The sequence below is a fragment of the Embleya scabrispora DSM 41855 genome (genome assembly GCF_000372745.1).
Lineage (GTDB): Bacteria > Actinomycetota > Actinomycetes > Streptomycetales > Streptomycetaceae > Embleya > Embleya scabrispora.
The window spans coordinates 1-57,428 of record NZ_KB889675.1 but is presented as its reverse complement, the minus strand read 5'-3'; the positions used below and the strand labels follow the sequence as shown (position 1 = coordinate 57,428).

Genomic DNA, 57,428 nt, shown 5'->3' with positions numbered 1-57,428 from the left:
GTGATCGCGGCCCGGGGGCGGCGCGGCGTGGACCCGGCCGCCGCCGACCGGGTCCTGCGCCGCCTGGACCTGCGCAGCATGCGCTGACCCGAGTGCGGGGGCGGCACGCGCAGTACCGGGCGCCGGCGCCCGGTACCGTTGACCCTTTGTCCGATCGTTGCTCGCATGTCGTCCCCGGAAGGACCCCCACGTGGCCCGCATCGTGCTGTTCCACTCGGCCTATGGGCTGCGCCCCGCCGTCTTTGCCGCGGCGGAGCGGCTGCGTGCGGACGGGCACGAGGTGACCGTGCCCGACCTGTACGACGGGCGCGCCACCGAGTCGATCGAGGAGGGCATGGAGATCAAGGACGAGATCGGCGCGGACGAGTTGATCCGGCGCGCCGTGCGGGTCGCCGCCGGCCTGGGTCCGGGCCTGGTCTACGCGGGCTTCTCGCTCGGCGCCTCGATCGCGCAGAACGCCGTGTTCGCGGACCCCGCGGCGGCCGGGCTGCTGATGTTCCACGGCACCTCCGACCTGCGCGAGGACGCCGCGACCGAGGTGCCGGTGCAGTTGCACGTGGCCGAGCCGGACCCGTTCGAGACCGAGGACTGGCTCGGCACCTGGTATCTGGGCATGCGCCGGGCCGGGGCGGACGTGGAGATCCACCGCTACCGCGGCGCCGGCCACCTGTTCACCGACCCGGACCTGCCGGACTACGACCGCGAGGCCGCCTCACGGGCCTGGGCGATCGCCTCGGACTTCCTCAGCGAGATCGACTCGGCCGCGGCCGCCGCGGCAGCCAACGACTGAGGCTTCTTGGCCAGGTCCACGTACCTGCGGGGGCCGCTCTGCACGGGCACCTGCGGGGCCGAGCGCGCCTTGGCGAAGCGTCCGTTGCCGCTGTACGGGCCCACCGCCTCGTTGCCCAGCGGCGCGGGCGCGGTGGCGATCCGGGGCAGCGCGTACGGGTGTTCACAGCGCAGGTAGTCGAGCAGCTTCTCGCGCACCTCGCAGCGCAGCGTCCACAGGTCGTCGGAGTCGCGCGCGGTGACCACGGCCCGGACCAGGATCGTGGTCGGGGTGGTGTCGGTGACGTACAGACTCCAGCCCTGGCCGTCCCACAGGCCGGTGTCCTTGAGGATGCGGTGCAGTTCGTCGCGCAGTTCGCCGACCGGCGCGGAGTGGTCCAGGTGCAGGAAGACGGTGCCGGTCATCCGGGTGTCGGTGCGCGACCAGTTCTCGAACGGCCGGGAGGTGAAGTAGGACACCGGCATGACGATCCGGCGCTGGTCCCACGTGTTCACCACCAGATAGGTCAGGGTGATCTCCTCGATCGTGCCCATCTCCTGGTTGACCACGACCGAGTCGCCGATCCGGACCATGTCGCTGAACGCGATCTGCAATCCCGCGAACAGGTTGGCCAGCGCGCTCTGCGCGGCCAGACCGGCCACCACGCCGAGCAGACCGGCGGAGGCCAACAGGCTGGTCCCGATGGTCTTCATGCCCGGGAAGGTCATGATCATCGCGGCGAAGGTGATGATGCCGACGATCGCCACCGCGGTCCGGCGGATCAGCGCGATCTGGGTCTGGATCCGGCGCACCCGGCCGGTGTCGGTCGCGTTCGCCGCGTAGCGCTCGAAGGAGGTGTTCACCAGCAGGGTGACCGCGTGCACGATCAACCACGAGCATGCGGCGATCACCGCGAGCACCAGTAGGTGCCGGATCAGTCCGCGGCTGCGTTCGGGCAGGCCGGCGGCCGGTTCGGCGAGCAACAGGACCGACGCGCCGAGCGTCGCCACGATCGAGGCGCGTCCGCGCCGCATCATCGACCAGAGGGGTCCTGTCAGCGGCTTGCGGGTCTGTACTTCGCGGGCCAGGCGAGCCATTCCCCAGGTCACCAGACCCGTGAAGGCGATCACCGAGACGAGCACGATCAACGGGCGAAGTATGTGCCACACGTCCACGTCGAGAGCCTCCTAGGGGGCTTGTGGTCAAACCCGTACCGTACCCGAGCAAGCCGAGCCCACCCACGCGTCCGGTCCGCGCCGGCCGCGCCCCGCAGCCCGTCCGGGGCGCTAACGTGCGGGTCAGGCAGCGGACCGTACGGAGGACGCGCGATGTCCAAGTGGACCAGGATCGGCAAGGTCGGATTCGGCGCGGTGCGCCGCGGACAACGGTTTCGCAGCGCCTCCCGGGCGGCGGCGGAACGTTCCGCCGACAGCGGCGCGACCGCCTTCGGCTCGGACGTGGACACCCGGTTGACCCCGCGCCAGGCCGCCCTGCTGATCCGCTATCTGGTGGGCAAGGTGGTGCTGGGGCGGTTGGAGTTCATCTTCCTGCTCAAGTACCCGCTGCTCGTGGCGGGCGTGCCGCTGCTCCTGCTGTTCCCGCCGGCGGGCATCGTGCTGCTCGTGGTGTTCGGCCTCGCCGCGCTGGTGCAGTGGGTGATCGCGCGCACGATCGGCCGGCTCGCCGCGTTCCACCGGCTGGACGCGGCGGAGAACGAGATGACCGACGCGGCCACCGTGTGGTGGCCCAATCTCAAGCGGGAGACCGCCCGGGTGGGCCTGCCCACCCGGCCGCTCGTCCTGCTCAAGCTGGCCGCCGCCCGGGCGACCCGACGGTTGGACCCCGAGCGCGAAGCCGCGTTCGCCGCGATCGACTGGCGTGCGGTGATCCCGCGCGAGCAATGGCAGCGGGCCCGGATCCTGCTCGCCAAGGAGGCGGGCGGCCGGGGGGACGACGCGACCGCGTAGAGTCGTCCCGTCGTGTGTCACCCCACTCGGCCACTTGGCGCGAGGCGCGGGTCACACGCCATCTCCACCACCTTCAGGACGACGCGCGGGGTCGGATGTACAAGCTGCCCGGAACGGACGAGCGGAGCGTGACCATCCCCGGCGAGCCCACGGCGGCCGATCCGTGCTTCACGGTGCGCAAACTGACCAGGACGTATCGCACCGGGCGTCGCCGGGATCGGCACGTGGTGACCGCGAACGACGCGATCGACCTGGACGTGCGCCGAGGCGAGATCTTCGGCCTGCTCGGCCCCAACGGCGCGGGCAAGTCCACCCTGGTGCGCCAACTCACCGGCCTGCTCCGGCCGGACACCGGCACGATCGACCTGCTGGGCCACGACCTGGTGCGCCGGCCCGAGACCGCCGCCCGCCTGGTCGCCTACCTCGGGCAGGAATCCGGCGCGCTGGACGAGTTGACCGTCGCGCTGGCGATCGAGACCACCGCCCGGCTGCGCGCCCTGGACGCCACCCGGGCCCGGGCCGAGCGGGACGCGGTGCTCGACGAACTCGAACTGGGCGCGATCGCGGACCGACCACTCAAGAAGCTCTCCGGCGGCCAGCGCCGGCTCGCCTGCGTGGCCACCGCACTGGTCGGCGCCCGCCCGGTGCTGGTCCTGGACGAGCCGACCACCGGCATGGACCCGGTCGCGCGCCGCGCGGTGTGGGCCGCGGTGGATCGCCGCCGGGCCGAGCAGGGCGCCACCGTGCTTCTGGTGACGCACAACGTGATCGAGGCGGAGACCGTGCTGGACCGGGTCGCCGTGCTCGACGAGGGCCGGGTGATCGCGTGCGACACGCCCGGCGGACTCAAGGCCATGGTCGGCGACGAGGTCCGCCTGGACCTGGTCTGGCGGGCCGACCCGCCGATGGACGATCCGGCGGTGAGCATGCTCGCGCAGACCGCGGTGCGCACCGGCCGGCGCTGGAGCACCCGGATGGAGCCGGGAGTGGCCCGCGAACTGCTCGCCGGCGTCACCTCCGGGCCCGCGTTCGAGGCGCTCGACGACTTCACGCTGTCCACGCCGAGCCTGGAGGACGTCTACCTCGCGCTCGGCGGGCGCCACCAGGGACTGGTCAAGGGATGAGGGTGTCGACCCCAGTGAGTGCAGCGAGCATCGAGACCGCGCCGGCGCGCCCGGCCGAGGCGGTGGCGCCCGCGCCGACCACGTCGCTGGGCGCCGGGCTGCTGACCGTGTACCGCGCGCAGCTCTCCCGGGTGCGCGTCTCCCGGGTGCCGCTGCTGTTCGTCGCGGTGTTCCAGTCGGTCGGGATCATGATCCTGATGCGCGGCGTGGTGGACACCGGCAGCGACAGCGCGCGCGAGGCGGTGGTGGCCGGCTCCAGCGTGCTCGTGGTCGCCTTCGTCGCGCTCAACCTGCTCGCCCAGCACTTCGGCAACCTGCGTGCGGCCAACGCGCTCGACTACTACCTGACGCTGCCGGTGCGCCCGGCCGCGGTGGTGTTGGGCATGGCCGCCGCGTACGCGTCCTTCACGCTGCCCGGCACGGTCGCCACGGCCGTGATCGGCGCGCTGATGTTCCAACTGCCGCTGGCCAACCTGTGGGTGCTGCTGCTGGTCGTGCCGCTGTCCGGCGCGGCCCTGGCGGGCATCGGCGCGGTCTTCGGCCTGCTCGCGCCGCGCCCCGAACTGGCCACGCTGCTGGGCCAACTGGGCATGTCGGCCGCGCTGTTGCTCGGCGTGCTGCCCGAGGACCGGATGCCCGAGTTGATCGTTGTGGCCCGCGACCTGCTGCCGTCCTCGTACGGTGTGGACGCGTTCATCGCCAGTTACGGCGATCCCGACTGGGCGGCGGTGGGCGGCAACCTCGCGGTCTGCGCGGCGGTCGGCGTGGTGATGCTCTCGTTGGCCACGTGGTCCTTCCGGCGCAGCACCCGGTCGTAGTCGCACCCGTGCGCACCCGTCGTCTCGCCCCGACCACCAGACACACCGCCGCGCGGGGTCACGCCGCCGGCTCGATCCGCACACTCCATCCGCACATGGGACGCTGAACAGATGACGTCTGCCGGGGATATCGACCCCTACCCCTCGCCCGAGGGCGCGCACGTGGGCTTCGCGCCCGGGTTCGACGCGCCTCCCACGCTGTGGCAGCGCTACCGCACCGACGTGGTGGCCTTCGCCGTCGTGGTCGCGGCGTGCCTGGTCGTGGGCGCGATCGTGGGCGTGATCTGGGAGCAGGTGACGCCGCGCGTACCGCTGCTGGCGACCAAGGAGGGGGTCTTCCAGACCTCACCCGAGACCGAGACCTCGATCGCGCTGGACGGCTGGTTCGCGGTCTGCGGTGTGGCCGCCGGCATCGTGCTCGCGCCTCCGGCGTTCTGGCGCTTTCGCCGCCAGGGTGTGGCGACCGCGCTCGCGCTGACCGTCGGCGGGCTGGCCGGGTCGTACCTGGCGTTCAGGATCGGCGTGCGGTTGGGCCCGGACGGGATCATCGAGCAGGTTCGCCGGATCGGCCTGGGCAAGCGGTTCGACCAGCCGCTCGAACTCAAGGCCAAGGGTGTGCTGCTGCTGTGGCCGATCGCGTCGATGGTGATCTTCCTCGGCCTGTCCGCGGGATTCGCTCCGGCGGACAAGGAGCAGACGGCGGCGGGGCCCTATGGGTGGCAGCCCGGCCAGGCGTTTCCGTGGGCGCAGCCGGCTTCGCCGCGGGTCGACCTGACGAAGCGGGATCGGGACGAGGGCTGAGCCGCCTTCGGAATCGTGTTCGGCCCGGCCTGCGTTCGAGGCCGATGGTCAGGTACGACCCACGGCCGCCGTGACCGCTTGGATCAAACGGATCAGGTCCGCCGCAGCGAGCTCGATCTCGAGGCCGCGGCGGCCGGCCGAGACGTACACCGTCGGGTGGGCGAGGGCACTCTCGTCCACCACCGTGGGGTGCCGGCGCTTTTGGCCCAGGGGGCTGATCCCGCCCAGCACGTAGCCGGTGGCCCGCTCGGCCGCCGCGGGGTCCGCCATCGCCGCGCGCTTGCCGCCGACCGCCGCCGCGAGCGCCTTCAGGTCGAGCCTGCCCGCCACCGGGACCACCGCCACCGTCAGCGCGCCGTCCACGTCCGCCAGCAGCGTCTTGAACACCCGCTCGGCCGGGATGCCGAGCACCGCGACGGCCTCCTCGCCGTAGGACGCCGCGTCCGGGTCGTGCGGGTACGCGTGCACCGTGAACGCGACGCCCTCGCGGGTCAGCGCGACCGTCGCCGGGGTGCCCTGTCCACCCTTGGCCCTGCTCTTCGCCATCTCGGCGGCCCCTCGATCGCTGGTCAGTTGGGTTCGATGCTCTGCCGCAGCAACTCGACGGCGGGCAACGACGGCAGATGGTCCAGGAGCGCCGCCTCCCGGCGCAGCAGCTCGACCTCCGCGGTCAGCCGGACGGTCGCGTCCTCGGCCTCCAGGAGCCGCTGCTTGTCGTGCGGGTCCAGCACCACCGCGGCGGCCACCAGGTAGGACAGCACCACCGGGTCGTCGGGCAGCTCGGGCAGGCTCATCGGGGTGCGCTGCTGGGCCGAGAGCAGCCGGCGCTGATACTCGGCGAACGCCCGGGTCGCGGCCAGGCCGAGCACGTCGGCCCGCTCGCCGACCGGGTCCTCCAGGTATTCCACCTCGGCGTACAGGTAGGGACCCGAGTCGTCCACGGACACCAGCCGGAACCGGGTCGCCCCGGTGGCCACCAGGTCGTAGCGGCCGTCCTCGTGCGACTTGATCGTGGCGATCTCGGCGGTACAGCCCACCGGATGCAGGATCTCCAACGGATCGCCCTGGATGTCGCCCACCTCACGCCCGGTGCGCAGCGCCACCACGCCGAACCGCTGCTCCGCCTGGGGCAGCACCTCCAGGTCCCGGACCAGCGCGCGGTACCGCTCCTCGAAGATGTGCAGGGGCAGCACCAGACCCGGGTAGAGCACCGAGTTGAGCGGGAAGAGCGGAAGCCGGTCGGTCACGGTGACCAAGAGTAGGGCCTGACCGCCGGACCGCGTCGATCATTGATCTCAAGCACGGTTGAGCACCCGGCCGGCGCCCGCCGCGGCGGCTCCGGCGAGCACCCAGCCGAGCAGGATCAGCGTGTAGGCGAGCCACTGGCCCACCCCGGTCGGCTTCCACGCGCCGTCCTGACCGAGCGTCACCACCGGCAGCAGCAGGTCGAGGGTGTACCAGAACGGATTCCAGTGCGGCGCCTCGCCGGCCTTCAGCGGGGCGGGCGGGTCGGCGGCGAACACCGCCGTGCCGACCGCGATCAGCGCGATCAACCACCCGAAGGCCCGTGCCGGGCGGTAGCCGTAGCCGATCGCCACGTCCTGCACGTGGCCCCACAGCCGACCCGCCGGCCCCAGCCCGGCGCGCCGGCGCCGCTGCTTGGCCAGCAGCACGGTGCGGGCGTGCTCGTCCTCGCCGGCCGCGCGATAGGCGCCGGCGAGTTGGTCGTACGGCTGCGGCGTGTACTCCGGGGTGCCGCGCCCGACCCAGTCGATCCGCCGGTGCACGCTCATCGGCTCCTCGGAGCGCAGCACCGTGTACCGGGTCCCGGCGAGCACCAGGTCACCGGGCGCGGGCCAGGTGTCCGGCGCGTCGGTCAGCGTGCCGATGGTCGCGTTGGCCAGCACGATCCGCCCACGCGGCGGCCGGGCCAGCGCCATGTGCAGGCCGTCCGCGACCACCCGCCACATGGTCAGCTGTTCGCCCGGGTTCGCGCACACCACCGCCCGGCTGAGCACGATGCCGCCGCCCACGCGCGCGTCGTTCATCCGGATCGAGCCGGTCGCGGTGAATCCCACGCTCAGGTGCAGCGAGTGCTCGATCGTGATCCGCCCGAGATCCATGGCCAACTGCCCCGGGCGATCCACCGTCGAGCCGTACAGGGTCACCCGCCCGCCGAATCGGCCGCCGTGCAGACTCAGCTGCCCGGCGAAAACGCTGTGGTCCAGCGAGGAGTCCGCGCCGACCTGGAGGCCGTTGGCGTACAGCGCGCCGCCGCGGGAGTCCGGCCCGATCACGCAGTGGTCCATCCGCAGGTCGTTGTCCACCCGCGAGTCCAGGATCCGCACGCCGTCCGACACCTCGCAGTGCCGCAGCACCAGATCCCCGTCCACCCGCATGTTGCGGCCGTGCAGCGCGGTGAGCACGCAGTCGCGCAGGTTGATCGTCCGGGTCGAGGCCACGTTCAGCACGATCGTGTCCTCGAAGCGGCAGCCGATCATCGAGAAGTAGACGTCCAGGCGCGCGCCGCCCAACTCCAGCGTGCCCACCACCCGGGCCCCGGTGATCCGCAGCGCGGTGCTGTGCCCGGGTTCGGCCTCCGGCGGCTGGAGCAGCACCTGCGCGAGCACCTGGGCCCGGATCGTGCGGTCAGGGCCCCAGGCGGCGCCCTGCCGCGGATCGTCGTCCGCCGGCACGCCCGTGCTCAGATCCAGTCGTTCGCCCCGTCGATACGCCTCCCACACGCGTATCTCGGTCGCGCTCAGATGCCCCGGCGGTGTGCTCATCCGTGGTCCCCCGACACTGGAAGGCTGCTGCGTCCCGCCCATGATCGCGTGTCTCACTGTCCGACACGCAAGGACGGCTTCGCCCGGGCCGTCTCTACACTGGGGCAGGTGATCTCCCGTATCGACCTGCGCGGTCCCGCCTCGCGGGCTGTCCTGGACAGCCCCGCCGCACTGCGCGACGTGTTGCCCCGAGCCGAACTCGACGTCGAGGCGGCTCTGGAGAAGGTGCGCCCGATCTGCGAGGACGTGCGTCATCGCGGCGTCGAGGCGCTGATCGAGATCACCGAGCGCTTCGACGGTGTGCGGCTGACCGACATCCGGGTGCCCGCCGAGGCGATCGCATCGGCGCTCGAGGCGCTCGCGCCCAAGGTGCGCGCGGCCCTGGAGGAGTCCATCCACCGGGCCCGGCTCGTGCACCGCGAGCAGCGCCGGCAGGACGTCACCGTGCAGGTCGTGCCCGGCGGCACGGTCACCGAGCGATGGGTCCCGGTCGAGCGGGTCGGGCTGTACGTACCGGGCGGCAACGCCGTCTACCCGTCGTCGGTGATCATGAACGTGGTCCCCGCCCAGGAGGCCGGTGTCGCCTCGATGGCGATCGCCTCGCCGCCGCAGGCCGACTTCGGCGGGCTGCCGCACCCGACCATCCTGGCCGCGTGCGCGCTGCTCGGGGTGGACGAGGTGTACGCGGTCGGCGGCGCCCAGGCGGTGGCGATGTTCGCCTACGGCGCGGGCTCGTGTGCGCCGGTGCGCCTGGTCACCGGTCCCGGCAACATCTACGTCGCCGCCGCCAAGCGGCTGCTCAAGGGCCGGATCGGGATCGACGCCGAGGCCGGCCCGACCGAGATCGCCGTGCTCGCCGACGACAGCGCGGACGCCGGGCACGTCGCGGCCGACCTGATCAGCCAGGCCGAGCACGACACGCTCGCCGCGTCGATCCTGGTCACCGACTCCGCGTCGCTGGCCGACGCGGTGGTCGAGGAACTCAAGACCCGGGTCGACGCCACCCGGCACCGCGAGCGGGTCACCCAGGCGCTGGCCGGGCGGCAGTCGGGCATCGTGCTGGTCGACTCGGTGGACGACGGTCTGCGGGTGGTGGACGCCTACGGCGCCGAGCACCTGGAGATCCAGACCGCGGATGCGGCCGCGGTCGCGGCACGCGTGCACAACGCGGGCGCGATCTTCGTCGGCGCCTTCGCGCCGGTCTCGCTCGGCGACTACTGCGCCGGGTCCAACCACGTGCTGCCCACCGGCGGTTGCGCGTGCCACTCCTCGGGCCTGTCCGTGCAGTCCTTCCTGCGCGGCATCCACGTCGTGGACTACTCGCGCGCGGCGCTGGCCGATGTCGCCGAGCACGTGAGCGTGCTCGCCGACGCGGAGGACCTGCCCGCGCACGGCGAGGCGGTGCGGGCCCGGTTCGCCGCGGGCGAGCTGGCCGGTCTCGCGGCCTGGGAGGAGGACCGGTGACCGACCTGGACAGCCTGCCGATCCGGGACGAACTGCGCGGTCAGTCGCCGTACGGCGCACCGCAGTTGGATGTCCCGGTGCGGCTGAACACGAACGAGAACCCGTATCCGCTTCCGGACGCCCTGGTGGCCCGGATCGCCGAGCGGGTCGCCGTCGCCGCCCGCGACCTGAACCGCTACCCGGATCGGGACGCGGTCGAGTTGCGCACCGCGCTGGCGGCGTACCTGTCCCGGACCGGCGGCCACCCGCTGACCGCGGACCGGGTGTGGGCGGCCAACGGCTCCAACGAGGTGCTCCAGCAGCTGCTCCAGGCGTTCGGCGGCCCCGGCCGCACCGCGCTCGGCTTCGACCCGTCCTACTCGATGCACGCGCTGATCGCGCGCGGCACCGGCACCGGGTGGATCTCCGGCATGCGGGACGGGGACTACCGGATCGACCTCGACGAGGCGCTGGCGCGGATCGCCGAGCACCGGCCCAACGTGGTGTTCCTGTGCTCGCCGAACAACCCGACCGGCACCGCGCTGGCCCGCGAGGTGGTCGAGAAGGTGTACGACGCCGCGCAGACCGCCCGGCCGTCGCTGGTGATCGTGGACGAGGCGTACGTCGAGTTCGCGCACTCCGACTCGCTGCTGCCGCTGCTCACCGGCCGGCCGCACCTGGTGGTGACCCGCACGATGTCCAAGGCGTTCGGCGCGGCCGGGCTGCGGCTGGGCTACCTGGCGGCGGACGCGGGCGTGGTGGACGCCGTCCAGTTGGTGCGCCTGCCGTACCACCTCTCGGCCGTCAACCAGGCCACCGCGCTGGCCTGTCTGGAGTTCGAGGACACCCTGCTCGGCTACGTCCGCGAGCTCAAGGGGCAGCGCGACCGGCTGGTCGGCGAACTGCGCGCGCTGGGCTGCGAGGTGACCGACTCGGACGCCAACTTCGTCCAGTTCGGCCGGTTCGAGGACCCGCACGCGGTCTGGGCGGGGCTCCTCGAACAGGGGGTTCTGGTCCGCGACAACGGGGTCCCCGGCATGTTGCGGGTGACCGCCGGCACGAACGCCGAGAACACGGCCTTCCTGGACGCGATGCGTCACGTCCTGAAGAGCGCGAGTCCGAAGGACTGAGAGAGAGTCGAAATCACCGTCATGGCAAGAACCGGTCGCGTCGAACGCGCCACGAAGGAAACGTCCGTCGAGGTCGAGATCGACCTGGACGGCTCGGGGAAGGTCGACGTCGCGACCGGCGTCGGCTTCTTCGACCACATGCTCGACCAGCTCGGCAAGCACGGCCTGTTCGACCTGACCGTCAAGACCCGCGGCGACCTGCACATCGACGCGCACCACACGATCGAGGACACCGCGCTCGCGCTCGGCGCCGCGTTCCGGCAGGCGCTGGGCGACAAGAAGGGCATCCGCCGGTTCGCCGACGCGTCCGTGCCGCTGGACGAGGCGCTCGCACAGGTCACCGTGGACCTGTCCGGTCGGCCGTACCTGGTGCACTCGGAGCCGGCCGGTATCGCGCCGATGATCGGTCCGGACTACGACACCACGCTGACCCGGCACATCCTGGAGTCGTTCGTCGCCCAGGCGCAGATCTGCCTGCACGTGCACGTGCCCTACGGGCGCAACGCGCACCACATCGTCGAGGCCCAGTTCAAGGCGCTGGCCCGGGCGTTGTCCGACGCGTGTGTGCTCGACCCGCGCCGGGCCGGCGTGATCCCCTCCACCAAGGGCGCGCTGTGAGCACCGGGGCGATGGTCCTGATCGTGTTCGGCCTGTTCCTGGTCGGCGGGTGCATCTCGTTCGTCAAGCAGGGACTGCCCAAGAGTGTGGTCGCCCTGCTCGCCGTCGGCGCGGTCTTCTCGATCGCGGCTGGCGTCCTGAAGATCGGATAGGCACGTGCCCAAGAAGGTCATCGTCCTGGACTACGGCTTCGGGAACGTGCGCTCGGCCGAGCGGGCGCTCGCGCACGCCGGTGCCGACGTCGAGATCAGCGCCGATCACAAGGCGGCGCTGAACGCCGACGGGCTTCTGGTGCCCGGCGTCGGCGCGTTCGCCGCGTGCATGGAGGGCCTCAAGGCCGTCCGCGGCGACACCATCGTGGACAAGCGGCTCGCCGGCGGCCGGCCGGTGCTGGGCATCTGCGTCGGGATGCAGATCCTGTTCGCGCGCGGCGTCGAGCACGGGGTGGCCACCGAGGGCTGCGCGCAGTGGCCCGGCACGGTCGAGCGGCTGGCCGCTCCAGTGGTGCCGCACATGGGCTGGAACACCGTCGAGGCACCCGCGGGCAGCGTGCTGTTCGAGGGCGCCGACGCCGATACGCGGTACTACTTCGTGCACTCCTACGCGGTGCGCACGTGGGAGATGCCGGTGGTCCAGGACGGTCCGCACATCCCGCCGGACGTCACCTGGAGCACACACGGCACGCCGTTCGTGGCCGCCGTCGAGAACGGCGCGCTCAGCGCCACCCAGTTCCACCCGGAGAAGTCCGGCGAGGCCGGCGCGCAGCTGCTGCGCAACTGGCTCGCGACCCTGTAGCCGCGCCCGGGCGGTTTCGCCCCCGGTTACACCCCGCCGCGTTCCGACGTGCCCGTGAACGCACCGTCCGCTACGAACTGTTGAGGATCGCAACCGTCATGACGCAGACCCACCGCCTCGAACTGCTGCCCGCCGTCGACGTCGCCGACGGCCAGGCCGTCCGCCTGGTCAAGGGCGAGGCCGGGTCGGAGACCTCCTACGGCGACCCGTTGGCCGCCGCGCTGGCCTGGCAGAGCGCCGGCGCCGAGTGGATCCACCTGGTCGACCTGGACGCAGCGTTCGGCAAGGGCAGCAACCGCGAGCTGCTCGCCGACGTGGTCGGTCGGCTCGACGTCAAGGTCGAGCTGTCCGGCGGCATCCGCGACGACGCCTCGCTCGAGGCGGCGCTGTCCACCGGCTGCCGGCGGGTCAACCTGGGCACCGCCGCGCTGGAGACGCCGGACTGGGTGCGCTCGGCGATCGCCCGGCACGGGGACAGGATCGCGGTCGGCCTGGACGTGCGCGGCACCACGCTGGCCGGGCGCGGCTGGACCCGCGAGGGCGGCGAGCTGTTCGAGACGCTGGCCCGCCTGGACGCGGACGGCTGCGCGCGCTACGTGGTCACCGACGTGAACAAGGACGGCACCCTGACCGGCCCGAACCTGCAGCTGCTGCGGGACGTGTGCGCGGCCACGGATCGCCCGGTGGTGGCCTCGGGCGGGGTCTCCTCGCTGGCGGATCTGCGCGCCATCGCCGAACTGGTACCGCTGGGTGTGGAAGGCTCGATCGTCGGCAAGGCGCTGTACGCCCAGGCGTTCACCCTCGAAGAGGCGTTGGAGGCGGTGTCCCGGTGACGGGAAGCGACAACTCGGGCAACATCGAGCGATATTCGTCCGGCGGGCGGTGGGAGGAAGCCTTCGGCTACTCGCGCGCCGTCGCGGTGGGCGAGTACGTACACGTGTCGGGCTGCACCGCGATCGTCGAGGGCAACCTCGCGCACGAGGGCGATCCGCACCACCAGACCCTCGCGGCGTTCCGGATCGCGTTGGACGCGCTGGAGCACTTCGGGCTGGGTACATCGGACGTGGTGCGCACCCGGATGTTCATCACGCACGCCCGCGACGCGGACGACGTGGGCCGCGCGCACGGCGAGCTGTTCGCCGAGACACCGCCCGCCGCGACCATGGTCGTGGTGGCCGGGTTGATCGACTCGCGGATGCTGGTCGAGGTCGAGGTGGACGCGTACCGGGGGAGGGCCTCGTGACGCTGGCCGTGCGGGTGATCCCGTGTCTGGACGTGGACGCCGGCCGGGTGGTCAAGGGCGTCAACTTCCAGAATCTGCGGGACGCGGGCGACCCGGTCGAGATGGCCCGGGTGTACGACGCCGAGGGCGCGGACGAACTGGTCTTCCTCGACATCACCGCGTCCTCGGGCAACCGGGAGACCACCTACGACGTGGTGCGGCGCACCGCCGAGCAGGTGTTCATCCCGCTCACCGTCGGCGGCGGGGTGCGCGCGGTGGAGGACGTGGACAAGCTGCTGCGCGCGGGCGCGGACAAGGTGGGCGTGAACACTGCGGCCATCCTGCGTCCCGAGCTGATCGCCGAGATCGCGGACCGGTTCGGTTCGCAGGTGCTGGTGCTCTCGGTGGACGCGCGACGCCGCCGGGACGGTACGCCGGGCTTCGAGGTGACCACGCACGGCGGGCGCACCGGCACCGGCATCGACGCGGTCGAGTGGGCCGCGAAGGCGGCCGAACTGGGCGCGGGCGAGATCCTGCTCAATTCGATGGACGCGGACGGCACCAAGGACGGCTACGACCTGGAGCTGATCCGACTGGTGCGGGCCGAGGTGGGCATCCCGGTGATCGCCTCCGGCGGCGCCGGTGCGCCGGAGCACTTCGCGCCCGCGGTGGACGCGGGCGCGGACGCGGTGCTCGCGGCCAGCGTGTTCCACTTCGGCTTGTTGCGGATCCCGCAGGTCAAGGACGTATTGCGGGCCGCGGGGCACCCGATCCGCTGAGCGCCCCCGCCGACGAGGAAGCCGACCGCAGCCGCGGTCGGCTTTTTCGTCGGCGGATACGAAGGCATTATTGCGAAAGACTTATTGCGAAAGAATATTTTCGTACCTAGGCTGGGGTCATGAGCGAGCAGCCGCCGGCGCGCCGGATGATCAAGGACGTACAGACCCTCAAGGTGTTCACCCACCCGCTGCGGATCACCCTGCTGCGGACGTTGCACGCCGGCGGTCCGGCCACCGCGTCGATGCTGGCCAAGCGGGTCGACGCGACCCCGGCGCTGGTCAGCTACCACGTGCGCACGCTGGCCGGACACGGCTTCGTGGTCGAGGACTTCGAGCACGCCGAGGATGGGCGCGAGCGCTGGTGGAAGGTGGTCGAGGACCTCACCTTCTCGCTCGGCGACTTCACCGAGGACCGGGTCGGCCGGGACCTGTCCGCGAGCATCGCGCGGGTGCTGGGTTCGCAGTCCGAGGACCGCTACCGGCGCTTCCTGGACGAGATGCAGTCGTGGGGCGCGGAGTGGGCGGGCGCGGCCTTCAGCGGCGCGCCCACGCTCCGCCTGACCGCCGCCGAGCTGCGCGAACTGAGCGGCGCCATCGAGGAGCTCGTGGACGGCTACCGGGACCGGGAGAGCCCCGGCGCCGAACACGTGGAGATCTACTACCGCGGCTTCCCGTACCACCTGTGAGGGCCCTGCCGCCGCCGGCCCCTCCCGCGCGCCACGACCGCGCGCACCGCGGCGCCGCACGCATCGGCACGAACCGCCCGAACCGGAACGGGGACGATCATGGCCGTCACGAGCACCGCCGCCGCGACCTCGCGGCCCGCCCATCGCGACCCGCGCGTACTGGCCTGGCTCGGCGCCTACACCGCGTCCCTGATCGGTGATCAGATCTGGTTCCTGGCGCTGTCCTGGACCGCGGTCCGCGGCGGCGACGCCACCCGGACCGGCCTGGTGCTGGCCGCCGGTTCGCTGCCCCGGGTCCTGCTGATGTTGCCCGGCGGCGTGATCGCGGACCGGTACGGGCCGCGTCGGGTGGTGATCGGCAGCGACCTGGTGCGCTGCGCGGTGATGCTGGTCGCCGCGATCGCCGTGTCGGCGAGCAGCCCGGCGATCTGGCTACTGGTGGCGATCGCGCTGGTGTTCGGCGCGGTGGACGCGTTGTTCATGCCCGCCGTCGGCGCGTTGCCGGTGCGGTTGACCACGCGTACCCAACTGGTCCGGGTGCAGGGGATGCGCGCGTTGTCCCAGCGGGTGGCCACCGTGGTGTCCGCGCCGATCGGCGGCGCGGCGTTGGCGTGGGGCGACGCCGAGTCGGCCTTCATGCTCAACGCGGCGCTGTTCGCACTCTCCCTCGCGCTGCTGTGGCGGCTTCGCCCGGGGCCCGTCCCGGAGGCCGAACCGGGCACCGAGGAGCCGGAGTTGGGTCTGCGTGCGGGGCTGCGCCATGTGGCCCGGCATCGGGTGCTGCGGTCGCTTCTGATAGTCACCGCGCTGATGGAGGCGGGCTTCGCCATTCCGATGAACATCGGCATCGTGCTGCTCGCCGACGACACGGGCTGGGGGCCGGGCGGGATGGGTCTGGTGCTGGGTGCGTGGGGGATCGGCGCGGCGATCGGCGCACTGGGACTGACGGTTGCGGGCCGGGTGCCGCGTCCCGGGCTCCTGCTGCCGGTGGGCATGCTCGTGATGGCCACGAGCCTGGTCGGCCTGGGCTACGCGTCCGGGGTCGGGATCGCGGTGGTCTGCGCGGCGGTGCTGGGCATCGCCACCGGCGTGGTCGGCGGTTCCGGGAACGCCCTGGTGCAGACCAGCTGCGCGCCCGGCGCGCTGGGCCGGGTCACCGCGATCCAGATGCTGGTCGGGGTCGGTCTGATCCCGCTGCTGTATCCGGTCGGTGGCCTTCTCGCCTCGACCCACGGCCCCTCGGCGGTGTTCGCCGCCGGCGGCGGCGCGATACTCGCGGGGGTGCTTGTGGCCGTGGTGAGCGGACCGTTCCGCCGGGGCCCCGAGCCGCCGGATGTGAAATCGGGTCACGGAAGGATTCCGGTCCCACAACGATCATCTGACTCGGAGTCAAGTAGTTGGGCCCGGTCGAGCGGTGGCTTCACCCGATCAGGCAGGCTAGGCACATGACGACGCCGCCATCACCCGGACAGGGTGGCTACCCCGGCTATGGGCAGCAGCCAGACCAGGGTTATCCGAGCAATCAGCCGTACCCGGGGCAGCAGTACCCGCAGGGCGGCCAGCAATACCCGCAGGGCGGCCAGCAGTACCCGCCGCCGCAGAGCCCGTACGGTGGCTCCCCGCAATACCCGGGGGCCGGCGGCGGACCGCAGTACCCAGGCAACTACGGCGGCGGAGGCTACGGCGGCGGCATGCCGCCGGGGCCCAACCAGGGCGGCTCGGGCAAGGGCCCGCTGATCGCCGTGGTGATCGCCGCGATCGTCGTGGTCGGCGGCATCATCGCCACGCTCGTGGTGGTGCTGGGCGGCGACGACAAGAAGGACAAGACCGCCTCGCCCACGAACAGCGCGACCGGCTCGGCCAGTTCCTCGCCGTCGAGCAGTGCGAGCGCGCCGCCCACCACGCGCCCGACCACCTCCCGCCCGACCACGCCCCGGACCAGCGCGGCGAGCACGGCGGACCCGGACCTGCCGTCCGAGGTCCAGTACGTGGACCTGTCCAAGGGCGACTGCGTCACCCTGGACACCGTCTCCGGCACCATCGACAAGAAGTCCTGCACCAGCACGCACAACGGCGAGGTCATCATGACCTTCGAGCTGAGCGGCAGCACCTACCCGGGTGAGGCATCGATCACGGATCAGACCGAGTCGAAGTGCACCCCGGCGATGAACACGGCGGTCGGCGGCCGCTCCGACGCCTCGCAGTTCACCTTCACCTACACCTACCCCAAGCAGCCGGGGTGGGACATCGGTCGTCGCAAGGTGACCTGCATCGTGAAGTACAAGTCGGGGCAGACACTCACCAAGCCACTGCGCTGACCCGGGCGCTCGGCCCTTGGGGGAGGGATCGACCTGATGAGCACTCCCGGCGGATTCCCCGGCGGCAATCAAGGCGGCGGCTACGGCGGAGGCGCGGGTGGCTATCCCGGCGGACCCGCGGGGCCGCCACCCGCGGGCCCGCCTCCCGCGAACCCGCCCTACGACGGCCCGACGGTCGGCGGCCCGCCGTACGCGGGCGGCGGTCCGCCCTACGGTGGCGGCCCTCCCTACGGTCCGGCCGGCCCCGGCGGCCCGTCCGGCGGCCGGGGCGGCGGTCGTGTGGTCGTGATCGTGGTGGTCGTCGCCCTGGTCATCGCCGCCGGCGTGATCGCCCTGGTGCTGAACCTGGGCGGGGACGACAAGAAGGGCGACAAGGCCGGTCCGGCGGACACCACGGCCGGGCGCACCAGCGCGCCGCCGACCGGTACGCCACCGACCACCGACGAGCCGGAGCCGCCCTCCACCGAACCGCCGAGCACCGAGCCCCCCACCACTCCGGTGGCGACCAACTCCAACGGCAGCGTCGCCGTCAAGAAGGTCCCGCTCAGCCCGGGCGACTGCATCATGTTCGCCACGGGCAGCACGGACGTCGACAAGGTCGCGTGCACGAGCCCGCACGACGGCCAGCACATCGAGAACGTCGCGCTGCCGGACGGCACCTGGCCCGGCGACGCGGAGATGGACACGAAGGCGTCCGCGGTGTGCAAGCCGATCGCCGAGCCGGTGATCGCCCGGCAACCGCAGGCCGATCAGCTGACCTGGTTGTACATCTATCCGAAGGAATCCGGCTGGAGCAGCGGCGACCGCGAGGTCCAGTGCCTGGTCTCCTACACGGACGAGACCAAGAAGCTGACGGCACCGCTGAAATAGCGGTCGGTACGGGAGATGTCCGCACGCGTCGGGGCGGGCCGGGAATCGGCCCGCCCCGACGCGTGCGGACGACCGGCCGCGAACCGGTTCAGCGCGGTGCCGTCTTCTGCTGGGCCGTCCACGAGGCGTGCAGCCGCGAATAGATCCCGCCGGCCCCGACCAGGCGCGCGTGCGGGCCGCGTTCCACGAGCTTTCCGGCATCGAACACGAGCACCTCGTCGGCCGATTCGGCCGTGGACATCCGGTGTGCGATGAACACCGCGGTGCGGCCCCGGGTCAGTCCGTCCAGGGCCCGCCCTATCCGTACCTCGGTGGCCGGGTCGACGGCCGACGTCGCCTCGTCCAGGACCAGCAGGTCCGGGTCGGCGATGTAGGCCCGAACCAGGGCGACCAACTGCCGCTCGCCCGCCGACAACGACTCGCCGCGCTGGCCCACCGCGGTGTCCAGACCCGCGGCCAGTCCGGCCAGCCAGTCGGCCAGACCGAGGTCGGTGAACGCGGTGCGGATGGCCGCGTCGTCCGCGTCCGGCCGGCCGTACCGCACGTTCTCGCGCAGCGTGGCGTCGAACAGGAAGCCCTCCTGCGGCACCATCACCACCCGGGCGCGCAGCGACGAGAAGCGCACCCGGGGCAGTTCGACGCCGTCCAGGAGTACCCGGCCCTCGTCCGGGTCGACCAGTCGGGTCAGCAGCTTGGCGAACGTGGTCTTGCCCGAACCGGTCTCGCCCACCACCGCGACCCGGGTCCTGGGCGCCAGCGTCACGTCCACGTCGTGCAGGATCCGCGGCCCGCCCGGGTAGCCGTACGAGACGTGGTCGAAGGCGACCTCGACCGGGCCGCGCGCGAGTACCTCGCCCGCCTCGCCCGGGTCCGCGATGTCCGGTTCCGCGTCCAGCACCTCCAGCACCCGGCGCCAGCCCGCGAGCGCGTTCTGCGCCTCGTTGAGGATCTCCACGCCCATCTGTACCGGGCCCACGAACAGCGTGACCAGGAACAGGAAGGCGACCAGTTCGCCGACGCTGAGCTGCCCGTCGATGCCCAGCCACACACCCACCACGACCACGAGCCCGTTGGCCAGGCCGACCACGAACTCGCCCATCGGGAAGGTCAGCGCGACGAACAACTGGGCGCGGGTCTGCGCGTCCCGGTGCGCGTTCACCGACTCGTCGATGCGGTGCGCGGTGCGCTCCTCGATGCCGTGCGCGCGCACGATCGCGGCGCCCACGACCGGCTCCGAGATGGCGCCGAGCATGCGACCCATGGCCACCCGTACGTGCGAGTAGGCCGCGGCGATCCGCTTTTGTACCGCGCGCATGAAGAAGTACAGCGGCGCGAAGCACACCCACACCAGCAGCGTGAGCTGCCACGAGTAGACGAACATCAGCACCGTCACCAGCGCGATCTGCCCGACGCTGACGATCAGCAGCAGGCCGCCGAACTGGATGAACCGGCTGATCGTGTCCACGTCGCCGGTCACCCGGGAGACCAGCGAGCCGCGCTTCTCGGACTGCTGGTGCAGCGTGGACAGGTCGTGGATGTGTCGGAACGCGGCCACCCGCAGGGTGGACAGGCCGCGTTCGCTGGTGCGGTACAGGCGCACGTTCATCGCGTACGCGGACACCGCCGTGACCACCACCGCGAGCGCCGCGACCGCGGCCATCGTGCGCACCACGGTCAGGTCGGGGCCGGCGTCGGCGCGCAGCCCCCGGTCGATGGTCTGCTGCACGGCCAGCGGCACCACGATGCGCCCGGCCGTGCCGACCACGGCGAGCAGCAGCGTGACGACCAGGCCCTCGGTGAACTCCGGGGTCATCCGCAGGCCGCGGCGCAACACACTCGGGCCGGACTCGGCGGGCTTCGTGGAGTCGGGGTCGGCGCCGATCCGCGAACCGGGTTTCGGGTCCGGTTCGGGCACCTTGCGTACGACGGTGGCGATACTCATGAAGCCGTGGCCTCCTCGGCCTCGCTGACGTCGATGTCGATGTCCTCGTCCGCGCCCTCGCGCGCGGCCCGCTCGTAGGCGTTGACCAACCGGCGGTAGCCCACCGAGCGGTCCAGCAACTCGTGGTGCGGGCCGCGATCGAGCACCCGGCCGCCCTCGATGTAGATCACCTCGTCGGCGAGCGCGATGGTGGCCTTGCGGTAGGCGACCACGACCACGGTCGCCGGCCCCGCGTCGCGCAGGCCGTGCAGGATGGCCGCCTCCACCCGCGGGTCCACGGCCGACGTCGCGTCGTCCAGGACCAGCAGGCGCGGCCGGCGCACCAGCGCCCGGGCCAGCGCGATCCGCTGGCGCTGGCCTCCCGACAGCGTGGTCCCGCGCTCGCCCACCTGCGTGTCCAGGCCCTCGGGCAGCGCGCTCACGAAGTCGGCCTGGGCGATCCGCAGCGCCTCGTGCACCGCCGCGTCGTCCAGGTCCAGGCCCAGGGTGATGTTGTCGCGCACGCTGTCGTCGAACAGGAACGCCTGCTGCGGGACCAGTGCGGCGGTGGCCGCGATCCCGCCGCGCCGGTACTCGCGCAGGTCGGTGCCGTCGAGCAGGACCCCGCCGTCGAGCGGATCGACCAATCGCACCAGCAGCGAGACCAGCGTGGACTTGCCGGAGCCGGTCGGGCCGACGATCGCGATGGTGCGCCCGGGCTCGACGTCGAAGGCCACGTCGTGCAGCACGTCGGTGTCGTCGGTATAGCCGAAGCGCACCGCGCGGGCCTCCAGACGGGCCGGACCGGCCGAGGCGTCGCCGCCCTCGATCGCCCCGTAGGTGTGCTCGCCCTCGGCGTCCAGCACCCCCTTGACCCGGTCGAAGCCGACCACCGAGCGCGGCATGTCGCCCAGCAGCCAGCCGATCGCCCGAACGGGGAAGGCCAACAGGGTGAACAGGTAGGCCACCTGCACCAGGTCGCCGGGAGCCAGGTTTCCGTGCGAGACGCGGACCGTGCCGACCACCAGGACCAGCAGCACACCGAAGCTGGGCAGCGCCTCCAGCATCGGGTCGAACAGGGCCCGGACCCGGCCCACCGCGATGTTCGCGTCGGCCAACTCGCGCGAGGCGGCGGCGAAGCGGGTGGTCTCCTCGCTCTCCCGGCCCAGCGTCTTGACCACCAGCGCGCCGTCGAAGCTCTCGTGCGCGATCTCGGCGACGTCGGCGCGCAACTCCTGCGCGCGCATCGCCAGCGGCCCCTGCTTGCGCTGGTAGACCACGTTGAGTACGGCGATCGCCGGGAAGATCACGAAGCCGACCAGCGCGAGCGCCCAGTCGGTGAGCACCATCGAGATCGCCGCGACGAAGAGCATGACCACCACGCCGGTGGCCATCGGCAGCGGCGCGACCGGGTTCCAGGCCGCCTCGACGTCGGCGTTCGCGTTGGAGAGCAGCGTCCCGGTGGGGTGGCGGTGGTGCCACGCGAGCGGCAGGCGCAGGTATTGCCGGGTGACCCGGCGCCGGTAGGTGGCCTGGAGGCGGTACTGCATCACGCCCGCCCACAGGCGGCGGCCGATCACCCCGAACGCCTTGAGCAGCGCGATCCCGAACACCGCCGCGAACGCGCCGACCAGCGCGCCGGCCGTGGTCCGCCCGTCTCGGAAGGCCGGGATGATCACGTCGTCGGTGACCCGGCCGAGCACCAGCGCCGAGCCGACGGTCATCACGCCGTACACCGCGCTCGCGCCGACCGCGGCGGCGAAGATCTTGGGTTCCTCGCGGATCGCCACGCCGAGTACGCGCAGTCCTTGTCGCAGCACGACCTTGTCCGCCACGGGGCTCACTTTCACGGGAATCCGGCCGCCGCGAACGGGGCGGTCCGACAGGATTGTCGAGGGATGGTTGTCCAATGAAAGTACAAGGCGTCGGTGACGGTCCCGATTCCCGTCCGGGCCCTCGATTCCATCCGGATCGGCCGACGCTACGCGGCTTGGAGTGAATCTTTCCGCCATGTCACCCTGTTTCGGGCGCCCCCGCCGGCTTCCGTCGGAGCATGCCCGGCACCCGCAACCAATCGCCGAGCCGGTCGCGTCTTACGGGCGTGACCTGACCATGATCCATAGACCGAGGACGCCGCTGTGGGCCTCACCAGCCTCAAACTGATAATCCTGCTCGGCGTCGTCGCGTTCGCGGCGGCCGCAGCCGCCGTGTTCTTCTGGCCCAAGCTGTCCCGCCAGGGGGTGCTGCCGATCCTGGGACGGATCGGCATCCTGTTGAGTACGCAGGTGCTGCTGATGGCCACCGTGGCGGTGATCGGCAACCGCTACTTCGTCTTCTACACGACCTGGGACGACCTGCTCGGGCACACCGGCAAGCCGGTGGTGAACTTCGGCGCCGCCGGCCCCGGCGACGTACCCAAACTGGTCAAGGAGAACGGGACCGAGACGATCGACGTCCCGCAGGGCAAGAACCCCCAGGCCGCGGGTCAGATCATGCAGGTGGACGTGGCCGGCCGCCGCAGCGGGATGGGCTCGCCGGCCCTGGTGTACCTGCCGCCGCAGTACTTCCAGGCCCAGTACAAGGACCGGCGCTTCCCGGTCGTGGTGGTGCTCACCGGCTACCCGGGCAACGAGCGCAACCTGGTCACCCGCCTGGAACTGCCCAAGTTCGCCGCGAACGAGATAGCCGCGGGCCGGGTCCAGCCCACCATCTACGTGATGATGAAACCGAGCGTCGGCGCCGACCGCGACACCGAGTGCACCGACGTGCCCGGCGGACCGCAGGTGGGCATGTTCTTCAGCCAGGACCTGCCCGAGGCGATCAGCCAGGTGTACCGGGTCGCGCCCGGAGCGCGCAGCTGGGCCATGCTCGGCGACTCCACCGGCGGCTACTGCTCGGCCAAGCTGGCCATGCAGCACTCGGACCGGATCGGCGCGGCCGTCGCGCTGTCCGCCGACTACGGCGCGCCGCTGGACGGCGACACCGGCGACCTCTACGGCGGCAGCAAGGCGTACCGCAACCAGAACGACCTGATGTGGCGGCTGAAGAACATGCCGATGCCGCCGGTCAGTCTGCTGCTCACCAGCAGCGAGAGCGGCGAGCCCAACCTGCCCGAGACCAAGGAGTTCCAGCGGCTGGCCAAGCCGCCGCTCAAGGTGGACACGCTGCTGCTGCCCACCGGTGGGCACAACTTCAAGACCTGGCAGGCGGTGCTGCCGGACGCGCTGCGCTGGCTGAGCACGCAGCAGAAGAGCGACCAGCCCAAGGACTCCGCACCGGTGGCCGCCTCCCCCTGACCACCGGCGACGACCGGGTCCGGTCCGCCGGGATCGGCCGGACGGGGCCCGGATCCCCTTGACCGCGCCCGGTGCGGGCAAAAGGATCGGCACATGCCGACTTCGCACGCCCGCACCGAACGCGCCGCACTCGCCGAACTGCTGCGAGTCCTGGGCCCGGACGCGCCGACCCTGTGCGCGGGCTGGACCACCCGCGACCTCGCCGCCCACCTGGTGGTCCGCGAGCACCGCCCCGACTCGGCGCCGGGCATCATGCTCGCGCCGCTCGCGGGCTACACCGAGAAGGTCCGGCTGCGGCAGGCGGCCAAGCCGTACGAACAGAGCGTGCGGCTGGTCGCGGACGGCCCGCCGAAGTTGTCCGTGTTCGGCATCCCCGGCGTGGACGCGGCGGCCAACACGATGGAGTACTTCATCCACCTGGAGGACGTACGCCGGGCCCAGCCCGGCGGCGCCGAGCCGCGCCGACTGGCCCCCGAACTCACCGAGATCCTGTGGAAGCGGGCCAAGGGCGCCTCGCGGATGGCGCTGCGCGGCGTCCCGGTGGGCGTGGCGCTGCGCCGCACCGACACCGCGGCCGGGGAGCCGGCGCAGATCGTGCACAAGGGCACGCCCGTGGTGACGCTGAGCGGGCACCCGGGCGAGCTGCTCCTGTATCTGTTCGGCCGCAAGGACCAGGCCCGGGTCGAGATCGAGGGCGACGAGGCCGCGATCGACACCCTGCGTACGGCCCGTACCGGCCTGTGAACACCCGACCGAGCGGTTCGCGCGGGTCTGCGACAATGCGCGCATGACCGGTGCCACCCACCCGCCCGCGCGGCCGTCCGACCTCGACCCGACCATCGCCGCGCGCCTCAAGCGCGACCCCGACGGCCTGATCGCCGCCGTCGCGCAGGCCGCCGACACCGGCGAGGTGCTGATGGTCGGGTGGATGGACGACGAGGCGCTGCATCGCACGCTGACCACCGGCCGATGCACCTACTGGAGCCGCAGCCGGCAGGAATACTGGGTCAAGGGCGACACCTCCGGCCATGTGCAGAAGGTCCTCTCGGTCGCGCTCGACTGCGACGGCGACGCGGTGCTCGTTCGGGTCGAGCAGACCGGCGCCGCGTGCCACACCGGCGACCGCACCTGCTTCGACGCGGACGTCCTGCCCGTCTCCGACTGACCATCGCCGACCCCGGGCCCGCGTGGTCCCGGCTCCGCCCGACCTCGCTGCCCGGGAGATTGCGCACGCCATGACCACCGGAACCGTCACCCCCGACCTCGACACCTTCCGGACGCTCGCGCGCGACCGGCGCGTCATCCCCGTCACCCGGCGCTTCCTGGCCGACGGCGACACCCCCGTGGGCCTGTACCGCAAGCTCGCCGCCGAGCGGCCCGGCACCTTCCTGCTGGAATCCGCCGAGAACGGCCGTTCGTGGTCGCGCTATTCGTTCGTGGGCGTGCACAGCGCGGCGGTGCTCACCGAGGCGGCCGGGCGGGCCCGCTGGCTGGGAACCCCGCCGGTGGGCGTGCCGGTGGACGGCGATCCGCTGGAGGTGCTCCGGGCCACCGTCGCCGCACTGCACACCCCGCACGGCATCCCGGGCCTGGAACTGCCGCCGCTGACCGGCGGGATGGTCGGCTACCTCGGCTACGACGTGGTGCGCCGGCTGGAGCGGCTGCCGGAGTCGGCCGTGGACGACCTGCACGTGCCGGAGCTGATGATGTTCCTGGCCACCGACCTGGCGGTGCTCGACCACGTGGACGGCAGCGTGCTGTTGATCGCCAACGCGATCAACCACGACAACCGCGAGTCCGGCGTCGACGAGGCGTACCACGCGGCGGTGGCCCGGCTGGACGTGATGACCGCCGACCTGGCCCGGCCGACCGGCCTGGCCGCGGCGGCGTTCGAGCGCGGCGCGGTCGCCGAGGCGGCCGGTCCGTGGGGCTCGACCGCCTATCGCAAGGCGGTGGAGGCGGCCAAGGAGGAGATCCGGGCCGGCGAGGCGTTCCAGATCGTGCTGTCCCAGCGCTTCGAGATGCCCACCGAGGCCGGCGCCCTGGACGTGTACCGGATCCTGCGCGCGACCAACCCCAGCCCGTACATGTACCTGTTCCGGTTGCCGGGTCCGAACGGCGGCGCCGAGGGCGGCTTCGACGTGGTCGGCTCCAGCCCCGAGGCGCTGGTCAAGGTCGAGGACGGGCGCGCGATGCTGCACCCGATCGCGGGCACCCGCCCGCGCGGCGCCACCCCGGCCGAGGACGCCGACCTGGCCGAGGAGTTGCTCGCCGACCCCAAGGAACGCGCCGAGCACCTGATGCTGGTCGACCTGGGCCGCAACGACCTGGGCCGGGTCTGTACGCCGGGCACGGTCGAGGTGATCGACTTCATGGCGGTCGAGCGGTACAGCCACGTGATGCACATCGTGTCCACCGTGGTGGGCGAGTTGGCCCCGGGCCGTACCGCGTTGGACGTGTTCGCCGCGTGTTTCCCGGCGGGCACCCTGTCCGGCGCGCCCAAGCCGCGTGCGATGGAGATCATCGAGAACTTCGAGCCCACCCGGCGCGGCCTGTACGGCGGTTGTGTGGGCTACGTCGACTTCGCCGGCGACCTGGACACCGCGATCGCGATCCGCACCGCGTTGATCCGCGACGGGGTGGCCTACGTCCAGGCCGGCGCGGGCGTGGTCGCCGACTCCTCGCCCGAGGCCGAGGACATCGAATGCCGCAACAAGGCGGCGGCGGTGCTGCGCGCGGTGGCCATCGCGGCGACGCTCGCGCCGGCGCACGACGTTCGGATCGGGTAGGCCCGGCGAACACCCGCCCCGGGTCAAGCCGCCGCGGAGCGTGGGTCATGCTGGTGACATGAGCGACGCGAGGACCGAGGCCGGCGCAGCGGGTGCCGGCACCGAGACGGACGACCGAGCGGTTTCCGAAGCGGCGAGCGCGACCGGCGCGGCGAGCGCCACCACCGGGCAGGCGGCGGAATCGGCCTCGACCGATTCGGTCGAGAGCGGGGCCCTGCGCGCGCGCAAGGCCGCGCGACGCGAGTTGACCGTCGCGGTCCTGCTCGCCCTGGTCGGCGCGGCCCTGGTGCTCTCGGTGGCGGGTCGCACCTGGGCCGAGGGCACCGCGCCGGTGCACGGCTCACGGATCGCGGTGCACGCGAGCGGCAACACGATCAACAAGGCCGTTTCCGCGTTGGCCCTGCTCGGGCTCGCCGGCGGCCTCGCGGTGCTCGCCACCCGCACCATCGGCCGAAGCGTGATCGGCGCACTGGTGACCCTGGCCGGGATCGGGGTCACGGTGCTGGCCGTGCGGGGTGCGAGCGACACGTCGGCGGTGAATTCCGAGGCGGCGGGCAAGGCGGCCGTCGAGGGGGTTCGCGCGGTGGACGTGAGCCATACGATCTGGCCGTGGTTCGCGTTCGTGGGCGGCGTGCTGATCGTGCTCGCGGGTCTGCTCGTGGTGCTCCGGGGCAGGCGCTGGCCCGGTATGTCCAACCGCTACGACGCCCCGGCCGGCAAGCCGGTCGCCGCCAAGCGTGGCTCGGCCACCAACGCCGACCTGTGGAACGCGTTGGACCGGGGCGAGGACCCCACGCGCTGAGCACTGCTCCCTACGGGTGACAATAAGAATCGCGCGGTTGTGATCGCGGCGCCCTCACGGTGCCCCGGCAACCGCGCCCACGCGTGTGAAATGTGAAGCCGAAGGAGTAAGCGATGTCGTCGCAAGCCGGAAACCACGGCAGCACCCCCGCCGCCTGGACCGTGACCATACTGGCGCTGATCGGCTGCACGATCTCCGGCGTCGCGATGATCGCGGCCAACGTGATGTTGTTCTGGGCCGGCGCGGCCGTGGTCCTGGTGGGCTGCATCGCCGGTGCGGGCATGCGGATGGGTGGTCTGGGCGCGGCCCCCGCGCGTCGCTGACGTCCGGCTTCGGCTTCGGGCGCCGGCCGGGCCGGGTTGGTTCGGCCGGCCCCGGGTGTTCGGGCTTCGCCCGGTCGGCGTTTTCGGCGGGGGGCTCGGCGCTGTTCTAGGGTGGGCGTGCCGTAACGGCGTTACGCCAAGGGGGGAATGTGGCCTACGGCTATCCGGGGGCTCCCGGTGGCGGTGAGGAGCGTTCGGATCGGACGCGGGAGTGGAACGCGCCGGCCCGGCCGTTCGGGCACGCCATGCCCTACGGGCCGCCGACCACGCCGCCGCCCGCCGGTCCGCCGCCCGGCCCACCGGACAACTACCTCGCGTGGGCGGTCGTGGCGACCGTCTTCTGCTGCTTCCTCGCGGGCGTGCCCGCGCTGCTCGCGGCCACCAGCGTCAACGAGCGTTGGCACCGCGGCGATGTGGCCGGCGCCCGGCTCGCCTCGTTGCGGGCCCGCAACTGGACCATCGGCACCGTCCTGCTCGGCGTGATCTTCTGGACCACCTGGATGGTCGGCGTCTTCCTTCTGGGCTGGAAAGACACGCTGGGTGACCTCTGACGGTGCGTCCCGACGGCACAATGGGCCGATGACCACCCCGGCCCACCCCGTGTCCGGCACCGGCTTCCGGCTGCGCAACCTCGGTCTGCCCGCCGCGAGCCTGGCCCTGCTCGCCGCCGCGACCGCCTATGTGGGGCTGGTCGATCCGCGCGAGAGCGGTCACTATCCGCCGTGCCCCTACCTGGTGGTCACCGGCCTGCCCTGCCCCGGCTGCGGCGGGTTGCGGTGTGTGCACGCGCTCACCCACCTCGACCTGTCCGCCGCGCTCGGCTACAACGCGCTCGCGCTCGTGCTGTTCCCGCTGATCGGCCTGTTGTGGCTGCGCTGGGCGGTGCGAACCGCGCGCGGCGAACCGCGCCGGGGGCTGGCCGATCCCCGCGCGCTGTGGGCTCTGCTCGCGGTCGTGCTGCTCTTTTGGATCGTCCGCGACCTGCCGTTCGGCGCACCGCTCGCGCCCTGACGCACAGTGACGGCCGGCGATTTCGCCGGCCGGACCGTGCGCACGAACCCACCGTGCGACGCCGTATGCTGCCCCCACCTCTTCGGCGGTGCGGTGTGGACGGGTCTGTTCGAATCGGCCTATACCATCGAAGGGCCGGGGGAGCAGGTTCTCCGGACAAACGAGGGGATGTAGGGCGTGACGGTTCTCGACGAGATCATCGACGGTGTCAACGCCGACCTCGCCGAACGACAGGCCCGCGTATCCCTTGACCAGATCAAGGAACTCGCGGCCCGGGCGCCGGCGCCCCGCGACGCGGAGAGCATCCTGCGCGGCGACGGCATCGCCGTCATCGCCGAGGTCAAGCGCTCCAGCCCCTCCAAGGGCGCGCTCGCCGCGATCGCCGACCCCGCCGGCCTGGCCGCCGACTACGAGTCCGGCGGCGCCTCGGTGATCAGCGTGCTCACCGAGCAGCGCCGGTTCGGCGGCTCGCTCGACGACCTCGACGCCGTTCGCGCCGCCGTCGACATCCCGGTCCTGCGCAAGGACTTCATGGTGACGAGCTATCAGCTGTGGGAGGCCCGCGCCCACGGCGCGGACGTGGCCCTGCTGATCGTCGCCGCCCTGGAGCAGAACGCGCTGGTCTCGTTGATCGAGCGGTCCCGTTCGATCGGTCTCACCACGATCGTGGAGGTCCACGACGAGGAGGAGACCGCCCGCGCGCTCGACGCCGGCGCCACCGTGATCGGCGTCAACGCGCGCAACCTCAAGACCCTCGAGGTGGACCGCAACAACTTCGCCCGGATCGCCCCGTTGATCCCCAACTCGTGCGTGCGCATCGCCGAGTCCGGCGTGCGCGGTCCGCACGACCTGATCGCGTACGCCAACAACGGCGCCGACGCCGTCCTGGTGGGCGAGTCCCTGGTCACCGGTCGCGACCCGCGCAGCTCGGTCGCCGACCTGGTCGCCGCGGGCGCCCACCCGGCGATCCGGCACGGGCGCGGCTGAGGACGCGAGCGGCGATGAGCATGGACCCGCGACTGGCCAGGGGCTGCAAGCCCCGCGGCTGCCGCGCGCCCGCCCGACGGGCCCGGGGACGTCGGGTGCGCTATGTGATCGGCTGCGAGCCCGGCCAGGTGCCGGGCAGCCGATGGCGCCGACACGTTTCCTGACCCACCCGTCAGCAACGTGCCGTCCGACGGCATGCCACACCGACAAGGACCTCGCATGTCCAGCACTGCCCAACAGCCGGACGCCTCCGGCCACTTCGGCGTCTTCGGCGGGCGTTTCCTGCCCGAGGCGCTGATCGCCGCCCTCGACGAACTGACCGCGGCCTACGAGAAGGCCAAAAACGACCCGCAGTTCCAGGCCGAGTTCGCCGGCCTGCTGCGCGACTACGCCGGGCGCCCGAGCATCATCACCGAGGCGCCCCGCTTCGCCGAGCACGCCGGCGGCGCGCGGATCATCCTCAAGCGCGAGGATCTCAACCACACCGGCTCGCACAAGATCAACAACGTGCTGGGCCAGGCCATCCTGACCAAGCGCATGGGCAAGACCCGGGTGATCGCGGAGACCGGCGCCGGCCAGCACGGCGTGGCCACCGCGACCGCGTGCGCGCTGCTCGGCCTCGACTGCGTCGTCTACATGGGCGAACTCGACACCCAGCGCCAGGCGCTGAACGTGGCCCGGATGCGCGTGCTGGGCGCCGAGGTGATCCCGGTGGCGATCGGCTCGCGCACCCTCAAGGACGCGATCAACGAGGCGTTGCGCGACTGGGTCGCCAACGTCGACAACACCCACTACCTGCTCGGCACCGCAGCCGGCGCGCACCCCTTCCCGGCGATGGTCCGCGACTTCGTCAAGGTCATCTCCGTGGAGGCCCGGCAGCAGGTGCTCGACCTGACCGGCAAGCTGCCGGACGCGGTCTGCGCGTGCGTGGGCGGCGGCTCCAACGCGATCGGCGCCTTCCACGCGTTCATCCCCGACGAGAGCGTGCGGCTGTACGGCTTCGAGGCGGGCGGCGACGGCGTGGAGACCGGGCGGCACGCCGCCTCGATCACCGGCGGCTCGATCGGCGTCCTGCACGGCGCGCGCACCTACCTGCTCCAGGACGAATACGGGCAGACCAAGGAGTCGCACTCGATCTCGGCCGGCCTGGACTACCCGGCGGTGGGGCCCGAGCACGCGTGGTTGCACCAAAGCGGTCGGGCGATCTACCGGCCGATCGACGACGCCCCCGCGATGGAGGCGTTCCGGCTGCTGTGCCGCACCGAGGGCATCATCCCGGCGATCGAATCGGCGCACGCCCTGGCCGGCGCGATCGAGGTCGGGCGCGAACTCGGCCCGGACGCGACCATCCTGGTGAACCTCTCCGGGCGCGGTGACAAGGACATGCACACCGCCGCCAAGTACTTCGATCTCCTCGACGCGGAAGCGGAGCAGTCGTGACCGGCACCGGCACCACCACCAGGCTGACCGAGGTGCTGGCAGCCGCCCGCGCCGAGAACCGCGCCGCGCTGGTCGGCTACCTCCCGGCGGGCTACCCCTCCGTCGAGGGCTCCGCCGCCGCGATGCGGGCGATGGTCGAGGGCGGGTGCGACATCATCGAGGTCGGCCTGCCCTACAGCGACCCGCAGATGGACGGCCCCGTCATCCAGCGCGCCGTCGAACACGCGCTCGCGCACGGCACCAACACCCACCACGTGATCGACAACGTGCGGGCCGTCGCCGAGACCGGCGCCGCGACGCTGGTGATGTCGTACTGGAACCCGATCGAGCGCTACGGCGTCGAGCGGTTCGCGAGCGAACTGGCCGCGGCCGGCGGCAGCGGGGTGATCACCCCCGACCTGATCCCGGACGAGGCGCACGAGTGGATCGCCGCCACCGACCGGCAGCACCTGGACCGGATCTTCCTGGTCGCGCTGTCCTCCTCGGACGAACGCATCGGGTACACCACCCGCCACTGCGGCGGCTTCGTCTACGCCGCGTCCGTCATGGGCGTCACCGGAGCCCGGGCCTCGGTGAGCTCGCTGGCCGGCGACCTGGTCGCGCGTACCCGCAAGACCACCGACCTGCCGATCTGCGTCGGCCTGGGCGTCTCCACCGCCGCCCAGGCGGCCGAGGTCGCCGCCTACGCCGACGGCGTCATCGTCGGCTCCGCGTTCGTGCGCGCCCTGCTGGACGCACCGAACGAACAGGCCGGCCTGGACGCCGTCCGTGCCCTGGCCGCGGACCTTGCCGAGGGTGTCCGCAAGCGCTGATGCGCGCGGCAAGCCGCCATTCCGTGTAAAAACGCGCCAAAATGTACATCGGCTCATCAGCGGCCGCCGCAGCACCCCCGCGGCGGCCGTTGCCATGCCCGCGTCATCCCGTACCGCCCACATCGGAGGAACCAGCGTTGAGCACCAAACCCAGGACCAAACGAGCTCCCGTCATCCTGGCCGTCGTCGGCGTACTCGTGGTCGCCGTGCTGGCCGCCGTCCTGGGCCTCGTGTTCACCATCGGCAACGACGGCAAGGACGACGACTCCGGCGACGCCAAGGCACCCGGCACGGTCAAGTCCGCCATCCGCGACATCGACCCGGCCACCCTGCCCGCCGTCGCCCAGGCCGACGGCACGATCCGGGTCGGCAGTTCCTCGGCGCCGGTCGCGGTCACCGTGTTCGAGGACTTCCGCTGCCCGTTCTGCAAGCGCTTCGAGACCGACTTCGGCCCGCTCCTGGCGGACTACGCCGAATCCGGAAAGATCAGGGTCGACTACCACATCGCCTCCTTCCTGGACGGCAAGCTCGGTGGGACCGGCTCGGTCAAGGCGGCCAACGCCGCGCGCTGCTCGGTGGACGCGGGCAAGTTCGCCGCGTACCACGCGGTGCTGTTCAAGAACCAGCCCGAGGAATCCGAGGACGGCTACACCCCCGCCCGACTGCTCGACCTGGCCGGCCAGGTCCCGGGCCTGCGCGGCGAGGCGTTCGACGCGTGCGTGAACACCGACGCGCACGCCGCGTGGGTGACCGCCGCCGAGAGCGCGTTCGAAACCTCCGGAGTCTCCGCCACACCCGGCGTCGCGGTGGACGGAAAAATTCTGGACGGCGGGAACTCGGCCATGCGTTCGCCCGACAACCTTCGTGAACTGCTCGACCAGCGCCTGGAGAACCCCGGGAGTGGTAAGGCGGCTCTCGGACAGGAACCTCAGGCGCCTTCCGCCGGTTAGACAGGACATGTGCCGGTCCGGGGGGTGCGGGGGACCACCGGACCGGGGTCCTCGCACCTCACCCGTCGTGACGGAGGTCAGACCTTGGAAGGCAAGACGATCGAGCCGGTGGGCGAGCGGTGACCGCGACGGCCACCCCCAACGGCACCGCATCCGCAGGCTCGCTCACGAGCCTGCGCAAGGTCGCCCCCTGGATCGGCCTCGCCGCCCGACTGGGCCTTGCCTTCGTCTGGGCGTTCGCCGGCTGGGAGAAGGCGCTCGATCCCGATCAGGCCGCGTACGCGGTCCGGGGCTACGACGTGTTGCCCGATGGTCTCGTCGAGCCGGTCGGCTACGCCCTGCCCTACCTGGAACTGGGCCTGGCCCTGCTCCTGGTGGTCGGGATCGGTACCCGACTGGTCGCGTCCTTGTCCGCCCTGCTCCTGCTCGTGTTCATCGCGGGCATCGCCCAGGCGTGGGCGCGCGGTCTGGCCATCGACTGCGGCTGCTTCGGCGGCGGTGGTCCGGTCGAGCCGGACAAGACCGCGTACCTCGAGGAGATCCTGCGCGACTGCGGCTTCATGCTGCTCGCGATCTGGCTGATCCTCTTCCCGCGAACCCGCCTGTCCGCGGACGCCTGGCTGTTCCCCGAGGAGCCGCCGTACCTCCGGGACCAGGACGACGAGGACGAGCGGTGGACCGACGAGGACGAGTACCGCGGGGACGCGAACCGAAACCCCGGAACCCGGGAACCGAAAGGCCCTGAGATCACGTGAGCTCGAAGAATTCCGAAGGCAAGCGCACCGCGCGCGAGCGCATGGCCCAGGAGCGCGCGCGCCAACAGGCGCTCGACAAGCGCCGGCGTGTGATGGTCATCGCCGGTGCGGTGGTGGCCGTCCTCGTGGTGGTCGCCATCATCGGCGTGGTCGTCGGCATGTCCAAGACCAACAAGAAGAAGGGCCCCTGGAAGGACGCGCTCGCCAAGCCGTTCAGCGCCCCCGCGAACCTGTCCGCGGACGGCCTGGGCGTCCCCGTCGGCAGCAACCCCAACGCCCCCTCGCTGATCATGTACGAGGACTTCCGCTGCCCGATCTGCCACGAGGTGGAAAAGGCGCTCGGCCCCACCCTGCGGCAGATGGCCGACGCCGGCACCATCAAGATCGACTACCACATCGCGTCGTTCCTGGACGGCAAGCTCGGCGGCAACGGCTCCAAGTACGCGGCCAACGCCGCCGGCTGCGCACAAAACGCGGGCAAGTTCGCGCAGTACCACGACACGCTCTTCGCGAACCAGCCCGACGAGTTGGACGACAAGTTCGCCAGTCGCTCCTACCTGCTCGACCTCGCGGGCAAGGTGGACGGCCTGCGCTCGCCCACCTTCGACGCCTGCGTCAACGACCTGAGCGTCGCCGGTTGGGTCAACAAGGTCGAGGACGCGTTCCAGAACGCCAAGATCGGCGACACCCCGGTCACCGGGACGCCGACCGCGGGCATCAACGGCAAGACCATCGACCTGATCGTCAAGGGCCGCGGCCTGGCCACCCCCGACGAGGTGCGCGCGCAGATCCAGGCTGCGATCAAGTAGTCACTCGCTGCACCGGAACACCGGGCGCGGCACCGATTCCCTCGGTGCCGCGCCCGTTCGTCGACGCCCGCCGGCACACGTTCGCCTCCGCACCCGGTAGCGTCGTACCCGCCATGGACCTCGCATTCATTCCCAGCCCCTCGCGCGGACAGATCGACCTCGGTCCGATCCCGCTGCGCGGCTACGCGCTGTGCATCATCCTCGGTGTCGTCCTCGCGATCTGGCTCGGCGAGCGACGCTGGGTCGCCCGGGGCGGTCGCGCCGGCACGGTCGGCGACATCGCCGTGTGGATGGTGCCCTTCGGCCTCGTCGGAGGCCGCCTCTACCACGTCGTCACCACGCCGGGGCCGTACTTCGGCGACGGCGGCGACCCCATGCAGGCGTTCGCCGTCTGGAAGGGCGGCCTCGGCATCTGGGGCGCGATCGCGCTCGGCGCGGTGGGCGCCTGGATCGGCTGCCGGCGCCGGGGCATCCCGCTGCCCGCGCTGGCCGACGCGCTCGCCCCGGGCATCGTGCTCGCCCAGGCCGTGGGCCGCTGGGGCAACTGGTTCAACCAGGAGCTCTACGGCCGCGAGACCGACGTGCCGTGGGCGGTGAAGATCGACGGCGACCACAACGTGATCGACCCCGGTCAGGCCGGCACCTTCCACCCGACGTTCCTGTACGAGTCGCTGTGGTGCATCGGCGTCGCGGCCCTGGTGATCTGGGCCGACCGCCGGTTCAAGCTGGGCCACGGCCGGGCCTTCGCGCTCTACGTCGCGGGCTACACGGTGGGCCGGTTCTGGATCGAGTACATGCGCGTCGACGACGCCGAACACGTGCTGGGCATGCGGCTGAACAACTGGACCGCGATCGTCGTGTTCGCCGGCGCGATCGCGTACATGTGGATCTCGGCGCGCAAGCACCCCGGCCGCGAGGACCCGGCCACGCTGCGCGGCCACGACCCGGAGTCGGACGACGCCGACGAGCCGGCCGCGGAGGCGGACGCGCAGGACGCGGAGGCGGCGCGGGACCCGGAGGACGCGAAAGACGCGGAGGCGGCGCGGGACCCCGAGGACGTCAAGAGCGCGAAGGATTCGACGGACGCCGACGAGGGCGAGGGCGTGGTCCGCGATGCGGACGAGCCGATCGCGGACCCCGACGCCGACGCCGAGCGCACCCCCTCGGCCGCACGCAAGCCCGCCGACAAGGGCTGACCCCACCACACCGGAGGCTGCCCCGACCCGCCGAGCGCGGGTTCGGGGCAGCCTCCTGGGGTTCGGACAGCCTTTCCTGGCCGGCGGCGTGGCGGGCGAGAACGGTAGCGTCCAGGTCCCAGCGTGACGAGAGGGCCGAACAACCGTGAAGACCGACGACATAGCCGCCGAGGTCCCCGACACAGCCCCGGCGCTCGGGCACCAGGACGGCATCGACCACACCCACCGCGACATCGGCGGCGGCTGGCTGCGCCCGGCCGTGTTCGGTGCGATGGACGGGCTGGTCTCCAACTTCGCGCTGATCGCCGGCGTCGTCGGCAGCGACGCCACGCCCAAGACAGTCGTGGTCACCGGACTGGCCGGACTGGCCGGCGGCGCCTTCTCGATGGCGGCGGGGGAGTACACCTCGGTCGCCTCGCAGGCCGAGCTGGCCCGCGCCGAGGTCGAGGTGGAGCGTCGCGAACTGTGCCGCAGCCCCGAGGCCGAGCAGCGCGAACTCGCCGAGCTCTACATCGCGCGCGGCCTGGACGAGGACCTCGCCGTCGAGGTGGCCCGGCAACTCTCCCGCGACCCCGAACTGGCGCTGGAGATCCACGCCCGCGAGGAACTCGGTGTCGACCCGCACGACCTGCCCTCGCCGTGGCTCGCCGCCGGCTCCTCGTTCGCCTTCTTCGCGATCGGCGCGCTGCTTGCGCTGCTGCCCTACCTGCTGGGCGCCGCCACCTTGGCGCCTGCCCTGGTGCTGACCGCGCTCGGCCTGTTCGGCGCGGGCGCCGCGGTCTCGCGGGTGACCGCCCGGCCGTGGTGGTTCAGCGGCACCCGTCAGTTGGTCCTGGGCGCCGCCGCGGGCGGGCTGACCTACCTGCTCGGTCTGCTCATCGGCCAACAGGTGTGACGGGTGAGGTATACGTAACCCGGGTGTAGCACGGCGACCCGGCCCGGAAACGAGCGTTCCCACGGGTCGGACACCCAGTTTCGGCACCCGGATGGTCGGGAATGAGCCAGCTGATATGCCGGGGCGACCGGCGCGGCGCAGCGTCCTCGAGCCGACCGGTTCACCCTGGTGACCGCATGGTGAGACGGGTTTGTCCCGGGTTCCGGATACACGTACCGATCGTGTAACCTGCACGAAATCGCAGAGGGCCAACGTCGTCCCTGTTGCGCACCACACGCCACGACGACGACGGGAGCGCCCATGCCTCCTGCCATGCCCGCAACTCCGGGCCCCCTCTTCTCCGCGCTTCCCGCGGCACAGGGGTTGTACGACCCCCGTAACGAGCACGACGCCTGTGGTGTCGGATTCGTGGCCACGCTCACCGGCGAGCCCAGCCACGACATCGTCGACCAGGCCCTGACCGTCCTGCGGAACATGGAGCACCGGGGCGCCACCGGCGCCGAGGCCGACACCGGCGACGGCGCGGGCATCCTGATCCAGGTCCCGGACGCCTTCCTGCGCGAGAGCGTCGGCTTCGAGCTGCCCGCCGCCGGCGGCTACGCGGTCGGCATCGCCTTTCTGCCCGACGACGACGTGCACGCCGGCCGCGCCAAGTCCTCCATCGAGCGGATCGCCGCCGAGGAGAACCTGCGGGTGCTCGGCTGGCGCGACGTGCCCACCACGCCCGGCCTGGTCGGCTCGATGGCCGCCGAGACGATGCCGCGCTTCGCGCAGCTGTTCGTCGCGGGCGTCGACGACACGGTCACCGGGATCACCCTGGACCGGCTCGCCTTCGCGCTGCGCAAGCGGGCCGAACGCGAGGTCGAGGTCTACTTCGCCTCACTGTCCGCGCGCACCCTCGTCTACAAGGGCATGCTCACCACCGGGCAGCTGGAGCCGTTCTTCCCGGACCTGTCCGACCGGCGCCTGGCGTCCGCGATCGGCCTCGTGCACTCGCGGTTCTCCACCAACACCTTCCCGGCCTGGCCGCTCGCCCACCCGTACCGCTTCATCGCGCACAACGGCGAGATCAACACGGTCAAGGGCAACCGCAACTGGATGGCCGCGCGCGAGTCGATGCTCGCCACCGACCTGATCCCCGGCGACCTGAGCCGGCTGTACCCCATCTGCACGCCCGAAGCCTCCGACTCGGCGTCCTTCGACGAGGTCCTGGAACTGCTTCACCTGGGCGGTCGGCCGCTGCCGCACGCGGTGCTGATGATGATCCCCGAGGCGTGGGAGAACCACGCCACGATGGACGCCGCCCGACGCGCGTTCTACAAGTTCCACGCCACCGTGATGGAGCCGTGGGACGGACCGGCCTGCGTCACCTTCACCGACGGCACCCTGATCGGCGCGGTCCTGGACCGCAACGGTCTTCGGCCCTCGCGCTACTGGGTCACCGACGACGGCCTGGTCGTGCTCTCCTCCGAGGTCGGCGTCCTGGACATCGACCCCGCCAGGATCGTGCGCAAGGGCCGGCTCCAGCCCGGCCGGATGTTCCTGGTGGACACACAGGCCCGGCGGATCGTCGAGGACGACGAGATCAAGACCGCGCTCGCCGCCGAGCACCCCTACCAGGAATGGCTGCATGGCGGCCTGATCAACCTGGAGGACCTGCCCGAGCGCGAGCACGTCGTGCACACCCACGCCTCCGTCTCGCGCCGCCAGCAGACCTTCGGCTACACCGAGGAAGAACTGCGCGTCATCCTGGCGCCGATGGCCCGGGCCGGCGGCGAACCGCTCGGCTCGATGGGCACCGACAGCCCGATCGCCGCGCTCTCGACCAAGCCCCGACTGCTCTTCGACTACTTCGTCCAGCTCTTCGCGCAGGTCACCAACCCGCCGCTGGACGCGATCCGGGAAGAACTGGTCACCTCGCTCGGCAGCTTCGTCGGCCCCGAGGGCAACCTGCTCGACGCCCAGCCCGCCGACTGCCGCAACGTCGTGCTGCCCTTCCCGGTGCTGGACAACGACGAGCTCGCCAAGCTGATCCACATCAACCTCGACGGCGACCAGCCGGGCCTGAAGGCCGTCACCATCTCCGGCCTCTACCCGGTCGACGGCGGCGGCGCCGCGCTGGCCAAGCGGCTCGAGGAGATCCGCGCCGAAACCACCGGCGCGATCGCCGACGGCGCCCGCATCGTGGTCCTGTCCGACCGCCATTCGGACGCCGAGCACGCGCCGATCCCCTCGCTGCTGCTCACCTCCGCCGTGCACCACCACCTGATCCGGACCAAGACCCGCACCCAGGTCGGCCTGATCGTCGAGGCCGGCGACGTGCGCGAGGTGCACCACGTCGCGCTCCTGATCGGCTACGGCGCCGCCGCCGTCAACCCCTACCTCGCGATGGAATCCGTCGAGGACCTGGTCCGCGACGGCGTCTTCCTCGCCGACATCGCGCCCGAACAGGCCATCCGCAACCTGATCAAGGCACTGGGCAAGGGCGTACTGAAGGTGATGTCCAAGATGGGCATCTCCACCGTCGCCTCCTACCGCGGCGCCCAGGTCTTCGAAGCCGTCGGCCTCGCCGAGGACTTCGTCGCCGAATACTTCACCGGCACCACCAGCAAGCTCGGCGGCATCGGCCTGGACGTCGTCGCCGAGGAGGTCGCCCGCCGGCACGCCAAGGCCTACCCGCCCACCGGCATCGCGCCCTCGCACCGCCGGCTGGAGATAGGGGGCGAGTACCAGTGGCGCCGTGAGGGTGAGCCGCACCTGTTCGACCCGGAGACGGTCTTCCGGCTCCAGCACTCCACCCGAACCCGCCGCTACGACATCTTCAAGAAGTACACCTCGCGCGTGGACGAGCAGTCCAAGCGGCTGATGACCCTGCGCGGCCTGTTCGCGTTCAGGACGGGCGTGCGCGAGTCGATCCCCATCGACGAGGNCGAGCCGGTCTCCGAGATCGTCAAGCGCTTCTCCACCGGCGCCATGTCCTACGGCTCCATCTCGATGGAGGCGCACCAGACGCTGGCCATCGCGATGAACCGGCTCGGCGGCAAGTCCAACACCGGCGAGGGCGGCGAGGACCCCGAGCGGCTGTACGACCCCCAGCGGCGCTCGGCGATCAAGCAGGTCGCCTCCGGCCGGTTCGGCGTCACCAGCGAATACCTGGTCAACGCGGACGACATCCAGATCAAGATGGCCCAGGGCGCCAAGCCCGGCGAGGGCGGCCAACTGCCCGGCCACAAGGTCTACCCCTGGGTCGCCCGCACCCGACACTCCACCCCCGGCGTCGGCCTCATCTCGCCGCCGCCGCACCACGACATCTACTCGATCGAAGACCTCGCCCAGCTCATCCACGACCTCAAGAACGCCAACCCGGCGGCTCGAGTGCACGTGAAGCTGGTCGCCGAGGTCGGCGTCGGCACGGTCGCGGCGGGCGTGTCCAAGGCGCACGCCGACGTCGTGCTCATCTCCGGCCACGACGGTGGCACCGGCGCCTCGCCGCTCACCTCGCTCAAGCACGCCGGCGGCCCGTGGGAACTCGGCCTCGCCGAGACCCAGCAGACGCTGCTGCTCAACGGCCTGCGCGACCGCATCGTGGTGCAGACCGACGGCCAGCTCAAGACCGGCCGCGACGTCCTGGTCGCGGCCCTGCTGGGCGCCGAGGAGTACGGCTTCGCCACCGCGCCGCTCGTGGTCTCCGGCTGCGTGATGATGCGCGTCTGCCACCTCGACACCTGCCCCGTGGGCGTCGCCACACAAAACCCCGTGCTGCGCGAGCGGTACAACGGCCAGGCCGACCACGTGGTCAACTTCTTCGAATTCATCGCCGAAGAAGTCCGCGAACTGCTCGCCGAACTCGGCTTTCGCACCCTGGAAGAGGCCGTCGGCCACGCCGAACTCCTGGACACCGGCGCGGCGATCAGGCACTGGAAGACCGAGGGCCTCGACCTCGCGCCGCTGTTCCACGTGCCCGCGCTCGTCGAGGGCGCGGCCCTGCACCACACCAGCCCGCAGGACCACGGACTGGCCAAGGCGTTGGACAACCAGCTCATCCAACTCAGCGCCGACGCGCTCGAGAACGGGGAAAAGGTCGTCATCAACCTCCCGGTGCAGAACACCAACCGCACCGTCGGCACGATGCTCGGCCACGAGGTCACCAAGCGCTACCGCGGCGCGGGCCTGCCCGACGACACCATCGACATCACCCTGATCGGCTCCGCCGGCCAGTCGTTCGGCGCATTCGTGCCCAAGGGCATCACCCTGCGGCTCGAAGGCGACGGCAACGACTACGTCGGCAAGGGCCTGTCCGGCGGCCGGATCACCGTGCGCCCGCACCGGTCCGCACCCTTCGCCGCCGAGGACAACATCATCGCCGGCAACGTGATCGGCTACGGCGCCACCGGCGGCGAGATCTACCTGCGCGGCGTCGTCGGCGAACGCTTTTGCGTGCGCAACTCCGGCGCCACCGCGGTCGTCGAGGGCGTGGGCGACCACGGCTGCGAATACATGACCGGCGGCCGCGCCGTCGTCCTGGGCCGCACCGGCCGCAACTTCGCCGCCGGCATGTCGGGCGGCGTCGCCTACCTGCTCGACGCCGACCCGAACAACATCAACACCGAACTCGTCGGCGTCGAGGAACTCGACGCCGCGGACAGCGCCGAACTGCACGACGTTGTGCGCCGGCACCACGAGGAGACCGGATCGGCCGTCGCCGAAGCCCTGCTCTCCGACTGGGACGCCGCCTCCCGGCGCTTCACCAAGATCCTGCCCAGGGACTACAAGGCAGTGCTCGCCGCCAAGGACGCCGCCGAGCGAGCCGGTCTCACCGAGACCGAGATCGTCCAGAAGATGATGGAGGCGGTTCATGGCTGACCCGAAGGGCTTTTTGACCACGCCCCAAGAGCTCGGCACGCGTCGCCCCGTCGACGTGCGCATCCGGGACTGGAAGGAGGTGTACGAGGAGCGCACGCTGCTCCCGATCATCACCGAACAGGCCGGCCGCTGCATGGACTGCGGCATCCCGTTCTGCCACAACGGCTGCCCGCTGGGGAACATCGTCCCCGAGTGGAACGACCTGGTCTGGCGCGACGACTGGCAGGCCGCGAGCGAACGACTGCACGCGACCAACAACTTCCCGGAGTTCACCGGCCGGCTGTGCCCCGCGCCGTGCGAGGCCGCGTGCGTGCTCGGCATCAACCAGGCGCCGGTCACCATCAAGAACGTCGAGGTCTCGATCATCGACCGGGCCTGGGACGACAACAACGTCGCCCCGCAGCCGCCGGACCGACTCTCCGGCAAGACCGTCGCGGTGATCGGCTCCGGCCCGGCCGGCCTCGCCGTCGCCCAGCAACTCACCCGGGCCGGCCACACGGTCGCGGTGTACGAGCGGGCGGACCGGATCGGCGGACTGCTGCGCTACGGCATCCCCGAGTTCAAGATGGAAAAGCGGCACATCAACCGGCGCATCGAACAGATGCGCGCGGAAGGCACCAAGTTCTACACCGGCATGCAGATCGGCACCGACCTGGACGCGGCCAAGCTGCGCCGGCGCTACGACTCGGTGGTGATCGCCGCCGGCGCCACCGCCGCGCGTGACCTGCCGATCCCCGGGCGCGAGTTCGGCGGCGTCCACCAGGCGATGGAATACCTGCCGTTCGCCAACAAGGTGCAGGAGGGCGACCTGGTCGCCTCGCCGATCGACGTGGCCGGCAAGCACGTGGTGATCATCGGCGGCGGCGACACCGGCGCGGACTGCCTGGGCACCGCGCACCGCCAGGGCGCGGCCTCGGTCACCCAGCTGGAGATCATGCCCCGGCCCACCGAGGAGCGGCCCACCGCGCAACCGTGGCCGACGTACCCGATGACCTACCGGGTGGCCAGCGCGCACGAGGAGGGTGGCGAGCGTGTGTACGCGGTCAACACCCAGGAGTTCGTGGGCGGCGAGGACGGCCGGGTCAAGGCGCTCAAGCTGGTCGAGGTCGTGTTCGAGAACGGCCGCTTCGTGCCGGTGGCCGGCACCGAGCGGGAGATCCCGGCGGACTTCGTGTTCCTGGCGATGGGCTTCACCGGGACCGACCGCGCCAACGGACTGGTCGAGCAGCTCGGGCTGGCTCTGGACGAGCGCGGCAACGTGGCCCGGGACGAGGCGTTCGCGACCAACGTGGACGGCGTGTTCGTGGCCGGCGACGCCGGGCGCGGGCAGTCGTTGATCGTCTGGGCGATCGCCGAGGGCCGCTCGTGCGCGGCCGCGGTGGACGCGTGGTTGACCGGCGGGACCAACCTGCCGTCGCCGATCCGGCCCACCGATCGACCGCTCACCGTGTGACGCGGGGTGATCGGCTCGGTCGGGATTGAATATGTGACGAAAGTCGCGTGAACGGGAGAGGGCGCCGCCGTTGCGGCGCCCTTTCCGCATGCCGGAAAAGCGCCATATAGCGGACGCGGGTACGGCTTACCCGGCGGTAGGAACTAGGCTCTGGGACCATGCGTCGAGCCAAAATTGTCTGCACCCTGGGTCCTGCAACCAATTCGTATGAACAGATCCGCACGCTGGTCGACGCAGGCATGGATGTAGCCCGCTTCAACCTCAGTCACGGCGCCTACGCCGAGCACGAGGAGCGTTATCACCGCGTGCGTCGGGCATCCGACGAATCCGGTCGCAGCGTCGGCATCCTCGTCGATCTCCAAGGCCCCAAGATCCGCCTGGAGACCTTCGCCGAAGGCCCCGTGCTCCTGGAGCGCGGCGACGAGTTCTCGATCACGACCGAGGACGTCCCCGGCGACAAGCACGAGGTCGGCACCACCTACAAGGGGCTGACCGCCGACGTCACCAAGGGCGAGCGGATCCTCATCGACGACGGCCGGGTCACCCTGGAGGTCGTCGACGTCGAGGGCCCGCGCGTGCACACGATCGTCATCGAGGGCGGGATGGTCTCCGACCACAAGGGGCTCAACCTCCCCGGTGTGGCCGTGAGCGTTCCCGCACTGTCCGAGAAGGACATCGAGGACCTCAAGTGGGGCCTCGCCCTCGGCGCCGACATGATCGCGCTGTCCTTCGTGCGCGCCGCGAAGGACATCGAGGACGTCCACAAGATCATGGACGAGGTCGGTGTCCGGCTCCCGGTGATCGCCAAGATCGAGAAGCCGCAGGCGGTGGACAACCTCGAGGAGATCGTCCACGCCTTCGACGCCATCATGGTCGCCCGCGGCGACCTGGGCGTCGAGATGCCGCTGGAGGCCGTGCCGATCGTGCAGAAGCGCGCGATCACGCTGGCCCGGGCCAACGCCAAGCCCGTCATCGTCGCCACCCAGATGCTCGACTCGATGATCAGCGCCTCGCGCCCCACCCGGGCGGAGGCGTCGGACGTCGCCAACGCCGTCCTGGACGGCACGGACGCGGTCATGCTGTCGGGCGAGACCTCGGTCGGCAAATATCCGATCGAGACCGTCAAGACCATGGCGCGCATCGTGGTCGCGGCCGAGGACTCCTCCGCGATGCAGGAGGAGATCCGCGGTCTGGCCGGGCCGCGCACCCAGGGCGGGGTGATCGCGAAGGCCGCGATCGAGATCGCCGAGCGCCTGGACGCCAAGTACCTGGTGGCGTTCACCCAGAGCGGTGACACGGGCCGTCGGCTGTCCCGGTACCGCTCGATGATCCCGATGCTGGCCTTCACCCCCGAACCCGCCGTGCGCAGCCGCCTGGCGCTCACGTGGGGCCTGGAGACCTTCCTCGGCCCGCTGTGCAGCCACACCGACGAGATGGTTCGTCAGGTGGACGCGGCGCTCCTGGCCATCGGCCGCTGCAAGAAGGGCGACCTGGTCGTGATCACGGCGGGCTCCCCGCCCGGCGTCCCCGGCTCCACCAACCTGATCCGCCTGCACCACATAGGAGACCTCCCGGCCGAGTGACACCCGGTCGTGATGCCGACGGCCCGTCACCCTCGCGAGGGTGACGGGCCGTCAGTATTTGGGGCCGATGTGCCGGTCCATGAGCGCGACGGAGGCCCGGCGGGCGACGGAGAGGTTGTTGCGGCGGGCGAATCTCCACTCCACACCGAGTTCGTTTAGCGTGGTCGTGAGGATGCGCATGATGTCCATGGATTCGTTGGCGAAGAGGTAGCGCGGGTACTCGTAGCGCTTGCGCTCGCCGTCGACCATCCGGGTTGTCCAGTTCATGTTCCGACAGCCGTCGGAGTGAATCAGGCCGCGGACGAGGCCCCAGGGCTCGGCTCGGACGATGTCGTTCTGCCACGGCTCCAGGACGATCGACCGCTCATGTTTGCGGCCGGGGCCGTGTTGGGGGAACAGGCATGGCCAGTGTTGCGAGTAGCGCTTGACGTCCTTGCACCCTTGCCGGGGTACGAAGTTCGGCGGGGAACCGGGCAGAACGCGGGTAATGGCATTTGCGCATTCCTGCATCAGGCCGGGCCAGGCGTTCGCACATGAGATGGACAGGCTGTAGGAGCGAGGGTGCGCCACGATGTGGCCGTCGCCGAGGTACAGACCGAGGAGGTAGGCGTATGCCCGACGATCGACGTCGGCGTCGTGACATCGGAAGCAGGGGGCTCCGCGTCGTGCCGGGAGTTCGCCACGGCGAAAGCGCTCCATGTGCAGCCAGTAGCCCACGGTCCCTTTGGGGACGCACAGCCTACGAGCCACATCGGCGTTCGAGATGCCTGCTTGCAGCAGAGAGAGTGCCTGGCGGCGAAGATCCGGATCGGTCATGGACCCACGATGCGCCGCCGGCGCCTACTCATTCAGATGTTCGAGTCGACGTCACTCGAACGAGTGTTCTCTGAGGATGCACTGGTACCGGGTGCGGGATTCGAACCCGCAAGCCCTTTCGGGCAGATGGGTTTGAGCCATCCGCGTATGCCATTCCGCCAACCCGGCAGGTCAAGACGGTTTTGGTGTCCCAAAACCCCCTGCTAGGAGAACACCATACCGTGTCTCGGTACCCTCGTGTCCGCACCATTTCCCTGATCGAGGAGCGACGTGACCGCCGCCACGCAGCCGCCCGCCGCATCGCAGGACAGCCAACGCGCCCGTGTCGTCATTGCCGAGGACGAGGCGCTGATCCGGCTCGATCTGAAAGAGATGTTGGAGGAAGAGGGCTACCACGTCGTCGGAGAGGCCGGAGACGGGCAGCGGGCCGTGGAGCTGGTCCACGAGTGCCGGCCCGACCTGGTCATCCTCGACGTGAAGATGCCGATACTGGACGGTATTTCGGCGGCGGAGCAGATCGCCCAGGCGCGGCTGGCGCCGGTGCTGATGTTGACCGCGTTCTCCCAGCGCGAGCTGGTCGAGCGGGCTCGGGACGCCGGTGCGATGGCGTACCTGGTCAAGCCGTTCACCAAGGGCGATCTCGTCCCGGCGATCGAGATGGCCGTCTCGCGCTATACCGAATTGGCGGCCCTGGAGCGTGAGGTCGGCGACCTCACCCAGCGGCTGGAGACGCGCAAGCTGGTGGACCGGGCCAAGAGCGTGCTCCAGGAGAAGTACGGGATGTCCGAGCCCGAGGCGTTCCGCTGGATCCAGAAGGCATCGATGGATCGTCGGATGTCGATGCGCACCGTGGCCGAGGTGGTCGTGTCCGGGGGCGACGTCGCCGACTGACCCAGCCGTACCCATACTCCAACGAACCCATCCGGTTGCTGACAAACCGGATGGGTTCGTTGTTTTTCCGGCACCCGATGATCATATTTGATCACTTTGGATCGTAAGAATTCGTTTGCTGTTTCTTTTGGATTACATCTGGTTACGGGCGCATCACATCTCAGTCGGCGGACTGCCGCTGCCCTTCCGGCCGGACTACATTCCGGGCACCGCATGTTCATCGCGGTTTGTGAAGGCGCCCCGATGCGGGCTCCGAACTTTTTCTACAAGGGGTTGGGGTTTGCTGTGCTCAAGCGACGCGTGATCAAAATCGCGCTGCCCATCGCGGCAGCGGCACTCGTGCTTTCCGCGTGCGGCAGTGACGATGACGACGACAAGAAGAAGGAGGGCGGCAGCACCGCTCCCGGCAACACCGGCGGCGGTAACAAGCCGACCTGGACGATAGGTTTCCAAGCGGGGCTCTCGGGGGAGAATGCCCAGCTTGGCATCAACGAAGAGAACGGCGCTCGGCTCGCCGTCGAGCAGGCCAACGCGAAGGGCGATCTTCCCTTCACGCTCAAGTTCAAGACCTCGGACGACGAGGCATCGGAGACGAAGTCGGTCTCCGCGGCGCAGAAGCTGATCGACGACAGCAATGTTGTTGCCGTTATCGGCCCCGCCTTCTCCGGCCCCACCAAGGCCGCATCGCCGAACTACGCCAAGGCGAAGCTCGCCACGGTGTCCCCGTCGGCGACCAACCCGTCCCTGACGAGCGCGGGCAACAATTTCACCGCGTTCTTGCGTGGCACGCCGAACGACAATGCCCAGGGCAGCGGGATGGCGAAGTACCTGTCGAAGAAGCTCCAGGCCAAGAAGGTCTTCGTCGTCGACGACAAGACCGAGTACGGCGTGGGCCTGTCGAAGGTCGCCAAGGACGAGCTGGCCAAGGCCGGTGTCCAGGTCGTCTCGGACAGCGTGCCGAAGGCGACCCCGGACTACGGTCCGATCTCCACGAAGATCAAGAACTCCGGCGCGGACGCCATGATCTACGCGGGCTACTACCAGGACGGCGCGCCGTTCGCCAAGAAGCTCAAGGAAGCCGGCTTCACCGGCCCCAAGTTCTCCGGTGACGGCACCAACGACTCGCAGTTCGTCTCGCTCGCCGGAGACGCCGCGAACGACTGGTTCCTGACCTGCCCGTGCTCCGACGCGAACGTCGAGGCGGCCACGAAGCAGTTCACCGAGGACTACAAGAAGCGCTTCAACACGAACCCGAGCACCTACTCGGCGGAGTCGTTCGACATCGCCAACCTGGTGATCGACCAGATGAAGTCCTTCGGCGCGGAGAAGATCGGCCGCGAGGCGATGCTCACCAAGCTCAAGAGCGCCTCGTACAAGGGTCTGACCAAGTCGTTCAAGTTCCAGCCGAACGGCGAATTCGACGGTGCGACCACCTTCATCTACCAGGTGAAGGGCGGCAAGATCGGCTACATGGGCGACATCGACCAGCTCGTGGGCGGCTGACCCGTTAATCGGGGCGGCACAACCTGACGATCGGGCCCGGGTCTTCCCGGAGTTTTCGGGAAGACCCGGGCCCGTCCGGTTTTCTTGAGGAAGCTTTCCTTATGCAACCTGATGAAATCCTGGATTACCTTATTCCAGGGATCATGCTCGGTGCGTTGTACGCGGTGATCGCCATCGGCTATACCCTGGTCTACGGCGTTCTGCAACTCATCAACTTCGCGCACAGCGAAGTCTTCATGGTGGGCGCCTATTCGGCGCTGCTCGCCTTGACCTGGATCGACCCGAGCAGCAACCCGACGACGTTCATGTCGGTGTTGTTGGTCGCGGCCGGTCTGGCCGTTTCCGGCACCGCCGGCGCGGCCACGGCCTTTACGCTCGAGAAAGTCGCGTACAGACCGCTCAGACGCAGGAACGCGCCCCGCCTTGCGTTCCTGATCAGCGCGATCGGGGCCTCCTACTTCCTGCAGAACCTGGCGGGCAAGCTGTTCGGTCGCGACTCGCGCGCACTGCCGACGGTGTTCGAGAACAAGAAGGTCTTCTCGGTCTTCGGTACCCAGGTCACCATCCTCCAGCTGCTCATCGTTTGTGCGGCTGTGCTGATGATGGTCGGCCTGGACTACCTGGTGAACCGCACCAAGCTGGGCCTGGGTATCCGGGCCGTGGCGCAGGACGCCGAGACGGCGGGCCTGATGGGCGTGGACATCGACAAGGTGATCTCGCGGACGTTCATCATCGGCGGGTTCATGGGCGGTATCGCCGGTTTCCTGTTCGGCCTGCACCTGCAGCTGTCGTTCACGATGGGCTTCCTGCCCGGCATCACCGCGTTCGCCGCGGCTGTGGTCGGCGGGGTCGGCAACATCCGCGGCGCGATGATGGGCGGCATGCTGCTCGGCATCGTCGAGAGCTTCTCGTCGCCCATCTTCGGTGAGTCGTGGCGGTACGTCAGTGCCTTCGCGGTGCTGGTCCTGGTGCTGATGTTCCGGCCGACCGGCATCCTGGGCGAGCGCTTGGGGAGGTCGGCGTGAGCACGACGACGAAGGAACGCGATCTCGCGCCGACCGGGTCGGCGCTGGCCCGGCTGCGCACCAAGCGCTGGTATCAGCAGCCGATGTTCGGCCGCCTGGTGGGCACCGTCGCCGCGGCCGTGCTGCTGGACGTGATGAGCGGTCCGCAGGGCAGCCGCGAGGATGTGTTCTTCTCGCTGGACAAGACCCTCGGGTCGCTGCGCGTGGTGTGGTGGATCATCGGCGCGGTGGCGTTGTGGGCGATCCTGGAGTTCGCCAAGCCGCTGTACAACCGGTATCTGGCGGCGAGTGTGGGCCCTCTGGAGCGCTTCCACGCGCCGGTGACCGGCCCGGTCAAGGGGCTGATCGCGCAGACCCGGACGACCTCGGCGAACCTGCGTCGCATCCTCTGGGTCCGGATCGGTTTCTCGGCCGTGGTGATCGGCCTGCTGATCCTGCTGCCGAACGTGCTGTCCACCTTCTGGAACCAGGTGCTGGTCAACGAGGTGGCGATCTACGTCCTGCTCGCGATCGGCCTGAACGTGGTGATCGGCTGGGCGGGCCTGCTCGACCTGGGCTTCATCGCGTTCTTCGCGATCGGCGCGTACAGCACGGCGTACTGGACCGGCGCGATGCCGGTGGAACCGCCGTTCACGCTGAACGCGTTCCTGGTGATCCCGGTCGCGGTGGGCACGTGTCTGCTGGCCGGGCTGCTGCTCGGCGCGCCGACGCTGCGGCTGCGCGGTGACTACCTCGCGATCGTGACGCTGGGCTTCCACGAGATCATCTACCTGATCGCCAAGAACGCGGACGGGTTCACCAACGGTCCGCGTGGTGTCCAGGGCATCTCGAACTTCGGGGTGCACATCGGCGTGCTCGACTACGACTGGGAACTCGACCCGGTGCCCTACTGGTACCTGCTGATCGGTATCGCGACGATCCTGATCATCGCGTTCCTGCGGTTGGAGCACTCCCGGGTCGGCCGGGCCTGGACGGCGATCCGCGAGGACGAGGTGGCCGCGTCGGCCACCGGTGTCCCGACGGTGAAGTTCAAGCTGATGGCGTTCGCGATCGGCGCGTCCACGTCCGGTATCGCCGGTGTCGTGTACGCGAGCAAGGCCCGGTTCATCAGCCCGGAGAGCTTCCTGCTGCTGTTCTCGGTGCTGGTGGTGGCCTACGTCATCTTCGGCGGCATGGGTTCGCTGTGGGGCGTCATCATCGGCACGGCGTTCCTGGCCTGGCTGCCGCAGTACATGAAGGACTGGGTCAACCCGAACGATCGGTTCATGTACCTGGGCGCGCTGTTGATCGTCATGATGATCTACCGCCCGCAGGGTCTGATTCCCTCGGTTCGGCGCAAGCGCGAGTTGAGCATGGCCAAGGCGGGTCTCGGCGACGCGGACGCGATGTCGGAGCCGGCCGGCGGGAGGATGACGTGAGCATCACCACGACGAAGGCGGACGACCGGCCGCGGGTGGACCCCGAGGATCAGGTCATGCGGGTGCGCGGTGTCACGCTGCGCTTCGGTGGCCTGGTGGGTCTGTCCGACGTGGCGTTGGACCTGCACCGGGGTGAGATCCTCGCGGTGATCGGCCCCAACGGCGCGGGCAAGACCTCGCTGTTCAACTCGTTGACCGGGATGTACGTCCCGCAGGAAGGCAGCATCGTGCTGCGCGACCGGGCGGGTGGCGAGCACTCGCTCAAGGGACGCAAGCCGCACCTGGTGAACCGGCTCGGGGTGGCCCGTACGTTCCAGAACATTCGCCTGTTCGGCGCGCTCACCGCGTTGGAGAACGTGAAGATCGCGGCGGAGACCCGGCAGAAGGCCGGCCCGGTGTCGATCATGCTGGGCCTGCCGAACGCGCGTCGCGAGGATCGCGAGAGCGACCGGCGCGCGCTGGAGCTGCTGCATTTCGTGGGCCTGGACGGGCTGCTCAACGAACTGGCCGCGTCGCTGTCCTACGGCCAGCAGCGCAGTCTGGAGATCGCCCGGGCACTGGCCACCGATCCGCAGGTGTTGCTCCTGGACGAGCCGGCGGCGGGCACCAACCCGACCGAGAAGCTCGACCTGGAGGTGTTGATCCGCCGGATCAACCGCGAACTGGGCATCAGTGTGCTGCTGATCGAGCACGACATGCGCCTGGTGATGTCGGTCGCGGACCGGGTCACGGTGCTCAACTTCGGCAAGGTGATCGCGTCCGGCTCGCCGGCCGAGGTGCAGCGCAACCCGGAGGTCGTCGCGGCCTATCTGGGGGCGGAGATGGCCGCCGAGATGGTCGCGGCCTCGGATGCCGAGGCGGCCGACGGGTCGGACGGTACGGTCCCCGCGCAGCGGGACGGGGAGGAGCAGCGATGAGCGCCGCCGAGTCCATGGGCGCGGATGCGGTCGGGCTGACCAAGCCGGCCGCGACCGCGACGACGCCGCGAAAGAAGATGCTGGAACTGGACGATCTGCACGTGTTCTACGGCGCCATCCAGGCGTTGAAGGGCGTGCACATCGAGGTGGACGAGGGCGAGATCGTGGCTTTGCTCGGCGCCAACGGCGCGGGCAAGACCACGACGCTGCGCACCATCTCGGGGCTGCTGACGCCGCGCGAGGGCGAGGTGCGCTGGCGCGGCGAGCGGATCGACGGGGTGCCCGCCCACCATGTGGTGGGGCTGGGCATCGGGCACTCTCCGGAGGGTCGTCGGGTGTTCCCGGCGATGACCGTCACGGAGAACCTGAACATGGGTGCCTTCCGGTTCAAGTCGGTGCCCAGGGCCGAGCTGGATCGGGTGTTCGAGCTGTTCCCGCGGCTGGCCGAGCGGCGTACCCAGCTCGCGGGCACGTTGTCGGGCGGCGAGCAGCAGATGCTGGCGATCGGGCGGGCGTTGATGGGGCAGCCGAAGCTGCTGCTCCTGGACGAGCCGTCGATGGGTCTGGCGCCGCTGATCGTGGCGCAGATCTTCGACATCATCCGGGAGATCAACGAGCAGGGCACCACGGTGCTGCTGGTCGAGCAGAACGCGGCGCAGGCGCTGCGCCTGGCCCACCGCGGCTATGCCCTGGAGACCGGTTCGGTGGTGTTGTCCGGTCCGGCGGATCAGTTGTTGTCGGATCCGAAGGTGCGCGAGGCGTATCTGGGCGAGGGCGCGTAGCGGTGCCGTTTCAAGGCCGCGCGGCGGAGGGGGTCGGCCCCTTCGCCGCGCGGTGCCCGGGGCTCCGGGGGTTCAGGCGCGCTTGATCATGCAGCTCAGCCGCGCGGTGCAGACCCGCTTGTCGTCCTCGTCGGTGATCACGATCTCGTAGGTGGCCAGCGACCGACCCAGGTGCACCGGCGTGGCCACACCGGTGACCAGGCCGGACTTGGCCGAGCGGTGGTGGGTGGCGTTGATCTCGATGCCCAGGGTGATCGCGTCCTTGCCGGCGTGCAGCGCGGAGCCCACCGAGCCGAGGGTCTCGGCCAGGACGCAGGACGCGCCGCCGTGCAGGAGGCCGTAGGGCTGGGTGTTGCCCTTGACCGGCATGGTGGCGACCACCCGCCGGGCGGAGGCTTCGACGAATTCGATCCCCATGCGGTCGGCCAGGGTCTCCCGGGTGCCGATGTTCATGAACGCCAGGACCTCGTCGAGGCCGGGCTGTGGGGTCTGGTCGGGCATGGGGTGCTCCTCCGGCTACATGGTTGTGTCGGCCTGACAGCCTAGGATCGCGGTCGTGGCAGCGACTCAGACCCCCCAGACCTCCGTTCCCGCCGGCTCTCGGCCGCGACTTCTGCTCCTCGACGGGCATTCGTTGGCATATCGGGCGTTTTATGCGCTCAAGGAAGCGTCGATGAGTACCGCGACGGGCCAACCGACCCAGGCGGTCTACGGGTTCACGTCGATGCTGGTGAACGTGCTGCGCGACGAGGCGCCGAGCCATCTGGGCGTGGCGTTCGACCTGTCCCGGCAGTCGTTTCGCACCGAGGAGTTCCCGGACTACAAGGCGAACCGGTCGGAGACTCCGGAGGAGTTCAAGGGCCAGGTCGAGCTGATCATCGAGGAACTGCACGCGATGGGCGTGCCCACCATGCGGGTGGCGGGCTTCGAGGCGGACGACGTGATCGCCACGCTGGCGACCCGGGCGGCGGCCGAGGGCTTCGAGGTGTTGATTCTCACCGGTGACCGGGACGCGTTGCAGTTGGTCACGCCGGACGTCACGGTGCTGTATCCGATGATGGGTGTGAGCAAGCTGCACCGGTTCACGCCGGCGGCGGTCGAGGAGAAGTACGGGCTGACCCCGGCGCAGTATCCCGACTTCGCGGCGCTGCGCGGCGACCCGAGCGACAACCTGCCGGGCATCCCGGGTGTGGGTGAGAAGACGGCCGCGAAGTGGATTCGCGAGTTCGGCTCGTTCGCCGACCTGATGGAGCGCGCGGACGAGGTCAAGGGCAAGGCCGGGCAGAATCTGCGCGATCACCTGGACAACGTGAAGCTGAACCGGCGGCTGACCGAGCTGGTGCGCGAGGTCGAGTTGGAGGTGACGCCGGCCGATCTGGAGCGCAAGCCCTTCGATCGGGCGGCGATCGAGGTGGTGCTGGACACGCTGGAGTTCCGCAACGCCAACTTCCGGGATCGGCTGTGGGCGGTGGACCCGGGCCTGGTGCCCGAGGTGATCGAGGCGGAGCCGGGTTTCGAGCTGGACACCACGGTGGTCGAGCCGGGTGGGCTGACCGCGTGGCTGGAGGAGCACGCGGCGGGTGCGGGGCGGACCGGGCTCGCGGTGGAGGGTTCGTGGGGTCGCGGGACCGGCGAGGTCAAGGGCCTGGCGTTCGCCGCGGCGGACGGCGCGGCGGCCTTCATGGACCCGCTGGGTATGGACGAGAACGACGACGCGGCGTTGGCGGCCTGGTTGGCGGACCCGCAGCGGACCAAGGCGGTGCACGACGCGAAGGGTCCGATCCTGGCGTTGGCCGCGCGCGGCTGGGCGCTGTGGGGAGTCACCAGCGACACCGCGCTGGGCGCGTATCTGGTGTTGCCCGGTCAGCGTTCGTTCGCCCTGGAGACGCTGGTCGAGCGGTTCCTGGGTCGTGAGCTGAAGCTGGACCAGAGCGGCGCCGGGGACGGGCAGCTCGCGCTGGACATGTCGGATCAGGAGGACGCCGAGCCGGGTGCGGCGCTGATGCTGGCCGCCCGGGCCGTGGTGGACCTGGCCGCGGCGCTGGATGTCGAACTGGCCGCCAAGGGTGGCCTGGAGCTGCTCCAGGACATGGAGTTGCCGCTGCTGCCGGTGCTCGCCCAGATGGAGCAGTTCGGCATCGCCGCCGACCTGCCCTACCTGGAGGCGCTCCAGGAGCAGTTCGCGGCGGCGGTCAAGCAGGCCACCGACGAGGCGCACGCGGCGGTCGGGCACGAGTTCAACCTGGGTTCGCCCAAGCAGTTGCAGGAGATCCTGTTCAACGAGCTGGGCCTGCCCAAGACCAAGAAGATCAAGACCGGCTTCACCACCGACGCGGACGCGTTGACCTGGCTGGCCGGGCAGACCGACAACGAACTCCCGGTGATCCTGCTGCGCCACCGCGACCAGACCCGGTTGCGCACCACGGTCGAGGGTCTGATCAAGACGGTCGCGGACGACGCGCGCATCCACACCACGTTCAACCAGACCGTGGCGGCCACGGGCCGGTTGTCCTCGCAGGACCCGAACCTGCAGAACATTCCGATCCGGACCGAGGAGGGGCGCCTGATCCGGCGCTCGTTCGTGGTCGGCGCGGGCTTCGAGGGGCTGCTGACCGCCGACTACAGCCAGATCGAGCTGCGGATCATGGCCCACCTGTCCCAGGACGCGGCGCTGATCGAGGCGTTCACCTCGGGTGAGGATCTGCACTCGACGATGGCCGCGCAGGTCTTCTCGGTGGCCCCGGAGGCCGTCGACCACGCGCTGCGCAGCAAGATCAAGGCGATGTCCTACGGACTGGCGTACGGGCTCTCCGCGTTCGGTCTCTCCCAGCAGTTGGACATCGAACCGGCCGAGGCGCGCGGTTTGATGGAGACCTACTTCGAGCGGTTCGGCGGGGTGCGCGACTACCTGCACAAGGTGGTCGAGCAGGCCCGGCTGACCGGTTACACCGAGACCGTGTTCGGTCGCCGGCGCTACCTGCCGGACCTGACCAGCGACAACCGGCAGCGGCGCGAGATGGCCGAGCGGATGGCGTTGAACGCGCCGATCCAGGGTTCGGCGGCGGACATCGTCAAGGTCGCGATGCTCGCGGTGGATCGGGCGATGCGGGAGGAGAAGCTGGCCTCGCGGATATTGCTCCAGGTCCACGACGAACTGGTCCTGGAGGTGGCGCCGGGCGAGCGGGAACGGTTGGAGGCGCTGGTGCGTCGGGAGATGGCCGGCGCGTATCCGCTGCGCGCCCCGCTGGATGTCTCGGTCGGTTTCGGGCCGAACTGGGAGGACGCGGGCCACTGATTGTGAACCGGTGCGCCGTGGGGGTGGAGAGCCGGCCGCAGCCGGCATAGGTTCGCACGGGTCACCGGTGTACGACGCCATCCGGTGCAGAGTCGAACTTGCGCACAGAGGGGGGAGCTTCGTGGAAGAGGCCGAGTCGAGGCCCGATCCGCAGAAGCCGGGCAAGCCGGACGAGGTCGCGGTCGAGGCGGCGGTGGAGTCGATATCCGCCGCCGCTCCCGCGCCGAGGCCCGAGCCCGAGGCGCCGCCGATATCCGGCGCGCCGAACGCACCGGACAAGCGCAGACGGATCCTGAATCCGTGGCTGGGCAGCGCGGCGGCGATCCTGGTGGTGCTGGCCTGCGGTGCGGCGGTGCAGTCCCCGTTCACCATGGTCACCGCGCACCGGGTGCCCACGTCCGACCTGCCGCGGCTGTCCGATCCGGCGCCGGCAGACGGCACCTCGGCCAACGGTGGCGGGCCGAGCCACTTCGAACTGCCGCCGCCGGTACTGCCGGCCGCGTTGCCGGGGGCGCCGACCACGTCCGCGCCCGCCACCACCGCCGGGACGCCGACCTCCTCGGCGGGCACGCGGGGCACCACCGCGACCGGCACCGGCGGCATCCCGCAGACGGTGCTGCTGGCCTATCAGCAGGCCGCCTCCAACCTGGCCCGGATGGACCCGGGCTGCAAGCTGCCGTGGACACTGCTCGCGGGCATCGGCCGGGTCGAGTCGGAGCACGCGTACGGCGGCAACGTGACGGTGGACGGCACCGCGGTCACCCCGATCCTGGGCCCGCGCCTGGACGGCGGTCCATGGGCCCGGATCGCCGACACCGACGGCGGTCGCTACGACTTCGACACCGAGTTCGACCGCGCGGTGGGTCCGATGCAGTTCATCCCGTCCACGTGGAAGAGCTGGGGCATGGACGGCAACCGGGACGGCCAGATCAACCCGCAGAACATCTTCGACGCGACGTTGACCGCGGGCCGCTACCTGTGCGCGGGCAACCGGGACCTGTCCACCGGCGCGGGGCTGAACGCGGCGATCCTGTCCTACAACCATTCGAACGAGTACGTACGCAACGTGATGTCCTGGATGACGTACTACGCGACCGGCGCACGGTCCGTCCCGGACGCCCGGCAGCCTTCGGCCAAGCAGACCCCGACGCCCAAGCAGACCACCGCCAAGCCGACGCCGAGCAAGTCGGCGAGTCCCACGACGAGCCGTACCGCGAGCGCGTCGGGCTCGGTGTCCCCGTCGGCGTCGAACCGGGCCTCCGACACGGGTGAGCCGACCGAGGCAACGGAAACCGCCGCCGCTCGGTGACCACGAGCCGGTGGTCGGATTCGGCGTCCGGCAATCGCGATCCACCACGCAAAGAACGGGAACCTGTTCTCGTTTCTTGCTACCGTGCCCCATCGTCGGCCGTCGGGACGACGGCCGAGGCAGCAGCAGGAAGGTGGGACCGCCACATGCGTTCCTTCGCAGCGGTCGTGGTCGGGGCGCTCCTGGCCGTGGGAGCCGCGTTCGCGCTGAACGCGTGCGCCGCCGGCGACCCCGCGCCGGTGCACAAGCCGCTCCAGGTCACCAGCCCGCCCGCGCAGCCGTAGGGCGCGTTGCGGCGGTGTCCCGAACGGCGGCGCGAATCCATACCCGGTTTTATCGTCAAGGGGTCCACCTCGATGCGTCGTAAGTCCGGTCTGATCCTGCTGGCCGCCGCAGTGTTCTGTGTGGCCCTGGCGCCGCTGCTGCGCGAGTTCGTCTTTCCGAGGCTGGTCGCCAAGGCGCTGGCCGGCGAGGACGCCTACCGGGTCGTGGTGCTGGACGCGAACAACGCCACCCTCCTGGGCGCGCCCGAGGGCCCGGGCAAGGCCAAGGTCACCGCGATCCAGACGATCCGACCGGACGCCAAGGCGGCCAAGGACGGCACCGTGGTCTGGGACCTGAACCTGGCCGTCCTGGACAGCACCGGCAAGGTGGTCACCCAACTCCCCGAGCGCTACGCGTTCGAGGCGGCCGGCCAGATCCCCAGGAACTGCTGCGGCGAATCGGTCGACGGCGCCCCCGCCGCGCACACCGGCCTCGCCTACAAATGGCCGTTCTTCACCGGCAAGCGCGACTACAACTACTACGACTCGCAGGCGCACAGCGCCAACGTGATCTCGTACAAGGGCACCGAGAAGCGCAGTGGGCTGCAGACCTACCGCTTCGAGCAGGAGGTGCCGTGGATGAAGATCCCGATGCCCAAGCAGCTCCCGGGCGGCCTGGACCCGATCGCGATCGAGAAGGAGGGCATGCAGCTCTGGTACACCGCGACCCGCAAGATGTGGGTCGAGCCGGTCACCGGCATCCCGGTGTACATGGAGGAGACCCGCAAGGAGGAACTGCGCACCTCCCCACCGGCCGACGACCCGAACGCCAAGCCGGTGGCCACCAAGGTCTTCGAAGGCACCTTCACCCCCCGCCCGGCCTGGTCCCAAAAGCTGATCGCCGACGCCAAGGACCGCAGCGAAAAGCTCCGCATGATCCACGACACCATCCCACTGGCCCTCCTGGTGCTCGGCGTACTCCTCTTCCTGACCGCGGTAGCCCTCCAATTCCTCGCCGACCACAAATCCCGCCTCCGCCCCACCCCCACAAGCACCCCCGCCCCCGAGCACGCCAACACCCCCGACCCGACCCCATCCAAGTAACCAACGCAAACAAAGCCCCCAGACGCGTCACCGCCCCCGCCCCACCCCCACCCCCAGCGATCGACGCGCGAAGCGCGGAGAGCGGCGGAGCCGC

General features: G+C 70.7%; 56 protein-coding genes and 1 tRNA gene (1 of these 57 running past the window's edge). 48 read left to right on the top strand and 9 right to left on the bottom strand.

The window, feature by feature from the left end; genetic code table 11:
* Together A3IC_RS0125590 and A3IC_RS0125585 are read left to right on the top strand one after the other, a co-directional pair.
* Positions 1-87: the final stretch of a Na+/H+ antiporter gene (locus tag A3IC_RS0125590; protein ID WP_020552913.1), read on the top strand. Its footprint begins 1,503 nt before the window's first position; the window shows 87 of its 1,590 coding nt (coding positions 1,504-1,590); the start codon falls outside the window, past its left edge; the stop codon is at positions 85-87.
* Between the two features lie 103 nt (positions 88-190).
* On the top strand, positions 191-790 hold the full coding sequence (locus A3IC_RS0125585) for a dienelactone hydrolase family protein (RefSeq protein WP_020552912.1): 600 nt from the start codon (positions 191-193) through the stop codon (positions 788-790).
* On the opposite strand, the gene A3IC_RS56560 is transcribed toward A3IC_RS0125585, so the two are convergent.
* Positions 694-1,944: a mechanosensitive ion channel family protein gene (locus A3IC_RS56560; RefSeq protein WP_020552911.1), complete on the bottom strand. Its 1,251-nt coding sequence runs from the start codon at positions 1,942-1,944 to the stop codon at positions 694-696. The two genes, A3IC_RS0125585 and A3IC_RS56560, sit on opposite strands and share 97 nt — an antisense overlap.
* 153 nt (positions 1,945-2,097) lie before the next feature.
* Between A3IC_RS56560 and A3IC_RS0125575 the strand changes: the two genes are divergently transcribed.
* The 4 genes from A3IC_RS0125575 (at position 2,098) to A3IC_RS56555 (ending at position 5,479) form a co-directional block, all read left to right on the top strand.
* Positions 2,098-2,736, top strand: coding sequence for a hypothetical protein (locus A3IC_RS0125575; RefSeq protein ID WP_020552910.1), 639 nt, complete (start codon positions 2,098-2,100; stop codon positions 2,734-2,736).
* Between the two features lie 173 nt (positions 2,737-2,909).
* On the top strand, positions 2,910-3,860 hold the full coding sequence (locus A3IC_RS0125570; protein ID WP_040877192.1) for an ABC transporter ATP-binding protein: 951 nt from the start codon (positions 2,910-2,912) through the stop codon (positions 3,858-3,860).
* Between the two features lie 14 nt (positions 3,861-3,874).
* Positions 3,875-4,678, top strand: a complete 804-nt coding sequence (locus tag A3IC_RS0125565) for an ABC transporter permease (protein WP_020552908.1) — start codon at positions 3,875-3,877, stop codon at positions 4,676-4,678.
* Positions 4,679-4,789: 111 nt separating this feature from the next.
* The gene (locus A3IC_RS56555) at positions 4,790-5,479 is read left to right on the top strand and encodes an ABC transporter permease (RefSeq protein WP_158696102.1); all 690 of its coding nucleotides are present in this window, start codon (positions 4,790-4,792) and stop codon (positions 5,477-5,479) included.
* Positions 5,480-5,527: 48 nt separating this feature from the next.
* Here A3IC_RS56555 and ybaK read toward each other — a convergent pair whose 3' ends face one another.
* Genes ybaK through A3IC_RS0125545 form a run of 3 tightly spaced genes read right to left on the bottom strand, consistent with a single transcriptional unit; the run spans position 5,528 to position 8,265 of the window.
* Positions 5,528-6,025, bottom strand: coding sequence for a Cys-tRNA(Pro) deacylase (gene ybaK, locus A3IC_RS0125555; protein WP_020552906.1), 498 nt, complete (start codon positions 6,023-6,025; stop codon positions 5,528-5,530).
* Between the two features lie 23 nt (positions 6,026-6,048).
* Entirely contained in the window at positions 6,049-6,735 is a 687-nt protein-coding gene (locus A3IC_RS0125550; protein ID WP_020552905.1) for an LON peptidase substrate-binding domain-containing protein, read from the bottom strand.
* A 39-nt stretch (positions 6,736-6,774) separates the two neighbouring features.
* The gene (locus A3IC_RS0125545; RefSeq protein WP_020552904.1) at positions 6,775-8,265 is read right to left on the bottom strand and encodes a hypothetical protein; all 1,491 of its coding nucleotides are present in this window, start codon (positions 8,263-8,265) and stop codon (positions 6,775-6,777) included.
* A gap of 108 nt (positions 8,266-8,373) precedes the next feature.
* Between A3IC_RS0125545 and hisD the strand changes: the two genes are divergently transcribed.
* From hisD to A3IC_RS62675, 12 genes are all read left to right on the top strand, one after another.
* A complete protein-coding gene (gene hisD / locus A3IC_RS0125540) occupies positions 8,374-9,729 on the top strand; it encodes a histidinol dehydrogenase (protein ID WP_020552903.1) in 1,356 nt (451 codons plus the stop codon).
* Positions 9,726-10,838 (top strand): histidinol-phosphate transaminase, encoded by a 1,113-nt coding sequence (locus A3IC_RS0125535; protein WP_020552902.1) that lies wholly within the window; start codon positions 9,726-9,728, stop codon positions 10,836-10,838. Before hisD ends, A3IC_RS0125535 begins: the two co-directional genes overlap by 4 nt.
* Positions 10,839-10,859: 21 nt before the next feature.
* Complete coding sequence (gene hisB, locus A3IC_RS0125530) at positions 10,860-11,456, top strand: imidazoleglycerol-phosphate dehydratase HisB (RefSeq protein WP_020552901.1); 597 nt, start codon at positions 10,860-10,862, stop codon at positions 11,454-11,456.
* Complete coding sequence (locus A3IC_RS65285) at positions 11,453-11,608, top strand: hypothetical protein (RefSeq protein WP_020552900.1); 156 nt, start codon at positions 11,453-11,455, stop codon at positions 11,606-11,608. The genes hisB and A3IC_RS65285 overlap by 4 nt, the downstream gene beginning before the upstream one ends.
* A gap of 4 nt (positions 11,609-11,612) precedes the next feature.
* Positions 11,613-12,251 carry an imidazole glycerol phosphate synthase subunit HisH gene (hisH, locus tag A3IC_RS0125520; RefSeq protein WP_020552899.1) on the top strand — a complete coding sequence of 213 codons (639 nt, stop codon included), beginning with the start codon at positions 11,613-11,615 and terminating at the stop codon, positions 12,249-12,251.
* A gap of 98 nt (positions 12,252-12,349) precedes the next feature.
* Positions 12,350-13,084 carry a bifunctional 1-(5-phosphoribosyl)-5-((5-phosphoribosylamino)methylideneamino)imidazole-4-carboxamide isomerase/phosphoribosylanthranilate isomerase PriA gene (priA, locus tag A3IC_RS0125515; protein ID WP_020552898.1) on the top strand — a complete coding sequence of 245 codons (735 nt, stop codon included), beginning with the start codon at positions 12,350-12,352 and terminating at the stop codon, positions 13,082-13,084.
* Entirely contained in the window at positions 13,081-13,494 is a 414-nt protein-coding gene (locus A3IC_RS0125510; protein WP_020552897.1) for a RidA family protein, read from the top strand. Before priA ends, A3IC_RS0125510 begins: the two co-directional genes overlap by 4 nt.
* Positions 13,491-14,252: an imidazole glycerol phosphate synthase subunit HisF gene (hisF, locus tag A3IC_RS0125505; protein ID WP_020552896.1), complete on the top strand. Its 762-nt coding sequence runs from the start codon at positions 13,491-13,493 to the stop codon at positions 14,250-14,252. The genes A3IC_RS0125510 and hisF overlap by 4 nt, the downstream gene beginning before the upstream one ends.
* 119 nt (positions 14,253-14,371) lie before the next feature.
* Complete coding sequence (locus A3IC_RS0125500) at positions 14,372-14,938, top strand: helix-turn-helix domain-containing protein (protein WP_020552895.1); 567 nt, start codon at positions 14,372-14,374, stop codon at positions 14,936-14,938.
* A gap of 99 nt (positions 14,939-15,037) precedes the next feature.
* Positions 15,038-16,387, top strand: a complete 1,350-nt coding sequence (locus A3IC_RS56550; protein WP_020552894.1) for an MFS transporter — start codon at positions 15,038-15,040, stop codon at positions 16,385-16,387.
* Entirely contained in the window at positions 16,384-17,256 is an 873-nt protein-coding gene (locus A3IC_RS0125490; protein ID WP_086018475.1) for a septum formation family protein, read from the top strand. The genes A3IC_RS56550 and A3IC_RS0125490 overlap by 4 nt, the downstream gene beginning before the upstream one ends.
* A 36-nt stretch (positions 17,257-17,292) precedes the next feature.
* Positions 17,293-18,126 (top strand): septum formation family protein, encoded by an 834-nt coding sequence (locus A3IC_RS62675; protein ID WP_020552892.1) that lies wholly within the window; start codon positions 17,293-17,295, stop codon positions 18,124-18,126.
* Between the two features lie 88 nt (positions 18,127-18,214).
* Here the strand turns inward: A3IC_RS62675 and A3IC_RS0125480 are convergent, their stop codons facing one another.
* Both A3IC_RS0125480 and A3IC_RS0125475 read right to left on the bottom strand, forming a co-directional pair.
* Positions 18,215-20,068 carry an ABC transporter ATP-binding protein gene (locus A3IC_RS0125480; protein ID WP_020552891.1) on the bottom strand — a complete coding sequence of 618 codons (1,854 nt, stop codon included), beginning with the start codon at positions 20,066-20,068 and terminating at the stop codon, positions 18,215-18,217.
* Complete coding sequence (locus tag A3IC_RS0125475; protein WP_020552890.1) at positions 20,065-21,882, bottom strand: ABC transporter ATP-binding protein; 1,818 nt, start codon at positions 21,880-21,882, stop codon at positions 20,065-20,067. The genes A3IC_RS0125480 and A3IC_RS0125475 overlap by 4 nt, the downstream gene beginning before the upstream one ends.
* 303 nt (positions 21,883-22,185) lie before the next feature.
* On the opposite strand from A3IC_RS0125475, the gene A3IC_RS56540 reads away from it, so the two are divergent.
* The 20 genes from A3IC_RS56540 to pyk all read left to right on the top strand — a co-directional run bounded on the left by A3IC_RS56540 (position 22,186) and on the right by pyk (position 44,011).
* Entirely contained in the window at positions 22,186-23,343 is a 1,158-nt protein-coding gene (locus tag A3IC_RS56540) for an alpha/beta hydrolase (RefSeq protein ID WP_020552889.1), read from the top strand.
* A gap of 93 nt (positions 23,344-23,436) precedes the next feature.
* Positions 23,437-24,087, top strand: a complete 651-nt coding sequence (locus A3IC_RS0125465) for a TIGR03085 family metal-binding protein (RefSeq protein ID WP_020552888.1) — start codon at positions 23,437-23,439, stop codon at positions 24,085-24,087.
* Positions 24,088-24,130: 43 nt separating this feature from the next.
* Complete coding sequence (gene hisI, locus A3IC_RS0125460; protein ID WP_020552887.1) at positions 24,131-24,508, top strand: phosphoribosyl-AMP cyclohydrolase; 378 nt, start codon at positions 24,131-24,133, stop codon at positions 24,506-24,508.
* Positions 24,509-24,578: 70 nt separating this feature from the next.
* Positions 24,579-26,132, top strand: coding sequence for an anthranilate synthase component I (locus A3IC_RS0125455; RefSeq protein ID WP_020552886.1), 1,554 nt, complete (start codon positions 24,579-24,581; stop codon positions 26,130-26,132).
* Between the two features lie 58 nt (positions 26,133-26,190).
* Positions 26,191-26,934: a TIGR02234 family membrane protein gene (locus A3IC_RS0125450; RefSeq protein ID WP_020552885.1), complete on the top strand. Its 744-nt coding sequence runs from the start codon at positions 26,191-26,193 to the stop codon at positions 26,932-26,934.
* Between the two features lie 113 nt (positions 26,935-27,047).
* Positions 27,048-27,257, top strand: a complete 210-nt coding sequence (locus tag A3IC_RS0125445; RefSeq protein WP_020552884.1) for an HGxxPAAW family protein — start codon at positions 27,048-27,050, stop codon at positions 27,255-27,257.
* 149 nt (positions 27,258-27,406) lie between these two features.
* Positions 27,407-27,808 carry a CD225/dispanin family protein gene (locus A3IC_RS56535; RefSeq protein WP_020552883.1) on the top strand — a complete coding sequence of 134 codons (402 nt, stop codon included), beginning with the start codon at positions 27,407-27,409 and terminating at the stop codon, positions 27,806-27,808.
* 28 nt (positions 27,809-27,836) lie between these two features.
* Complete coding sequence (locus tag A3IC_RS0125435) at positions 27,837-28,268, top strand: DUF2752 domain-containing protein (protein WP_020552882.1); 432 nt, start codon at positions 27,837-27,839, stop codon at positions 28,266-28,268.
* 177 nt (positions 28,269-28,445) lie between these two features.
* The gene (gene trpC / locus A3IC_RS0125430; protein ID WP_020552881.1) at positions 28,446-29,255 is read left to right on the top strand and encodes an indole-3-glycerol phosphate synthase TrpC; all 810 of its coding nucleotides are present in this window, start codon (positions 28,446-28,448) and stop codon (positions 29,253-29,255) included.
* Positions 29,256-29,269: 14 nt separating this feature from the next.
* The gene (gene trpM / locus A3IC_RS73650) at positions 29,270-29,419 is read left to right on the top strand and encodes a tryptophan biosynthesis modulator TrpM (RefSeq protein ID WP_355539697.1); all 150 of its coding nucleotides are present in this window, start codon (positions 29,270-29,272) and stop codon (positions 29,417-29,419) included.
* Positions 29,420-29,474: 55 nt separating this feature from the next.
* Positions 29,475-30,695, top strand: coding sequence for a tryptophan synthase subunit beta (gene trpB, locus A3IC_RS0125425; protein WP_020552880.1), 1,221 nt, complete (start codon positions 29,475-29,477; stop codon positions 30,693-30,695).
* The gene (gene trpA / locus A3IC_RS0125420; protein ID WP_020552879.1) at positions 30,692-31,507 is read left to right on the top strand and encodes a tryptophan synthase subunit alpha; all 816 of its coding nucleotides are present in this window, start codon (positions 30,692-30,694) and stop codon (positions 31,505-31,507) included. The genes trpB and trpA overlap by 4 nt, the downstream gene beginning before the upstream one ends.
* 137 nt (positions 31,508-31,644) lie before the next feature.
* The gene (locus A3IC_RS56530; RefSeq protein WP_020552878.1) at positions 31,645-32,457 is read left to right on the top strand and encodes a DsbA family protein; all 813 of its coding nucleotides are present in this window, start codon (positions 31,645-31,647) and stop codon (positions 32,455-32,457) included.
* A 119-nt stretch (positions 32,458-32,576) separates the two neighbouring features.
* Positions 32,577-33,212: a MauE/DoxX family redox-associated membrane protein gene (locus tag A3IC_RS0125410; RefSeq protein ID WP_020552877.1), complete on the top strand. Its 636-nt coding sequence runs from the start codon at positions 32,577-32,579 to the stop codon at positions 33,210-33,212.
* Complete coding sequence (locus A3IC_RS0125405; RefSeq protein WP_020552876.1) at positions 33,209-34,021, top strand: DsbA family protein; 813 nt, start codon at positions 33,209-33,211, stop codon at positions 34,019-34,021. Before A3IC_RS0125410 ends, A3IC_RS0125405 begins: the two co-directional genes overlap by 4 nt.
* A gap of 113 nt (positions 34,022-34,134) precedes the next feature.
* Positions 34,135-35,217 (top strand): prolipoprotein diacylglyceryl transferase, encoded by a 1,083-nt coding sequence (gene lgt / locus A3IC_RS0125400; RefSeq protein ID WP_040877183.1) that lies wholly within the window; start codon positions 34,135-34,137, stop codon positions 35,215-35,217.
* A 145-nt stretch (positions 35,218-35,362) separates the two neighbouring features.
* Complete coding sequence (locus tag A3IC_RS0125395) at positions 35,363-36,112, top strand: VIT1/CCC1 transporter family protein (RefSeq protein ID WP_020552874.1); 750 nt, start codon at positions 35,363-35,365, stop codon at positions 36,110-36,112.
* Positions 36,113-36,424: 312 nt separating this feature from the next.
* Positions 36,425-40,975 carry a glutamate synthase large subunit gene (gene gltB, locus A3IC_RS0125390; RefSeq protein WP_052173789.1) on the top strand — a complete coding sequence of 1,517 codons (4,551 nt, stop codon included), beginning with the start codon at positions 36,425-36,427 and terminating at the stop codon, positions 40,973-40,975.
* Positions 40,968-42,428, top strand: a complete 1,461-nt coding sequence (locus A3IC_RS0125385) for a glutamate synthase subunit beta (protein WP_026218726.1) — start codon at positions 40,968-40,970, stop codon at positions 42,426-42,428. The genes gltB and A3IC_RS0125385 overlap by 8 nt, the downstream gene beginning before the upstream one ends.
* Positions 42,429-42,586: 158 nt before the next feature.
* The gene (gene pyk, locus A3IC_RS0125380; RefSeq protein ID WP_026218725.1) at positions 42,587-44,011 is read left to right on the top strand and encodes a pyruvate kinase; all 1,425 of its coding nucleotides are present in this window, start codon (positions 42,587-42,589) and stop codon (positions 44,009-44,011) included.
* A gap of 51 nt (positions 44,012-44,062) precedes the next feature.
* On the opposite strand, the gene A3IC_RS0125375 is transcribed toward pyk, so the two are convergent.
* The gene (locus A3IC_RS0125375) at positions 44,063-44,827 is read right to left on the bottom strand and encodes a helix-turn-helix domain-containing protein (RefSeq protein WP_026218724.1); all 765 of its coding nucleotides are present in this window, start codon (positions 44,825-44,827) and stop codon (positions 44,063-44,065) included.
* 82 nt (positions 44,828-44,909) lie between these two features.
* Positions 44,910-44,995: transfer RNA gene (locus tag A3IC_RS0125370), tRNA-Leu, on the bottom strand.
* Between the two features lie 102 nt (positions 44,996-45,097).
* On the opposite strand from A3IC_RS0125370, the gene A3IC_RS0125365 reads away from it, so the two are divergent.
* The 6 genes from A3IC_RS0125365 (at position 45,098) to A3IC_RS0125340 (ending at position 51,363) form a co-directional block, all read left to right on the top strand.
* Positions 45,098-45,718, top strand: a complete 621-nt coding sequence (locus A3IC_RS0125365; RefSeq protein WP_020552869.1) for an ANTAR domain-containing response regulator — start codon at positions 45,098-45,100, stop codon at positions 45,716-45,718.
* Positions 45,719-45,961: 243 nt separating this feature from the next.
* A complete protein-coding gene (locus tag A3IC_RS0125360; protein WP_205354642.1) occupies positions 45,962-47,221 on the top strand; it encodes a branched-chain amino acid ABC transporter substrate-binding protein in 1,260 nt (419 codons plus the stop codon).
* A gap of 143 nt (positions 47,222-47,364) precedes the next feature.
* Positions 47,365-48,246 (top strand): ABC transporter permease subunit, encoded by an 882-nt coding sequence (locus tag A3IC_RS0125355; protein ID WP_020552867.1) that lies wholly within the window; start codon positions 47,365-47,367, stop codon positions 48,244-48,246.
* Complete coding sequence (locus tag A3IC_RS0125350) at positions 48,243-49,664, top strand: branched-chain amino acid ABC transporter permease (RefSeq protein ID WP_020552866.1); 1,422 nt, start codon at positions 48,243-48,245, stop codon at positions 49,662-49,664. The genes A3IC_RS0125355 and A3IC_RS0125350 overlap by 4 nt, the downstream gene beginning before the upstream one ends.
* Positions 49,661-50,581 (top strand): ABC transporter ATP-binding protein, encoded by a 921-nt coding sequence (locus A3IC_RS0125345; RefSeq protein WP_020552865.1) that lies wholly within the window; start codon positions 49,661-49,663, stop codon positions 50,579-50,581. Before A3IC_RS0125350 ends, A3IC_RS0125345 begins: the two co-directional genes overlap by 4 nt.
* A gap of 77 nt (positions 50,582-50,658) precedes the next feature.
* On the top strand, positions 50,659-51,363 hold the full coding sequence (locus A3IC_RS0125340; protein ID WP_052173805.1) for an ABC transporter ATP-binding protein: 705 nt from the start codon (positions 50,659-50,661) through the stop codon (positions 51,361-51,363).
* Between the two features lie 72 nt (positions 51,364-51,435).
* Here the strand turns inward: A3IC_RS0125340 and A3IC_RS0125335 are convergent, their stop codons facing one another.
* Positions 51,436-51,864 carry a hotdog fold thioesterase gene (locus A3IC_RS0125335; RefSeq protein ID WP_020552863.1) on the bottom strand — a complete coding sequence of 143 codons (429 nt, stop codon included), beginning with the start codon at positions 51,862-51,864 and terminating at the stop codon, positions 51,436-51,438.
* A gap of 55 nt (positions 51,865-51,919) precedes the next feature.
* Here A3IC_RS0125335 and polA point away from each other — a divergent pair, with 55 nt between their 5' ends.
* The 4 genes from polA to pgfA all read left to right on the top strand — a co-directional run bounded on the left by polA (position 51,920) and on the right by pgfA (position 57,334).
* On the top strand, positions 51,920-54,658 hold the full coding sequence (gene polA, locus A3IC_RS0125330; protein ID WP_026218721.1) for a DNA polymerase I: 2,739 nt from the start codon (positions 51,920-51,922) through the stop codon (positions 54,656-54,658).
* Between the two features lie 121 nt (positions 54,659-54,779).
* The gene (locus tag A3IC_RS56525; RefSeq protein ID WP_020552861.1) at positions 54,780-55,967 is read left to right on the top strand and encodes a lytic transglycosylase domain-containing protein; all 1,188 of its coding nucleotides are present in this window, start codon (positions 54,780-54,782) and stop codon (positions 55,965-55,967) included.
* 146 nt (positions 55,968-56,113) lie between these two features.
* A complete protein-coding gene (locus A3IC_RS68955) occupies positions 56,114-56,251 on the top strand; it encodes a hypothetical protein (protein ID WP_020552860.1) in 138 nt (45 codons plus the stop codon).
* A gap of 72 nt (positions 56,252-56,323) precedes the next feature.
* Positions 56,324-57,334 (top strand): cell envelope lipid trafficking protein PgfA, encoded by a 1,011-nt coding sequence (gene pgfA, locus A3IC_RS56520; RefSeq protein ID WP_020552859.1) that lies wholly within the window; start codon positions 56,324-56,326, stop codon positions 57,332-57,334.
* Positions 57,335-57,428 lie beyond the last annotated feature (94 nt).

Excerpts from the sequence above, each read along its gene's own strand:
- hisI (WP_020552887.1), top strand. The coding sequence starts at position 24,131 with ATGACCGGTGCCACCCACCCGCCCGCGCGGCCGTCCGACCTCGACCCG.
- A3IC_RS0125435 (WP_020552882.1), top strand. The coding sequence starts at position 27,837 with ATGACCACCCCGGCCCACCCCGTGTCCGGCACCGGCTTCCGGCTGCGC.
- A3IC_RS0125455 (WP_020552886.1), top strand. The coding sequence starts at position 24,579 with ATGACCACCGGAACCGTCACCCCCGACCTCGACACCTTCCGGACGCTC.
- A3IC_RS0125335 (WP_020552863.1), bottom strand. The coding sequence starts at position 51,864 with ATGCCCGACCAGACCCCACAGCCCGGCCTCGACGAGGTCCTGGCGTTC.
- priA (WP_020552898.1), top strand. The coding sequence starts at position 12,350 with ATGACGCAGACCCACCGCCTCGAACTGCTGCCCGCCGTCGACGTCGCC.
- A3IC_RS0125385 (WP_026218726.1), top strand. The coding sequence starts at position 40,968 with ATGGCTGACCCGAAGGGCTTTTTGACCACGCCCCAAGAGCTCGGCACG.
- A3IC_RS0125465 (WP_020552888.1), top strand. The coding sequence starts at position 23,437 with ATGCCGACTTCGCACGCCCGCACCGAACGCGCCGCACTCGCCGAACTG.
- A3IC_RS0125445 (WP_020552884.1), top strand. The coding sequence starts at position 27,048 with ATGTCGTCGCAAGCCGGAAACCACGGCAGCACCCCCGCCGCCTGGACC.
- hisB (WP_020552901.1), top strand. The coding sequence starts at position 10,860 with ATGGCAAGAACCGGTCGCGTCGAACGCGCCACGAAGGAAACGTCCGTC.
- pgfA (WP_020552859.1), top strand. The coding sequence starts at position 56,324 with ATGCGTCGTAAGTCCGGTCTGATCCTGCTGGCCGCCGCAGTGTTCTGT.
- A3IC_RS0125355 (WP_020552867.1), top strand. The coding sequence starts at position 47,365 with ATGCTCGGTGCGTTGTACGCGGTGATCGCCATCGGCTATACCCTGGTC.
- A3IC_RS0125500 (WP_020552895.1), top strand. The coding sequence starts at position 14,372 with ATGAGCGAGCAGCCGCCGGCGCGCCGGATGATCAAGGACGTACAGACC.
- A3IC_RS0125490 (WP_086018475.1), top strand. The coding sequence starts at position 16,384 with ATGACGACGCCGCCATCACCCGGACAGGGTGGCTACCCCGGCTATGGG.
- A3IC_RS0125450 (WP_020552885.1), top strand. The coding sequence starts at position 26,191 with ATGAGCGACGCGAGGACCGAGGCCGGCGCAGCGGGTGCCGGCACCGAG.
- pyk (WP_026218725.1), top strand. The coding sequence starts at position 42,587 with ATGCGTCGAGCCAAAATTGTCTGCACCCTGGGTCCTGCAACCAATTCG.
- A3IC_RS0125545 (WP_020552904.1), bottom strand. The coding sequence starts at position 8,265 with ATGAGCACACCGCCGGGGCATCTGAGCGCGACCGAGATACGCGTGTGG.
- A3IC_RS56555 (WP_158696102.1), top strand. The coding sequence starts at position 4,790 with ATGACGTCTGCCGGGGATATCGACCCCTACCCCTCGCCCGAGGGCGCG.
- A3IC_RS0125360 (WP_205354642.1), top strand. The coding sequence starts at position 45,962 with ATGCGGGCTCCGAACTTTTTCTACAAGGGGTTGGGGTTTGCTGTGCTC.
- A3IC_RS0125340 (WP_052173805.1), top strand. The coding sequence starts at position 50,659 with ATGCTGGAACTGGACGATCTGCACGTGTTCTACGGCGCCATCCAGGCG.
- A3IC_RS0125375 (WP_026218724.1), bottom strand. The coding sequence starts at position 44,827 with ATGACCGATCCGGATCTTCGCCGCCAGGCACTCTCTCTGCTGCAAGCA.
- lgt (WP_040877183.1), top strand. The coding sequence starts at position 34,135 with ATGGACCTCGCATTCATTCCCAGCCCCTCGCGCGGACAGATCGACCTC.
- A3IC_RS56550 (WP_020552894.1), top strand. The coding sequence starts at position 15,038 with ATGGCCGTCACGAGCACCGCCGCCGCGACCTCGCGGCCCGCCCATCGC.
- A3IC_RS68955 (WP_020552860.1), top strand. The coding sequence starts at position 56,114 with ATGCGTTCCTTCGCAGCGGTCGTGGTCGGGGCGCTCCTGGCCGTGGGA.
- ybaK (WP_020552906.1), bottom strand. The coding sequence starts at position 6,025 with ATGGCGAAGAGCAGGGCCAAGGGTGGACAGGGCACCCCGGCGACGGTC.
- trpB (WP_020552880.1), top strand. The coding sequence starts at position 29,475 with ATGTCCAGCACTGCCCAACAGCCGGACGCCTCCGGCCACTTCGGCGTC.
- trpM (WP_355539697.1), top strand. The coding sequence starts at position 29,270 with ATGAGCATGGACCCGCGACTGGCCAGGGGCTGCAAGCCCCGCGGCTGC.
- A3IC_RS62675 (WP_020552892.1), top strand. The coding sequence starts at position 17,293 with ATGAGCACTCCCGGCGGATTCCCCGGCGGCAATCAAGGCGGCGGCTAC.
- A3IC_RS0125480 (WP_020552891.1), bottom strand. The coding sequence starts at position 20,068 with ATGAGTATCGCCACCGTCGTACGCAAGGTGCCCGAACCGGACCCGAAA.
- A3IC_RS0125575 (WP_020552910.1), top strand. The coding sequence starts at position 2,098 with ATGTCCAAGTGGACCAGGATCGGCAAGGTCGGATTCGGCGCGGTGCGC.